The 57,671-nt window shown below is 58.0% G+C and carries 44 protein-coding genes (1 of these 44 running past the window's edge); 3 read left to right on the plus strand and 41 right to left on the minus strand.

Going from position 1 to position 57,671, the window contains the following annotated elements:
- Positions 1–326: 326 nt before the first annotated feature.
- Positions 327–539, minus strand: coding sequence for a hypothetical protein (locus ACFPB1_RS19940; protein ID WP_090642659.1), 213 nt, complete (start codon positions 537–539; stop codon positions 327–329).
- Positions 540–844: 305 nt separating this feature from the next.
- Here ACFPB1_RS19940 and ACFPB1_RS19945 point away from each other — a divergent pair, with 305 nt between their 5' ends.
- Positions 845–2,455, plus strand: a complete 1,611-nt coding sequence (locus ACFPB1_RS19945) for a nitrite/sulfite reductase (protein WP_379227847.1) — start codon at positions 845–847, stop codon at positions 2,453–2,455.
- 129 nt (positions 2,456–2,584) lie between these two features.
- Here the strand turns inward: ACFPB1_RS19945 and uvrA are convergent, their stop codons facing one another.
- The 14 genes from uvrA to ACFPB1_RS20015 all read right to left on the minus strand — a co-directional run bounded on the left by uvrA (position 2,585) and on the right by ACFPB1_RS20015 (position 26,456).
- Positions 2,585–5,470, minus strand: a complete 2,886-nt coding sequence (gene uvrA / locus ACFPB1_RS19950; RefSeq protein ID WP_379227848.1) for an excinuclease ABC subunit UvrA — start codon at positions 5,468–5,470, stop codon at positions 2,585–2,587.
- A 21-nt stretch (positions 5,471–5,491) separates the two neighbouring features.
- On the minus strand, positions 5,492–7,495 hold the full coding sequence (uvrB, locus tag ACFPB1_RS19955; protein WP_379227849.1) for an excinuclease ABC subunit UvrB: 2,004 nt from the start codon (positions 7,493–7,495) through the stop codon (positions 5,492–5,494).
- A gap of 328 nt (positions 7,496–7,823) precedes the next feature.
- The gene (locus ACFPB1_RS19960; RefSeq protein WP_379227850.1) at positions 7,824–9,119 is read right to left on the minus strand and encodes a PDZ domain-containing protein; all 1,296 of its coding nucleotides are present in this window, start codon (positions 9,117–9,119) and stop codon (positions 7,824–7,826) included.
- A gap of 162 nt (positions 9,120–9,281) precedes the next feature.
- A complete protein-coding gene (locus ACFPB1_RS19965) occupies positions 9,282–10,727 on the minus strand; it encodes a S41 family peptidase (protein ID WP_379227851.1) in 1,446 nt (481 codons plus the stop codon).
- A 166-nt stretch (positions 10,728–10,893) separates the two neighbouring features.
- Positions 10,894–12,075, minus strand: coding sequence for a murein hydrolase activator EnvC family protein (locus ACFPB1_RS19970; RefSeq protein ID WP_379227852.1), 1,182 nt, complete (start codon positions 12,073–12,075; stop codon positions 10,894–10,896).
- A gap of 10 nt (positions 12,076–12,085) precedes the next feature.
- Positions 12,086–13,003 carry a permease-like cell division protein FtsX gene (gene ftsX / locus ACFPB1_RS19975; protein ID WP_379227853.1) on the minus strand — a complete coding sequence of 306 codons (918 nt, stop codon included), beginning with the start codon at positions 13,001–13,003 and terminating at the stop codon, positions 12,086–12,088.
- Positions 12,993–13,679, minus strand: a complete 687-nt coding sequence (gene ftsE / locus ACFPB1_RS19980) for a cell division ATP-binding protein FtsE (RefSeq protein ID WP_379227854.1) — start codon at positions 13,677–13,679, stop codon at positions 12,993–12,995. Before ftsE ends, ftsX begins: the two co-directional genes overlap by 11 nt.
- 234 nt (positions 13,680–13,913) lie before the next feature.
- Positions 13,914–15,476 (minus strand): interleukin-like EMT inducer domain-containing protein, encoded by a 1,563-nt coding sequence (locus ACFPB1_RS19985; protein ID WP_379227855.1) that lies wholly within the window; start codon positions 15,474–15,476, stop codon positions 13,914–13,916.
- Positions 15,466–16,395 carry a hypothetical protein gene (locus ACFPB1_RS19990; protein WP_379227856.1) on the minus strand — a complete coding sequence of 310 codons (930 nt, stop codon included), beginning with the start codon at positions 16,393–16,395 and terminating at the stop codon, positions 15,466–15,468. The genes ACFPB1_RS19985 and ACFPB1_RS19990 overlap by 11 nt, the downstream gene beginning before the upstream one ends.
- Positions 16,392–19,052, minus strand: coding sequence for a sulfatase-like hydrolase/transferase (locus tag ACFPB1_RS19995; protein WP_379227857.1), 2,661 nt, complete (start codon positions 19,050–19,052; stop codon positions 16,392–16,394). The genes ACFPB1_RS19990 and ACFPB1_RS19995 overlap by 4 nt, the downstream gene beginning before the upstream one ends.
- A 19-nt stretch (positions 19,053–19,071) precedes the next feature.
- Positions 19,072–21,822, minus strand: a complete 2,751-nt coding sequence (locus ACFPB1_RS20000) for a glycosyltransferase (RefSeq protein ID WP_379227858.1) — start codon at positions 21,820–21,822, stop codon at positions 19,072–19,074.
- Positions 21,812–22,681, minus strand: coding sequence for a hypothetical protein (locus tag ACFPB1_RS20005; protein WP_379227859.1), 870 nt, complete (start codon positions 22,679–22,681; stop codon positions 21,812–21,814). The genes ACFPB1_RS20000 and ACFPB1_RS20005 overlap by 11 nt, the downstream gene beginning before the upstream one ends.
- A 19-nt stretch (positions 22,682–22,700) precedes the next feature.
- Entirely contained in the window at positions 22,701–25,664 is a 2,964-nt protein-coding gene (locus tag ACFPB1_RS20010; RefSeq protein WP_379227889.1) for a glycosyltransferase family 2 protein, read from the minus strand.
- A 96-nt stretch (positions 25,665–25,760) separates the two neighbouring features.
- Positions 25,761–26,456: an S-layer homology domain-containing protein gene (locus ACFPB1_RS20015; protein ID WP_379227860.1), complete on the minus strand. Its 696-nt coding sequence runs from the start codon at positions 26,454–26,456 to the stop codon at positions 25,761–25,763.
- Positions 26,457–26,692: 236 nt separating this feature from the next.
- Here ACFPB1_RS20015 and ACFPB1_RS20020 point away from each other — a divergent pair, with 236 nt between their 5' ends.
- Positions 26,693–28,174, plus strand: coding sequence for a VanW family protein (locus tag ACFPB1_RS20020; protein ID WP_379227861.1), 1,482 nt, complete (start codon positions 26,693–26,695; stop codon positions 28,172–28,174).
- Positions 28,175–28,391: 217 nt separating this feature from the next.
- On the opposite strand, the gene argH is transcribed toward ACFPB1_RS20020, so the two are convergent.
- The 12 genes from argH to ACFPB1_RS20080 all read right to left on the minus strand — a co-directional run bounded on the left by argH (position 28,392) and on the right by ACFPB1_RS20080 (position 42,884).
- On the minus strand, positions 28,392–29,807 hold the full coding sequence (argH, locus tag ACFPB1_RS20025; RefSeq protein WP_379227862.1) for an argininosuccinate lyase: 1,416 nt from the start codon (positions 29,805–29,807) through the stop codon (positions 28,392–28,394).
- 188 nt (positions 29,808–29,995) lie between these two features.
- Complete coding sequence (locus tag ACFPB1_RS20030; RefSeq protein ID WP_379227863.1) at positions 29,996–31,234, minus strand: argininosuccinate synthase; 1,239 nt, start codon at positions 31,232–31,234, stop codon at positions 29,996–29,998.
- A gap of 102 nt (positions 31,235–31,336) precedes the next feature.
- Positions 31,337–32,293, minus strand: coding sequence for an ornithine carbamoyltransferase (argF, locus tag ACFPB1_RS20035; protein ID WP_379227864.1), 957 nt, complete (start codon positions 32,291–32,293; stop codon positions 31,337–31,339).
- A 14-nt stretch (positions 32,294–32,307) separates the two neighbouring features.
- Positions 32,308–33,522 carry an acetylornithine transaminase gene (locus tag ACFPB1_RS20040; protein WP_379227865.1) on the minus strand — a complete coding sequence of 405 codons (1,215 nt, stop codon included), beginning with the start codon at positions 33,520–33,522 and terminating at the stop codon, positions 32,308–32,310.
- A gap of 32 nt (positions 33,523–33,554) precedes the next feature.
- Positions 33,555–34,346, minus strand: a complete 792-nt coding sequence (argB, locus tag ACFPB1_RS20045; RefSeq protein ID WP_379227866.1) for an acetylglutamate kinase — start codon at positions 34,344–34,346, stop codon at positions 33,555–33,557.
- A 23-nt stretch (positions 34,347–34,369) separates the two neighbouring features.
- Positions 34,370–35,611 (minus strand): bifunctional ornithine acetyltransferase/N-acetylglutamate synthase, encoded by a 1,242-nt coding sequence (gene argJ / locus ACFPB1_RS20050; protein ID WP_379227867.1) that lies wholly within the window; start codon positions 35,609–35,611, stop codon positions 34,370–34,372.
- A 40-nt stretch (positions 35,612–35,651) separates the two neighbouring features.
- Positions 35,652–36,701, minus strand: coding sequence for an N-acetyl-gamma-glutamyl-phosphate reductase (gene argC, locus ACFPB1_RS20055; RefSeq protein WP_379227868.1), 1,050 nt, complete (start codon positions 36,699–36,701; stop codon positions 35,652–35,654).
- 132 nt (positions 36,702–36,833) lie between these two features.
- Complete coding sequence (locus ACFPB1_RS20060; protein WP_379227890.1) at positions 36,834–37,673, minus strand: YitT family protein; 840 nt, start codon at positions 37,671–37,673, stop codon at positions 36,834–36,836.
- 353 nt (positions 37,674–38,026) lie between these two features.
- Positions 38,027–39,143 (minus strand): peptide chain release factor 2 gene (prfB, locus tag ACFPB1_RS20065; RefSeq protein ID WP_379227869.1). Its coding sequence is split into 2 segments (ribosomal slippage): positions 38,027–39,070 and positions 39,072–39,143, totalling 1,116 coding nucleotides; the frame shifts between segments, so codons are not numbered across the junction.
- A 63-nt stretch (positions 39,144–39,206) separates the two neighbouring features.
- A complete protein-coding gene (gene secA, locus ACFPB1_RS20070; protein WP_379227870.1) occupies positions 39,207–41,714 on the minus strand; it encodes a preprotein translocase subunit SecA in 2,508 nt (835 codons plus the stop codon).
- Positions 41,715–41,863: 149 nt separating this feature from the next.
- Positions 41,864–42,409 carry a ribosome hibernation-promoting factor, HPF/YfiA family gene (gene hpf / locus ACFPB1_RS20075; protein ID WP_379227871.1) on the minus strand — a complete coding sequence of 182 codons (546 nt, stop codon included), beginning with the start codon at positions 42,407–42,409 and terminating at the stop codon, positions 41,864–41,866.
- Positions 42,410–42,686: 277 nt separating this feature from the next.
- Complete coding sequence (locus ACFPB1_RS20080) at positions 42,687–42,884, minus strand: cold-shock protein (RefSeq protein ID WP_090642628.1); 198 nt, start codon at positions 42,882–42,884, stop codon at positions 42,687–42,689.
- Between the two features lie 205 nt (positions 42,885–43,089).
- Here ACFPB1_RS20080 and ACFPB1_RS20085 point away from each other — a divergent pair, with 205 nt between their 5' ends.
- The gene (locus tag ACFPB1_RS20085) at positions 43,090–45,006 is read left to right on the plus strand and encodes a glycosyltransferase (RefSeq protein WP_379227872.1); all 1,917 of its coding nucleotides are present in this window, start codon (positions 43,090–43,092) and stop codon (positions 45,004–45,006) included.
- Between the two features lie 80 nt (positions 45,007–45,086).
- Here ACFPB1_RS20085 and ACFPB1_RS20090 read toward each other — a convergent pair whose 3' ends face one another.
- The 14 genes from ACFPB1_RS20090 to flgM all read right to left on the minus strand — a co-directional run.
- Positions 45,087–47,975: an IPT/TIG domain-containing protein gene (locus ACFPB1_RS20090; RefSeq protein ID WP_379227873.1), complete on the minus strand. Its 2,889-nt coding sequence runs from the start codon at positions 47,973–47,975 to the stop codon at positions 45,087–45,089.
- An 86-nt stretch (positions 47,976–48,061) separates the two neighbouring features.
- Positions 48,062–48,427: a hypothetical protein gene (locus tag ACFPB1_RS20095; RefSeq protein ID WP_379227874.1), complete on the minus strand. Its 366-nt coding sequence runs from the start codon at positions 48,425–48,427 to the stop codon at positions 48,062–48,064.
- Positions 48,424–48,813, minus strand: coding sequence for a flagellar export chaperone FliS (fliS, locus tag ACFPB1_RS20100; protein WP_379227875.1), 390 nt, complete (start codon positions 48,811–48,813; stop codon positions 48,424–48,426). Before fliS ends, ACFPB1_RS20095 begins: the two co-directional genes overlap by 4 nt.
- Positions 48,814–48,822: 9 nt before the next feature.
- Positions 48,823–49,176, minus strand: a complete 354-nt coding sequence (locus ACFPB1_RS20105) for a flagellar protein FlaG (protein ID WP_379227876.1) — start codon at positions 49,174–49,176, stop codon at positions 48,823–48,825.
- 13 nt (positions 49,177–49,189) lie between these two features.
- Positions 49,190–50,989, minus strand: coding sequence for a flagellar filament capping protein FliD (gene fliD / locus ACFPB1_RS20110; RefSeq protein ID WP_379227891.1), 1,800 nt, complete (start codon positions 50,987–50,989; stop codon positions 49,190–49,192).
- A 67-nt stretch (positions 50,990–51,056) separates the two neighbouring features.
- Entirely contained in the window at positions 51,057–52,118 is a 1,062-nt protein-coding gene (locus ACFPB1_RS20115) for a glycosyltransferase (protein ID WP_379227877.1), read from the minus strand.
- A gap of 66 nt (positions 52,119–52,184) precedes the next feature.
- Positions 52,185–52,991, minus strand: coding sequence for a flagellin (locus ACFPB1_RS20120; protein WP_379227878.1), 807 nt, complete (start codon positions 52,989–52,991; stop codon positions 52,185–52,187).
- 125 nt (positions 52,992–53,116) lie between these two features.
- Entirely contained in the window at positions 53,117–53,356 is a 240-nt protein-coding gene (gene csrA / locus ACFPB1_RS20125; protein WP_379227879.1) for a carbon storage regulator CsrA, read from the minus strand.
- Positions 53,357–53,358: 2 nt separating this feature from the next.
- Complete coding sequence (fliW, locus tag ACFPB1_RS20130; protein WP_379227880.1) at positions 53,359–53,775, minus strand: flagellar assembly protein FliW; 417 nt, start codon at positions 53,773–53,775, stop codon at positions 53,359–53,361.
- Between the two features lie 95 nt (positions 53,776–53,870).
- The gene (locus tag ACFPB1_RS20135) at positions 53,871–54,440 is read right to left on the minus strand and encodes a DUF6470 family protein (RefSeq protein WP_379227881.1); all 570 of its coding nucleotides are present in this window, start codon (positions 54,438–54,440) and stop codon (positions 53,871–53,873) included.
- Positions 54,441–54,477: 37 nt separating this feature from the next.
- Complete coding sequence (gene flgL / locus ACFPB1_RS20140; RefSeq protein WP_379227882.1) at positions 54,478–55,374, minus strand: flagellar hook-associated protein FlgL; 897 nt, start codon at positions 55,372–55,374, stop codon at positions 54,478–54,480.
- A gap of 45 nt (positions 55,375–55,419) precedes the next feature.
- Positions 55,420–56,946 (minus strand): flagellar hook-associated protein FlgK, encoded by a 1,527-nt coding sequence (gene flgK / locus ACFPB1_RS20145; RefSeq protein ID WP_379227883.1) that lies wholly within the window; start codon positions 56,944–56,946, stop codon positions 55,420–55,422.
- A 16-nt stretch (positions 56,947–56,962) separates the two neighbouring features.
- Positions 56,963–57,466 carry a flagellar protein FlgN gene (locus ACFPB1_RS20150; RefSeq protein ID WP_379227884.1) on the minus strand — a complete coding sequence of 168 codons (504 nt, stop codon included), beginning with the start codon at positions 57,464–57,466 and terminating at the stop codon, positions 56,963–56,965.
- A gap of 44 nt (positions 57,467–57,510) precedes the next feature.
- Positions 57,511–57,671, minus strand: the 3' portion of a protein-coding gene (gene flgM, locus ACFPB1_RS20155; protein ID WP_379227885.1) for a flagellar biosynthesis anti-sigma factor FlgM. 103 nt of this gene lie beyond the right edge of the window; 161 of the gene's 264 nt are visible here — the last part of the coding sequence; its start codon lies off the right edge, out of view — the gene reads right to left on this strand; its stop codon occupies positions 57,511–57,513.

Below are 57,671 nucleotides of genomic sequence, written 5' to 3' on the forward strand. Positions count from 1 at the left end.
TTCGAGGCTTACCAAAAGTAAGCTTGGAGGTCGGGTGGCTTTCGATCGCTCACAATCTGCTGAAGATGGCAGCGGTCGATTCAAAAAGACCCAAGATGCTGCAGAGTTAGCTCTGCCCATCTTGGGTCTTTGCGCTTTTTACGGGTTGAAGCTGTTCCCAAACTTACTTTTGGGACAGCCTCTTTTTTTTGCCTATGCGTTTTGCCGTTCTAGGTGTACGAACCGCCGGGAACGCAAAAGGCCGGCGCATTCTTGGGCTTCAAGAATCGCCGGCCGTGCGTGCTCGTCCGAGCAGTCCGTTCATATGCGCTTCGCGCGGGCGGATCTTACGACGCCCAAACTTTGAAGATCATCACGTAGTTCGCGAACAGGAATACGAGCAGCGACACCGTCGTCCAGCCGATCGCGAATTTATTTTTCTTCGGACTCGTGATCAACCGAATCCATCCGATGAAGATGACGATCGTGAACAGCAGCATCATGATATCCATGGGATCGAATTTCGCGAGTGCCGTTGTTGCAGTCTCAGCAAGATACATGGGGGGAGATCCTCCTTCGTTTTCGCACGTAGCCTATAGTACTTATGTTAGCCTCATCACGGGTCCGTTGCAAGCAGCATTTGGGAATCGTAACAAGTTTGTCACCATTTTCCGGAAGGGGGCGGGGTTATTATAATCGATCGGCCTTTTAAATATAACAAACTCTTATAGGTATGGCGCCGCTTTTCATTGTCGCTCACCCGGAAGTATGATACGATTCAAGTAGTGATATCATACAAAAATCGTCGGAATTTGGCCCTGACCGCGACGGCCGGGCTACTTCGCCCAAGGAGGAACAACGAACCATGGCCTATGAAGCCTTATGGATGAACAACCCGGATAAATTGAATAAATTCGAATTCGTCAAACGGGAAAAGGACGGTCTCGACGTCATTCGCACCATTATCGACAAGTACGCAAAGGAAGGCTACGCTTCCATTCCCGAGGACGACATGAACCGGTTCAAATGGGCGGGCGTCTATGAGCAGAAGCCGAAGGACGGCCACTTCATGATGCGGATCCGGATCAACACCGGCATCATGACTTCCGCGCAAGCACGCGCAATCGCTTCCATCGGCCGCGACTACGGCCGCGATCTCATCGACGTCACGACGCGCCAGGCCATTCAGTACCACTGGCTGAAAGTCGAGAACCTGCCGGACATCTTCCAGCGTCTGGAAGCGGTCGGTCTGTATTCGTACGAAGCATGCGGCGACTGCCCGCGCACGATCGTCGGCAATCCGCTTGCCGGCATCGATCCGAACGAGCTGATGGACACGCGCGAGATCGTGGAACAGGTCAACGATTTCTATCTGCTGAACCGCGACTTCTCCAACCTGCCGCGTAAATATAAAATGTCCATTTCCTCCAACATCTATAACAACGCCAATGCCGAAATCAACGACCTCGCCTTCGCCCCGGCGACGAAAGTCATCGAAGGCGAAGAAGTCGTCGGCTTCCACGTCTACGTCGGCGGTGGCCTGTCCGCGAAGCCGCACTTGGCTAAAGAGCTCAACCTGTTCGTGCGTCCGGAGGACGTGCTGAAGGTCTCCATCGGCGTCACGACGATCTTCCGCGACTACGGCTACCGCGAGAAGCGCCATCATGCCCGTCTGAAGTTCCTCGTGGCGGACTGGGGTCCGGAGAAGTTCCTCGAGAAGCTGAAGGAAATCATCGGCGACATGCCAGCGAAGGGCGAGAACAAAATCGTCGGTTGGAATGCCGTCTACTACGACGGCGTCTACCCGCAAAAGGAACAAGGCCTGAACTTCATCGGCCTGAACGTGCCGGTCGGCCGTACGAACTCCACGGAGCTGGAGCAGCTGGCGGACGCCGCCGACCGATTCGGCGACGGCACCATCCGGACGACGATGTCACAAAACATCATTCTGGCCGGCATTCCGGACGACAAAATCGAAGCCGCGCTTCAACTGCCGGTGCTGCAGCGCTTGTCCCCGAACGCGAAGCCGTTCATGAGCCGGACCGTCTCCTGCACGGGCAACGAGTTCTGCAACCTGGCGGTCGTCGAAACGAAGGAACGCGCGCGCCGTGTCGCGGAATTCTTGGATGAACATGTCCAGCTCGACGAGAAGATCCGCATTCACTTCATCGGCTGCCCGAACGCATGCGGCCAGAAGCATATCGCGGATATCGGCCTGCAGGGCGCGCTCGTGAAGACGCCGGACGGCATGGTCGACGCGTTCGACATCGCGGTCGGCGGCATCCTCGGCCCTGGCGCCCAGTTCAACACATCGCTGAAGGGCCGGGTCAAAGGCGACGACCTCGGCGGCGTGCTCGTGCAGCTGATTAACTTCTACAAAGAAGGACGCGAGTCCGGCGAGACGTTCCACAACTACGTCAACCGCGTCGGCGTACCGGCCTTCCAAGCGAAGCTGACCGAAATTTTGGCCAGCTAACCGCAAAGCAACCGTAACAACGAAAAGAACCGGGAATTCCGCTTCGTGCGGAATTCCCGGTTTTTTATTTTGCCTGACGGCCGAACGATCCCCAGTGCCGCTCGACAAAAGCAAAAAGCCCCATCTTGCTTATTGTTCAGCCCCGGCCGCGACGCGCTCGACCTCGCGGTGCTGCGAGAGCGTGCGCTCGCGGTCCCGGTCCAGAATCGGCTTCAGGTATCGGCCCGTATACGAGCCTTCGACCTTGATCACGTCCTCCGGCGTACCGGTCCCGACGATCATGCCGCCGTTCTTGCCGCCTTCCGGTCCCAAGTCGACCAAGTAATCAGCGGTCTTGATGACGTCGAGGTTATGCTCGATGACGAGCACGGATTCGCCCGAATCGACCAAGCGATGAAGCACGGTGAGCAGCCGGTCGATGTCGTCGACATGCAGCCCCGTCGTCGGCTCGTCGAGAATATAGAGCATCTTGCCGGTGCTGCGGCGATACAGCTCGGCCGCCAATTTCACGCGCTGCGCCTCGCCGCCCGAGAGCGTCGTGGCCGGTTGGCCGAGGTTCATGTAGCCGAGGCCGACGTCCAGCAGCGTTTGCAGCTTGCGATGGATCCGGGGCACATTCCGGAAGAACTCGCACGCGTCTTCGATCGTCATTTCGAGCAGATCGGCGATGCTCTTGCCTTTATATTTTACGTCGAGCGTCTCGCGGTTGTATCGCTTACCCTTGCAGACTTCGCAAGGCACGTAGACATCCGGCAGGAAGTGCATCTCGATCTTGATGATGCCATCGCCGCGGCACGACTCGCAGCGGCCGCCCTTTACGTTGAAGCTGAAGCGGCCTTTCTTGTACCCGCGCACCTTCGCTTCGTTCGTCGACGCGTACAGGTCGCGAATGTCGTCGAATACGCCCGTGTACGTCGCGGGATTGGAGCGCGGCGTCCGGCCGATCGGCGATTGGTCGATGTCAATGACCTTCTCGATATGCTCGAGCCCGCGGATCTCCTTATGCTCGCCGGGACGCACCTTCGCCTTGTTGAGATCGCGAGCCAGCGTTTTGTACAGGATTTCGTTGACCAGCGTCGATTTGCCGGAGCCGGATACGCCCGTCACCGCCGTGAACACGCCGAGCGGGAACTTGACGTTCACGCCGCGCAGGTTGTTCTCCTTGGCGCCGCGGACTTCCAGCCACTTGCCGTTCGGCTCCCGCCGCTTCAGCGGCACCGGAATGAACTTGCGGCCGCTCAGGTAGGCGCCGGTCAACGATTGTTCGTCCGCCATGACTTCCTTCGGCGTGCCCATCGAGACGACCTGTCCGCCATGGATCCCGGCGCCCGGTCCGATGTCGATGATGTAGTCGCTCGCGAGCATCGTATCTTCGTCGTGCTCGACGACGATCAGCGTGTTGCCGAGATCGCGCATATGCTCGAGCGTCTGAATGAGCTTGTCGTTGTCGCGCTGATGGAGCCCGATGCTCGGCTCGTCGAGAATGTACAGCACGCCCATGAGGCTCGAGCCGATCTGCGTCGCCAGCCGGATGCGCTGCGCCTCCCCGCCGGAGAGCGTGCCCGCCGCGCGGCTGAGCGACAAGTATTCCAGGCCGACGTTCACGAGGAAGCCGAGCCGGCTGTTGATCTCCTTCAGGATGAGATGCGCGATGAGCATCTCTTTCTCATTGAGGCCGAGTCCGCTGAAGAAGCGTTCCGCTTCGCCGATGGAGAGCGACGTGACGTAGGCGATGTTCTCGCCGCCGATCGTCACCGCCAGGCTTTCCTTCCGCAGACGCTGCCCTTTGCAGCCGGAGCATGGCTTGGCGCTCATGTACTGCTCGATATATTCACGAATGCCGTCGGAGCCCGTCTCCCGGTAGCGGCGCTCCAGGTTGTTCACGATGCCCTCGAACGGCACGAGCGCTTCCTTGGCGTGACCGAAGTCGTTGGTGTACCGGAAGCGGACGCGCTCGCCGCCCGTGCCGTACAACAGCTTCTTCATCTGCTCCGGCGACAGGTCGTCGACCGGCACGTCCCGCGCGATGCCGAAGTGCTTGCACACCGCGTCCAGAAACTGCGGGTAATAGTTGGACGTGCTGCCCGCCCATGCTTCGAAGGCGCCTTCCGCGATCGACTTGGAGCCGTCCGGCACGAGCAGGTCCGGGTCGACGATCATTTTCGCCCCCAAACCGTCGCAGTCCGGGCATGCGCCGTACGGGCTGTTGAACGAAAACATCCGCGGCGCCAGCTCGTCGATGCTGAAGCCGCACACCGGACATGCCAGATTCGAGCTGAACAGCAGCTCTTCCTTCTCCATGACGTCGACGAGGACCTGCCCGCCGGACAGCTTGAGCGCGGTCTCGAGCGAGTCTGCCAACCGGCTGTGGATATCTTCCTTCACCACGATCCGGTCGACGACGACCTCGATGTTGTGCTTCTTGTTCTTCTCCAGCTCGATGCTCTCGCTCAGCTCGCGGAGCTCGCCGTTGACGCGCACGCGCACGAAGCCCTGCTTCTGCACGTCCGCCAGCAGCTTGGAATGCTCGCCCTTGCGGCCGGAAACGATCGGCGCCAGAATCTGCAGCCGCGTCCGCTCCGGATATTCCATGATGCGGTCGACCATCTGCTCCACGGTCTGTGACGTGATCTCGATGCCGTGATCCGGACAGTGCGGCTTGCCGACGCGCGCGAAGAGCAGGCGCAGGTAATCGTAAATTTCCGTTACGGTGCCGACGGTGGAACGCGGGTTCCGGCTTGTCGTCTTCTGGTCGATGGAGATGGCCGGCGACAGCCCGTCGATGGAATCGACGTCCGGCTTCTCCATCTGGCCGAGGAATTGGCGCGCGTAAGCGGACAGCGACTCCACGTACCGGCGCTGGCCTTCCGCGTAGATGGTGTCGAATGCCAGGGAAGACTTGCCGGAGCCGCTCAGCCCCGTCAGCACGACGAACTTGTCGCGGGGAATCGTCACGTCGATGTTCTTGAGATTATGGGCTCGCGCCCCTTTAATTACGATCGCATCACTAGCCACGTTCTTACCTCTCCTCCCGGCCTACAGGCCCAACTCCGCTTTAAGCTCCAGCAGCGCGTCGCGAAGCTCCGCGGCGCGTTCGAACTGCAGGCTCTTCGCGGCTTCCTTCATCTCGGCTTCCAGTCGCTGCAGCAGCGACTGGCGCTCCTTCTTCGACATCTTGTCGACGCCGGCACCCGTCAAATAATCGCTCTTCTGCTCGGCGGCCTTCGTCGCTTCGATGACGTCGTGCACCTTCTTGCGGATCGTCTGCGGCGTCACGCCGTGCTTCTCGTTGTACGCCACCTGGATGGCGCGCCGGCGCTCCGTCTCCGCGATGGCGGTATTCATGGAGTCCGTATGGTTGTCCGCGTACATGATGACCCGGCCTTCCGAGTTCCGCGCCGCCCGGCCGATCGTCTGGATAAGCGACCGCTCCGAACGGAGGAATCCTTCCTTGTCGGCATCGAGAATCGCGACGAGCGATACCTCCGGCAAGTCCAAGCCTTCCCGCAGCAGGTTGATCCCGACGAGCACGTGGAACGTCCCCATCCGCAAATCGCGCAGAATCGCGAGCCGCTCCAAGGTCTTGATGTCGGAGTGCAGGTACCGCACCTTGATGCCGACGTCCTTGAGGTAATCCGTCAAGTCTTCGGCCATCTTCTTCGTCAGCGTCGTGACCAGGACGCGCTCGTCCTTGGCAATCCGGTCGCGGATCTCGACGAGCAGGTCGTCGATCTGGCCCTTCGTCTTGCGGACTTCGATGATCGGGTCCAGCAGGCCCGTCGGACGGATGATCTGCTGGATCATCTCCGGGCAATGCTCGATCTCGTAAGGGCCCGGCGTCGCGGAGACGTAGATCGCCTGCTTCACCTTGCCTTCGAATTCCTCGAAGCGAAGAGGCCGGTTGTCCATGGCGGACGGCAGCCGGAAGCCGTGCTCGACGAGCACTTCCTTCCGCGCGCGGTCGCCGTTGTACATGGCTCGGATCTGCGGAATCGTCACGTGGGACTCGTCGATGACGACGAGCATGTCGTCCGGAAAATAATCCATTAGCGTATACGGCGTCGCACCACGTTCGCGGAACGTGAGCGGTCCCGAGTAGTTCTCGATGCCGCTGCAGAAGCCCATCTCCGCCATCATCTCGAGGTCGTAGCGCGTCCGCTGCTCCAGCCGCTGCGCTTCCAGCAGCTTGCCTTGCCCGCGCAGCTCTTCCAGCCGCTCCTCCAGCTCGCGCTCGATGTTCTTGATCGCGACCTTCATCGTCTCTTCCTGCGTTACGAAGTGGGAGGCCGGGAAAATCGCGACGTGGTCGCGTTCGCCGACGATCTCGCCAGTCAGCACATCGATCTCGGTGATGCGCTCGATCTCGTCGCCGAACAGCTCGACGCGTAGGGCCCGCTCGTTGTTCGCGACCGGGAAAATCTCGACAATATCGCCGCGGACGCGGAACGTGCCGCGAATAAAGTTGATGTCGTTGCGCTGGTATTGGATGTCGACCAGCTTGTGGAGAATCGCGTCGCGCGACTTCTCCATGCCCACGCGCAGGCTTAATACCAGATTCCCGTACTCGGTCGGCGAACCGAGGCCATAGATGCAGGAGACGCTGGCGACGATGATGACATCCCGCCGCTCGAGCAGCGAGCTCGTGGCGGAGTGCCGCAGCTTGTCGATCTCGTCGTTGATGCTGGAATCCTTCTCGATGAACGTATCCGAGGACGGGATGTAGGCTTCCGGTTGATAATAGTCGTAGTAGCTGACGAAGTAGGAGACCGCGTTATCGGGAAAAAATTCCTTGAACTCGCTGCACAACTGCGCCGCCAGCGTCTTGTTATGCGCGATGACGAGCGTCGGCCGGTTCAGCTCCGCAATCGTATTGGCGATCGTGTACGTCTTGCCCGTGCCGGTCGCGCCGAGCAGCGTCTGATGCGCCGCGCCCTTCCGCACCCCGTCGACGAGCTGCCGAATCGCCCCCGGCTGGTCGCCCTGCGGCGTATAGTCGGATTTCAGCGCGAAGAGCTTGCTTTGCTCCCGTTGTTCAACCATGAATTCGCTACACCCCGATCCTATGAGTTCTATGAATGATCCTATTAACTGTATGCCCATATTGGGACGAAATAATAGACAATCTATCGGTAAATTACGCGCAACCCGAATGCTCAAGACGCGCCTTGCTTCGGCTCCCGCCGGCTTCGGACAGGCGGCAATCGGCATAAGAATATGTGTTCCCATTCTTATTCATTATACCGTGTCGCCCCCCAGGTTGCAATGAGGGATCATCTTTCCATGCATGCCAAAAGCCGCCTCGCCCCCAACCAAAAAAGGCCCCGGACGCATGCCGGAGCGGCATGGCCGGTGGCCCCAAGGCGCCCGTCTACATCGACGCCGTCGTCGAACGGTTTCGGCTTCGCGCCGTCCGCTTCCGCAGCAGGTCGAACAGCGACGCCGGCGACGCCGCGGCGTAGAAGGCCGCTTGGTCGTCCGGTGCGAGGACCACGCCGAGCTGGTGATGCTCGCCCGCGTAGCGCGCGCGCTGCACGAACTTCACGTGGCCTTCCAGGTTGACCGCTTCGAGCTTGCAGAAGGCCGAGTTCAAATATAGCGCCGCGTGCAGCTCTTCCTTCGTATGCACCCGGACGCCGTTCGCCTTCTGGATAATCTCCCCGGCCTGCAGGCCCATCGCTTCCGCGGGCGTGCCCGGGATGACAGCCAGAATCCGCAGTCCGCGGTCGTCGTGGACGAAGAGCGGCGCGTTCGCGTCTTCCTTATAGTAACTGACGGCGACCAGCGCCTCGTGCAGCAGCAGCGCGCAGAGCACTGCGACCAGCAGGAGCGGCGGCCAATAATAGGCCGCGACCGCCGCGGCGCCGACGACCGCGCCGTAGATGAGCAGCGCCTTCGAGGAGCTGCGCGTCTTCGCGCCCGGCAGCATCGTGCGCGTCATTTCCGTGAAGCCGATCATCATCGGGAACCCGATCATCGTCACGCCGTGGCTCCACGCTCCGCCGCCGCCGAGCAGCAGCGACCACGGCAGGTGGACGGCATCCGCACTGCCCGCGGCCGCCGGCACGAGCAGCAGCATCGGCACCGGCCAATAGCCCTGCAGCATGTACCCGCCGATCAGCTTGCCGCGCTTGCCTTCCAGGAACAGCGGGCTCGCGAACCGCGCGCCCTGCCAGCGGATCAGCAGCCCTTCCGCGAGATGCATCAGCGCCACGAGCACGAGCAGGCCGGGAATGTCCAGCCCGGCGATCGAACGGACCGCCTCGCCGATCCAGCCGCTCCGCCCATCGAGCGCCGTGAAGCCCAGCGCCCACTGCGCCAGGCCAAGCATGCCCGCGCTGTAGGCGAAGCAGAGGTAGCGCACGCGCACGAGCAGGAGCACGATCGCGGTGCCCCACAGCCAGAGCACCGCCTCGCCGTCGACCGCGACGCCGAGAAACAGCCCCGCGAGGGACAGCGCCACGCCGACGGCAAGTCCGGCAAGCATCGTCCGCGCCAGCTGGTTCGGCCACGCGTGCAGACGTACGTGGAACAGCTTGCGCTCCAGCCGCGTCTGCCGGAAATATTGGAGCATGATCAGAATCACGCCGATATAGTAAAACGGGGACAACAGCAGCCCGAGAGCCGCCGATCCCATCATGCGAAGCACATCCAAGACTGCGTCCAAGCTCTTCACTCCCTTGTGCATCCAGATGAACGGCCGGCGCCGGCGAATCGATCGCCCTATGTAAATCCGCATAAACCGCCTTAAAAAAAGAAGGCCGGTTCCGCATGACGCGGACGCTCAGCCTTCTTGTTATTCGACGCGGGGGTTTGATTTCCTGCTGGATTATTTTGCAACTCCCAGCTTGGCGCCCAGCACCTCCACTGCTTTGCGCATCTGGGTGTCGCTGTTCTCGTCGCGAATCTTCGCGATGATCCGCTCCTCCAGCTTTTCCGCCGTCGCTTTGTCCGCTTTGCCCGTGACCGGCAGGCCTTCCTTCTTCTGGAACGCCTTGATGCCGCTCGCCGTCGCCGCGCTGTAAAAGCCGTCCTTGCGGTCGACCTTGTACCCGAGCCCCGCCAGCATAATCTGCAGGCTCTTCGTCTCCTCGTCGATCGTGTCCGGCAGGAGCGTCTTCGTCTTGGACATCCGCGCCGCGGTGTAGTAATCCGGCGGCTGCACGGCCACATCCGGCTTCAGCCCTTTTTCGTGCACCCAATTGCCGAGCGGCGTGAGCCACTTGGCGATCGTCATCTTGACGAGGCTGCCGTCGCCCAGCTGCTTGTCGTAGCTGACCTGTACCGTGCCTTTGCCGAACGACGTCTCGCCGACGAGGACGGCATGCGCTTCTTCCTTGAGCGCGCCGGCCAGCACCTCGGAAGCGCTGGCGCTCCCTTTATTGATGAGCACCGCGACGGGGTATTTCTTTCCGGGCCCGTTCGACACGGTTTTCTCCCGATGGCCGCTCTTGTCCTCCACCTGCACGATCGGTTCGCCCTTCGGCACGAACGGCTGCGCGACCGACACCACGACCGGCAGCACGCCGCCCGGATTGCCGCGCACGTCGATGACGAGCGCCTTCATATGCTGCTTCTCCAGCTTGTCCAGCTCCTCGGCGAACCGTTCCCCCGTGTTCAGCGAGAACTGGCGGATCTCGATGACGCCGATCCCGTCGTCGCGCAGATGGGCGTAGACGGTCTCGTAATCGATGTCATCGCGCACGATCGTCAGCTGCAGCGGCTTGGCCATGCCCGCGCGCTGGATGACGAGCTTGACCTTCGAGCCCTTCGGCCCGCGAATCTTCGCCACGGCGTCGTTCAGCGACAGGCCGGCCAGCTTCTCGCCGTTGACGGACAAGAGCACGTCGTTCGGCTGTATGCCCGCGCGCTCCGCCGGCGAGCCTTTGATCGCCGACTCCACGGTCACCTTGCCGTCCTTGATCTGCACGCCGGCGCCGATGCCCGTGAACGAGCCTTCGATTGTCTCGGAGAACTGCTTGGCCACATCCTTCTGCATGTAGACCGAGTACGGATCGCCGAGCGCCTCCATCATGCCGTTGGCCGCGCCGTCGAGCACCTTCGCCCGGTCCACCTCGCGAAAATATTTCGTCTCGATCAAGCCGAGCACCGTATTCAGCTTCTGCAGCTCGTTCTCGCTAAGCCCATATTGTCCGGACGATTCCGACGACGCCGCCCTGGCCGCCCCTTCGCCGCCGATGACGACGAATCGGTCCGCCACGGTCAGCGTGACCAGCACGGAAGCCGCCATCGTCAGCAATATGAACGCCGCCACTGTTCGTCCTCTAAACTGCACATCAACACCCCTTCACGCGCCGGCGGTTCGGCCGGCGTCCGTATTCCCAACTTTCCTAGTATATGACAAGCCGCACCCAATTATTTGCTGCATGGGTGCGGCGCGTCGGTTCGGCCATGGAGCGCACGGCTCCGGGCTTGCTATTTTATTTCAAATACGGCGCCGGATTGACGGCCTTCTCGTTCAGCCGGACTTCGAAATGGAGGTGGTTGCCCGTCGACATGCCCGTGCTGCCGACCTCTGCGATCTTCTGGCCGCGCTTGATCTTTTGGCCCTTCTCGACCAGGATGCCGCCGTCGCGGATGTGGCCGTAGATGGTCCACAGGCCGCCGCCGTGGTCGATAATGACGCAGTTGCCGTAATCGCTCCACCATTGGGCGACGATGACGACGCCGGACTCGGCCGCGTAGATCGGCGTGCCCTTCGGCACGGCCATGTCCATGCCGGTATGCAGCTTCTTCGCGCCGGTAATCGGGTGGATCCGGTAGCCGAACGGCGAACTGAGGTGCCAATTGGCTCTAAGCGGCATGCCCAGCTTGCCGCCGGGATTGTAGTAGACCTTGATGGAATTTTTCTTCGCTTCGAGATCGGAGACCTTCTTCGCCAGCTGGATCAGCAGTTCCTCCTGGTCCGAGCTGATCTCGTCGAGCTCGTCCGCCTGGCTGCTGTATTTCTGCACCATGACTTCCTTCTGCTGTTCCTTGTCCTTCAGCAGCGCGCGGTAATCCGCCAGCTTGCCGTACATCGTCTTCACTTCCGCCAGCGAGCTTTCGACTTCCTGCTTCTTCCGCTCGACGAGCGCCTTGTCTTCCTTGCGATTCGCCAGAATCTCCTTGTCCTGCCCCAGAATGGAGGACAGCGAATCCATGCGGTCGAGGAAATCGCTGAAGCTCGTCGCGCTGAGCAGCACGTCCAGGTAGGACACGATGCCGTTCGTATACATGAGGCGGACGCGGGATTTCAGCAGCTGGTCCTGCTTCTGGAGCCGGTCCTCCGCGGCCTGAAGCTCCTCGCCCGTCTTGCGCACTTCCGCTTCCTTGTCGTCGATCTGGGACTGCACCGCATTCATCTGGGTGCCGACTTCGTTGATCTGGGTGACGATTTCGGTGACGGACTGCGCCGTCTTCTCTTTCATCTGCAGGATATACGCCTTGTCCTTGTCCGCCTGGTTGCGGTTATGCGTAGCCGCGCTCATCTCCTTGCGAACCTGCGCCAGCTCCCGGTTGATCTTGTCCAGCTGCGAAGACGCCTCGCCGGGCGTCGGTTGAAAGATGGTTCCCGCGAGCACGAGCGCCGCGAATAACAGCAAGCCTCTCTTCACGTTCACAGTCACACCCCTACACTTTCAAATATTTGCGTACGGACAGCGTGCTTCCCCAGATGCCGATGAGCAGGCCAAGCCCGAAAATAACCGCCGAAACGGTAAAACCCGCTTCCTGCAGCGTCACGAGCTTGATCATCATGAGGCCGAGCTCGAACTGGGATGCGTCCACGAGCTGCGAGTAGCCGAGCAGCAGGCCGGCGACCGTGACCGCCGCGCCGATGAAGCCGATGAACGCCCCTTCGATGAAGAACGGCCACCGGATGAAGTTGTTGGTCGCGCCGACGAGCTTCATGATGCCGATCTCGCGGCGCCGCGCCAGAATCGTCGTCTTGATCGTATTGGAGATGAGGAACATCGCCGTCAACGCCAAGCCCGCCACGATGACCAGGCCGATGTTGCGGACGGCGTTCGTGATCTTGAACAGCTTCTCGACCGTCCCCTTGCCGTACTTTACGCTCGTGAACGGCTTGGAGGCGTCCCCGCTGCCGAGGGCCTCGATCTTCTTCGCCGCGTACGCGATGTTCTGCGGGTCGAAGACGTCCACCGTGAAGGAATCCGGCAGCGGGTTGTTCGTCTCGTCGTAGCCTTCGAGCAGATCCGAGCCGTCGGCGCCGATGCTCTTGCGCAAGTCCTCGAGCCCCTGCTCCTTGGAGACGAACGTCACTTTCTTCACTTCGGGCATGTTGCCGATGGCGTTCTTGAGCTCGCCGATCTTCGCCTCCGGCGTGCCCAACTGCAGGTACACCCGAATCTGAACCTGGCTCTCGATCTGACCCGCCAGCACGTTGACGTTCATCGCGAGCAGCAGAAACACGCCGAGGATGAACAGCGAGATGACGATGGAGCTCACGGAGGCGAAGGTCATCCAGCCGTTGCGGACGACGTTCTTCAGCCCTTCGCGGAGATGCCGGAGGACGGTGCTAATTTTCATACCCGTACTCCCCTCTCGCTTCGTCGCGCACGATCGAACCGTTCTCGATGGCGATGACGCGCTTGCGGAGCGTGTTCACGATCTCTTTGTTGTGCGTGGCCATGATGATGGTGGTCCCGCGAAAATTGATCTCCTCGAGCAGATTCATGATGCCCCACGAGGTCTCGGGATCGAGGTTGCCCGTCGGTTCGTCCGCCACGATGACGGACGGGTTATTGATGATGGCGCGCGCGATGGCGACGCGCTGCTGCTCGCCCCCCGACAGCTGCTGCGGCAGGCTGTTGTGCTTCCCGCGCAGCCCGACGAGCTCAAGCATCTCCATCGTCCGCTTCTTGATGATGCGTCTCGGCGCTTCGATGACCTCCATGGCGAACGCGATGTTTTCGTAGGCCGTCAGCTTCGGCAGCAGGCGGTAATCTTGGAATATCACGCCAATGTTCCGGCGGACGAACGGGATTTTGCGCGGCTTCAGCTTGCCGATGTTAAATCCGTTGACGGAGATTTGCCCTTTGGTCGGAATCTCCTCGCGGTAGATCAATTTCATGAACGTGGATTTCCCCGCCCCGGAAGGCCCTACTAGATAAACGAATTCATTGCGCTCTATGAGAACGGAAACGCCGCGCAGGGCATGCGTGCCGTCCGCGTACGTTTTCCAAATATCCTGAAGCTCGATCACGATATCACATCCTGTAGGTAGTCAGCTTCTAGATATTCGACAGAAGCAGGCGAAATCCTCTACGAAAGTCCCACATTCTGCATTTTTTCATATTTCTCATCATGGCCGCCGCGGGGTTCCGGAGAGGGGGACGAGAGTTTTTCGACAAATGAAAATAGACCGTCCGCTATTGCGGACAGCCTACAGCCTATATCGAGGTTGTGCCGGATACCTCTCGCAGCTTCACCAACCGCTTTACTTCAAAGATTTCAATAAGCTCCGAATTTCGTCCGCGCTTTCAGCCCGATAAATCCGCTCCTCGAGCTCTGCCCAGTCTTCCTGATTCGGACTCTCCAGCCAGCGGCAGCCTGCCGTATCGACTCCAAACCGGATTTGCACAAATCGGCTCAATGCCGCTCTTCTCGCCTGTTGTGCCGCTTCGCGTCCCGCGATTTCCGCGTGAATATCGCCAGCCGCTAAGGAATCCGTACTAATCCCGTGAACACTTCCGGCCAAGTCCCGCAAAAGCTTCATATCATTGACGCCATGAACGAGCACTCTCGCGCCCGCTTCCCTTATTCGCGCTCCAGTCTCTTCCGTATACTGGTCCGAGCGAACGGCCACAAAGGCAATCTTATTTTCTCTGACAAACGCCGTTTCGGCTTCTATCGTATTTGGGGTCGCGTCAAGGATATAAACGTAGCGCGGAAACGGAAAAATCGATTCGACAATCCGGTGCATTTCTATCGATTGCAGCTGCGGAATGACTCGCAGAAGCAGGCTGAAGCCGAAAGGAGCCGCCGCGCTGATCAGCTTGTCGAACATCATCTTCAACCGCCTGCGGTCAGCGGAATTGATATTCGCAATGACATAAGCATCCGGATATCTAGCGAGAAACCCGAATAAGGCGAAGCCGGGCTGCCAGTCATGCCGAAGCACCACTTCCTCATCGGCCGTCAACTCGATATCGGCCGTAAATGTTCGAAAGCCCCCAATCGAATAGCTTTGTTCGAAGACCTCCAACGCATTGGAGTTTTTAATCCCGTTCAGCTGTCCGCCTGCATGGTAAATTGCCCGAAAAGCACTCGTGGCTAGTCTTTGAGGAGCGGCACGATATAGACTGCCCTCCTCCGCGAGCGTGGCGAATACATCGAACGACGTCGAGATACACGCGCCATCCGGGGGACATACCACAACGTTCCACCCTCGACGATTCCTGCTGAACTCTACGCCGTCGATCTCGATCTTGCTGCGGTTGCTCGACAGTGCGCCGCCGCTCACGAGCTCGATCTGCCGAGCACCGTCGTCGATGCGCCAACGCAGTTCTTCCGCCGAACAAGCTTCATGCAGCACTTCGTAGCCTGCCCCTTCTAATTTGCGCGCCGCCCAGAGGTAGCTTTGACGCAATTTCGAGCGATCGAGCTGCGCGATCCCCATATCGGCCAACCGGCTGCTCGCCTCGCCCGACAACCGCTGGCTGCCATCGTCCTTGACCGCGACCAGCACCAGCGCCCCTGCAGGAATCCCGGCCAGAAACGCGTCGATTGTCCGGCCCTGGATCAACGCTATGCCGTATCCGCGTTGTTCGAAGTAGGGAATATGACCGCTATGATGAAAATAGATCGGCCTATCATTACTTTCCAAATCGATTTGTCCAAACGATTGAATCCAATAGCCGCGCCGGCGATAGATTTGCGCGCGGTAAGCGGTATAGGCCAGCGACTCTGAACCGCCGGCTCCCGGCCTGTTTAACGGCACCGGGGGAATATAAAGGCTCTCGAGCTCCGCAAGGCCATTATCGACAGAATTAGGCGCCATGCTTCTCCCCCTTGGACGGAAGAGCGCGGTAGACGGACGTATCGTCAAACATCGTTACGAACGTATCCACCCTATGCACCCGCTCGACCTTGGAGTCGATTAGATCGAAAATGACGATATTCATGCCCCTGCGGTTCGGCGAATGCTCCTGGCCATCGATCTTAATGCTCGAATGGTTGCCTGAGAATAGCCCCTGGCTGCTGACTTCAAGGCTGACCGGCATGACATAGCCCCCTGCTTCTTCCCCGAGTTCGAACCGTTTGAAGAGCGGTCGATCCGAACATTCCTCATATAGCGATACATAGGACTGTTCGACTTTCTTCCAGATGACGTTGATGTAGCTGCAGCGCAAGTATTCCCTCGTCAAAGCGCGAATGCCGACCTCGCTTAATCGTTCTTGCCACTTGTGATTGACCGCCTGGGTCCCATCGTCCTTAACGGCAAGAATAATCAACGAAAACGGTTTTGCCGCTTGAATGATGTCCAACAGGCTCGTGCCTTGTACAAGTTGAAGCGAGTAACCGGCGTCCCAAAGCTCGGGCATAAGCGCGCTATCGTCAAAATGAAGATGAGGCCGACCGCGGTCAAAGCCGACGTCGAACGCATCCATGATTTGAACCGAATGGTCGGCGCAAAGACGCTTGAACGCCTCGTACGCGGACAATTCTTCTTTCCATTGCGGGTTCTCGATAATCAGCTTCACTCGTTCTCCCCCGCTCATCACCGATTCCCATCTGGCAAAGACGTTTGACGCTTCCGGCTTGCGGATGACGGGTTCCACCCGGACGTCCGGCTCATGAACCGCCAGAGCGCCGCGGCTCGCCTGGCTCCACCCGGTTAGCTTTGCCATCCTCGCCAAAAGCCAGATCCACGCCGCCGCCAAAACAATCGAACCGAATTGAAGCCAACCGACGATCACGAAATCTCCTCCCGAAGCAGGCTAGCCTTTACGGCTCGATACATTCCGCTAGACACGAGCGTTGTCGAGAAGGTATCCGCGTGGAAAGCGTCGATGACATGCCCCGTGTCCATGTCGATTACCGCGAAGTTAAGCCCCCTTGCGTTCGAGCAATAGGATTTCCCGTTGATCTTGATCTCCGCCTTATTGCCTACGAACGCGCCTTTACTTACGATTTGAAGCTGCACGGGGAGTTCTAAACCGCTGACCCAGCTTCTCTCGCTCCATTCCAACTCAATGGGATTCGGGGAAACTTCTTCGAAGAGGGACAGAAAGCCTCTGTTCTTATACACCACGTTCACATAACTGTGACGGATCTTGGTGTGGTCCATATTGTGAAATCCGAAGCCGGTCATCGCTTCGGCGAATTCGGGAACGAAGCGGCTTGCGCCCTCGTCTTTGACCGCGACCGCCAGAAGCGTGTGATCCGGAAGCCGGTCCAAATAGCTTGGGAGCGGCACTGCGTTAATCTGTTCGACATCATATCCTTTGGCGGACAATAATTGAATATAATTGGGATCATCGAAATAAATCGGCGCTTCGCCGGCATTCCAATCGATGGCTGCGTAGAAATTAATGTTTTTGTTTCTAGACCGGCTATAGAAGCGTCCTAATTTAAGCAGGCTCTCCAGGTCGTTGCCTTGTCCCTTCAGGAATTCGGCTTCCATTCCGTATGAAATCGGAATCACGATGCCGCCGTCTTCGACGATATGCAGCAGCTTCTCGATCGTCGGCGAAAAAAACGGTGCCGCGGCCTCTCTCCCTTTCGGAGCAGTATGCAAAAGATCGTTCGAGATCAAATAATCCGACCGAAGCAGTTGTTTTGCGGAATCGTCGAAATGACGCTTATTATCACCGGATAACGGAAGCAGCATCTTGCGATTGTGTCGATCGAACAAGGTGCTTTCCGCATATTCGCCGGAAGCGGAGGCGCAGCAAAGCGTATCCTTCGTCGCAAATGAGCCGAGCGGATATTGCGACAACGGGATCGCGCGATCGGCAGGCGCCTGAAGCAAACTCATCCCCATGCCGTACGGAATTCGCGGCAATCCCAACAAATGCAGCAGCGTCTGCCCCACATCCATCGTGCTTCCGACACGATCGTCGGAGTGTCGAATCCTTCTATCGGAATCCCCGCTGGCGACAACGAAAGGAACCTTCGCCACGCTCATGCGATTCGGATCCCTCAAAATCGTCGATTGCGATATTCCAAGCACCTCGTAGAGCTCCGGAAGGTGATCGACCGGTACCCCCTCGTGATCGCCGTAACATGCAATGACGGTATTATCAAGCAGCCCTTCTTGATCCAGGCGCTCATAAAAATGCTGCAGCGCGCGATCCGCATAGTTGACGCTTTGATAGTACATGGCGAGCATATCGGGGATTTCTTTGCTTAACTGCAGTCCCCAACGCTCCTTCTCCAATTGAAAAGGGAAATGGGAGGTCAGGCTGATCATGAACGCAAAAAAAGGCGTTTTCATTGCTTTTATTTTTTCGACCGATTGCTCGAAAAACGAGAAATCCGACATCCAAAACGATGCTCGGTCGTGGGAATCGTAATCCTCCTCGGCATGGAATGCCTCGAATCCATGCGTTCGCATCATTGCCCTGCGGTTATAAAAGTCTCCCTTATACCCGTGATACGCCATGGCATGGTAGCCGTTGTCTCGTAGAATAGCGGGAAGACCATAATAGGTTTTATCGTAATGGCTGTAGTTGACCACTTCGTTTTTGGAAGGGAACAACGATTGAAGAACCGCTAGTTCGGCGTCGGATGTATGCCCCATTGCGAATTGGCTGAAGACGTCGGTGAATGCCAGGTTGTCGCCGGCTAGCCGATTCAAAAAAGGCGTTACCTCCTGTCCCTCGACACGATGGTGCAGAAGAAATTGCTGAAACGATTCGAGCTGAATCAAAATGACGTTCATGCCTTTGAATTTGCCGAACCATTCGTCATCGTCGATCCGGTCTTCAGCCGTTGCTTCCGCCGGCACTTCTTGTTCCGGGAGGAGAGGCGTATTTCCGAACAGCATCTCCTGCTCCGAGCGCCTTTTCCGTTCCAGCAGCCACGAAAAATAGTACGAAAAAAACATGCCGAACCGATGAACCGCGATCGTCCCTGTCCGCAGCTTGCTCAGCTGCCGATAGGTCATCATGAACAGCGACAGCAGAACGATGTCGGTCAACAGCCACATCCAGACGATGCCGGCCTCAGGCGGAGCAACGATAAACACTGTCGCGGACACCTCGGCCAACAGAAGAACGAAATAAATATCGCTGCGCTTTACGAGGCGAGGGAGTGCCTGCAGAAGCATGGCGCGAGTAACCGCATTCGTTTGAGGCGAGAAGAGGAACTGTCTGATTTGGGCTCGTTCCACGATCGTGCCGAAAAATCGGACATGGATTAGATTCGTATAATAGGCAGCCGTGAGCATAACCGCCAACACGAGGGCAATCCATGGATTCCAATCGGCGACCGATTGAAAACCGATCCCCGTCAACGCGGATACGGCCGCCTGTTCCGATGAAATCCATATCATCCCCCTCGCGCGATTCAACAACATGTTACACGCGAGATGCCAGATGGCAAAAGATAGCGCGATTATTACGAAGGACATCGATGACTACCTTCTTCCCTCAGCCGAACTCCATGACGTCCGGCTGAAAATAAAGCTGCGTTTCCTCGCTGATCCACTGCAGACGGCCAAAGCTGGCCGCGCCGCCATTCGCCTGCGTTCCCCTGACAAAAACCTCTCTGCCTTGACGAAGCGCATGGAGAGCCTCATTTCTCCATGCTTCCGGCTTGGCCTTCGGCCCTAAGCGAATCTCGAGCGGCTGCGGCCGGCTGCGACTCGTCGCCCGCTCCGTACCGGCATCGCCGCTCTTGCCGAGCATCTGCCGAATGACCCGCTTCCAGCGTTCCTTCCAGACCGCTTTATTAAACGCTTTGGATACCTCGTAAGCGTTTCTTCCCAGCGTCAGCCGCAGCTCCCGATTGTCCAGACATTCCACCACCGCCGCACGCAGCGAGCTGCTGTCGGGATCGATCAGCCTGCCGTTAAACCCGTCGATAATAATGTCGGTCAACCCGCCGACTCTGGTTGCGATCACCGTGTTTCCGGTAGCGCAGGCTTCGAGGCAAGACAAGCTTGTCCCCTCGCTGTACAGCGTCGGAATCAGGACGATGTCGGCTTCCTTATAGACCAGATGCATGTCGTCGGGATCCCGGTGATAACAAAACACGCGCCCCGGCCAACGCTCGGCCGCCTCGCGAATGCGAGCGACGTCTTCTTCGAACCCCTTGCCGACGAAATGAAATTCCGTGTTCGGATAACGTTCGAGAATCTCGTCCACAATCGCCAGCGTAATATAAAGTCCTCTAGCTTCATAGAGCCGCCTTGGATAAACGATCCGAATCTTCCCGTCGTCCTGCTTCGCAACCGGAAAAAATATCGACGGATCGACATAATTCGGAATCGTCTGCATCCGCCGGCCGATTTCGAAAGATACCGTTTGGAACCAGTTCGCGGTGTTGGTATCCACGGAAACCATGGACTGTACCTGCTCGGCGCCGCGTATGAACCGTTCGTTATGCCGCCAGAAGGACTCGCCGTCGCTAAACTGGCAGGCGGGATTGTCCCATGCCACGCCGTGGCTGATTCCGATGCTGGGATGTGCGGCTTGCGGAAATGCTTGAAAAAAAGCCGAGTACAGATTCAGAACCGAATTGTTCTGGGCGATTTGTATATAGCGCCGATTAAACGCCTCGATATTCGCAAACGTAAATGCCTTCATATCCAGGTCTTCATGGCCCAAGCTGTAAACGTCGATCTGTTTATATTTGCGATACCATGCATAATTGCCGTATTGATATACATCCATTCGATATCCGAGCTCTTCGCAGACTTCATGCAAATCGACGAGATACCGTTCGGCACCGCCGGTATAGTAATTTCCCCCTTCATAATCGAAGAAGGTAGCCGTAAATACGCCGATATGAGGAGTGTTCAACCTGTTCGCATAGATCGGCCAGCATGAAGGCTGCGTCTCCATAAGCGCCGTTACCGATGACGCCCTTGAATTCCACTGGTTATCCTCCGCAATCTGAGCGAGGTGGCGCCGCGCATCCGGTGTGAGGTTCCACATCTCGGCCGTGAGCTCATACGGTTCTTCTGCATTTACGAAGGTAATTCCCGGTCCGGCAAACGGAAGCACTTCCGCAATCGGAGTCGAGATAATCGGCTTCCCGACAGCGCAATACTCAAAAAACTTAACGGGAGAGACAGCGTTCGTCAGCGTGTTTACAACAAAAGGTATCAGTAACGCGTCGAAATAGGCCGCGTATTGTTTCAACTCTGCATAAGGCTTCGCACCCAAGAGATGAACATGCGCATTGAATCGATCCGGATCGAGGCCGCAATGTCCAATCAACACCACTTCAGCCTGCATACGTTCCGCCAGTTCATTGACCAAGTCCGTGTCGAACCATTCTTCAATCGCCCCGTAATAGCCCAGTATTCGCTTCTTGGCACGCAGAATGGGCGCAAGATCGGCAGGCGCTTCGGGTTTTTCCCCCGCTGAAAATTGAAAATCGGAGATCCGCGACGCGTTCGGCAAATAAACGGCGTCCTGTCGTTCGCCGACATACTCGCTCAATTTTCTGGCCGAATAGGTCACGATATCAGCCTCATGCAACACCTGATAATGTTTAGCCAGCATCATCCGGTCGAAGTAACTGAAAAAATCGACGCGGTCCAGCACATCGTACCAAACGGTCCTGTGAGGGAGATGCTCGATCCATGAATTCTGCATGAGATACGTGTTAAGAACGAGCACGTGGAATGTTTGGAGCGCCTGAAGCAGGTCCTCCTGACGGGCCACCAAGTAGAGTCCGTCCTCCACTTCCCGAATAGCAGGTTCTTGACCGGGATCGCAAAAAAAGCAAAGATACCCCATTCTGGAAAATTCAATCAATAGGTGCTGCGGCCGCTGAAGCGGTTCCCAGTGCACCGCATTCGGATAGACGATAATACCCGTTCGGCTTTCCCGATTGAGCACGGCCAGTATCGATCTGGCGCCCTCGGACAATGGCGCCTCCGCCACCTCGCGATAATAGTTTGACCGCGCCTCGTATTCGGTTGAGAACAGTAGATCCTTGCTCGCGAGTTCCGCCTCTTGCGCCTTTATTTGCTGCTTCAGGGTTTCAAGCCTTGTATCCTGAGCCTGGATCTCTGCTTCCAATGTCACCAGGTCCCGCTCGACATCCTCCAGCTTTCGGTCTTGGTCCTGAAGCAATTGTCCGACATGACCAATCGCGGTTTTCAACGCCTCCGCTTCTCGCTCAAGAATAGCGGTTGCGTGAGCAGCAAGTGTCTTTTTAACAGCCATCGCTATCCCTCCCAAGCTTAAGCTTAGAAAGCACGGAGACGACCGATGGCTCATCCTTTGCGGACTCGAGCGCAATCGCATCTTTTCGGGCCATGACGTACCTTCTCCAGCTCTTTTGCGAATAAGTGACTACATGTGCCTCTGCCAGGAGCTCGAAATGCTTGAACCGCGCTGCCGGGCTGACGCCCCATAATTCGTTTTCGCTTGCGCAGACATCGTACCATATCGCTTTTTGTGGCAATAGATCGAACCAGGCTGCCTGCTGGACCCCGGTGCAGACGACGACCGGCGCGATTTTGTTGGCAAGCAGCCATCGCAGCAGCGCGGACTCGTCGTTGTATACGCGATACCCGTTTTCCTCGAGGCCGGGCGAATTGGATGCTTCCGGGTCAAAATAAAGGCACAGGCAGCCCGATTCCGCCAACCTACTCAGCAGCTCGGATGTACGATGTCCGCCAACGCGGATGCCGTCCGGTGCGATGATGATGCCTTTAAAGGGAGCTATATCTTCGGGCAATTCCATGCCGCCTTCATTTCCGCCGGTCAATTGCATCCGCTCTAAATAGTACTGCTGTCTACGTTCATAATCCTGCTCATACGCTACTTGGCCGCTATGCCTCTCAAGCACCCGAGCCATTCGTTCGAAATACTGTTCCAGCGAATCGGCTTCCCGGACCTTGTCCTCAAGGGTGTTTCGCAGAACGACTGCCTCGTCCTGCATTCGGCGTTTTTCCCTGTTTCGTTTTCCGAGCTCCCGCAATTGTCTTCCATGAATACCGCGCAGAGCTTCCAATTGGCTCTCACGATGATCCTGTTCAAGAAGAACGGCGGCAGCCGCTTGGTAATCCTCACGATACATGTCCCACAAACCCCTGCCTTCAAATAAAACTTAAATACAGCCATTTCCGTTTCAGCTTATCGTGCAACGCCGGCCATCCGCCAAGGCTCCCATTATCGATCCGAGCGGACAAGCTCTTATCGTGAATCCGATAGTAATACAGCGGCTCCTGCAAATGGACCATTTTCCCCGAAAGCGCCAACCGGATCGTAAAATCGCGGTCCTCGATGCCGAACATCGTCTCGTCGAACGTCCCCGATCGCGCCATCGCCCCTGTCCGCCAGATCAGGGAAGGACCGCCGTTCTGCAGGCCGTTCAGCGTGTAACCGCGCAATCGTTTGGTCTCGATGACAATGCCGTTTGCGTCGATATGATAATAATCGGAAAATACAGCGCTAGCTTGTGAATCCTCCGATATCGCCCGAACCATGCGTTCCAGCCAGCGGGGATGCGCCTTGTTGTCGGCCGAAGTCCAACCCATCAACGAGCCGCCGGCTACTCGAATGCCTTCGTTGAGCGCGCGAGGCAGTCCTTGATTCGCTGCAAGCCGCTTGTATATGACCCTGTTATCATAATGGAATTGATTGACGATCGACGCCACGTCGGCATCGGAGCCATCGTCGATGATAATGAGTTCCAAGTGAATGTAGGTTTGGCACAGGATGCTGTGAATGCTCTCGAACAAATACTCGGTGTCGTTATACACAGGCATGATAATGCTTACTTTCGGCCGTTCGTCTGCGATCTCCCGCAGCTTGTCCTGAGGCGACTCAAAAAGGACCGCCCATTCCCGCATATTTAAATAGCTGAATACCGGATACAAAAGCGATTGCGCGTGTGCGGAACGCACGTTGAAGGTATCGAGTATCGCGCGCGCGATGTTCTCTGTCCCCTCGGTTTGATGCGTTTCATAGATGGCCTCCGCCAGCCGGAATGCACAGTTCTCGTTCAGATAAGAAGAGCATTCCAAGCTGTGCCGCCAAGATAAGAGCGCTTGTTCAGTCTTGCCGAGCTGCCAGTGAAGTTCGCCGATCAAGAACAACCAATCGGACTCGTTCGTCAATACGTGCGTCGTCTCGAGCAAGGGATGCGCAAGCACCGTTTGCTCCAGCAAGGCTACTACTTCCGACTTCATGCCGTCAATGGTGCTGTTAGAAGCCAGTTTCCCGTATAAATAGATGAAATCCAGCTGTTCCTGTTCATCAAGGCCAGCCTCCAGCGCCTCGTAAATCATCTCCGAAGCCTGCTCCAATAAATTCAAATTATAACATGCCAAAATCTTGTAAAATTGAATGGTCGCCCAGGCTTCGTCCTTCACAGGCGGTTGCACGGCTTCGAGCACTTCGTCATAACGCTGGCACGCGAAGGCAAGCAGCAGCCGAGGCAGAGGCAGCAATTGCGAAGCTTGCGCCCAGTAGTCGTCTTTCCGGTCATGGGCAACGATCAAAGGCTTGGTAACAGAGATGCCTCCGCGCCTCATGAAGGCATTCGACGCCGATGTCGCTTCTTCGCTTGCGGCGCTCGCCTCAATCAATTTGGCGCCAAGATGCGACTCTGCCAAGCTCGTCATGCGAATGCGAGTCTCGTTCCATCGAGCGCCTAGCCGATCCGAAAACGCGCGAACGGCGATTGCGCCTTCTCGCGCGACCGCCGCAATCATATCATCGGCATCTACCGCTTTCTCCAGCCGCTCGTTGGCATGCCAGAACCAGACGATATCGCATCCGTTCTGCTCCGCAAACACCTCTGCCGCCTGCTCCATCGTTTTTCCTTCGAGCGCCAGATTATGGCTCCATGCACGGTTTGCCGATAGTAAAGAAGTTCGCCGGCTAGCGTCTTGATACGAGTCGGACCACATCCCGATCTTGTGCGGCAGTTGACTGAACCGTTCGTCGAGATGCGCCAGCAGTTCCTCTCCGTCCGTATCCAGTTCAGGGGAAATCACAACGATGGCCACCTTCATGCATTTGACCTCATTTCTCAATGCCTCTACAAGCAGCGGGCTTTCCAGAGCGGCGGCCCATTTGCGCAGCTTGAATCCTTTCGTTAGCGAAACACAATGATTCGGCATCGGCTTTGTTTGCCGTGCGACTCGGAGTTCCCACTCGGTGTACAGGCGAAAAGCCTGCTTCCATTGCCGCCTGTCGTAGCTTATCTCGGCTGCGATACCATATGGATCCGCATAATCGGGCAGTTCGCGGACGCATTCGTCTATCGCGGTGTCGATTTCGATCTGATCCTGCAGCTTTATAGAGGACATTATTTTATAATAATGCGCCTGCGCCCTGCTGTACGTTTCCATATCGCCAAGCAGGCGAAGCGCAGAATTGGCGTGTTTAAGGCTTTCGATGTAAGCCCCGATATGGTAATGTTCCGCCGATAAATAACGCTGAACCTTGCCATCGAGGGGGTTCTCTTGTACTTCTATCGACAATAGCTCCCTGTTTCTATCGCTCTTCGTGGCATGATGCTCCGACGAATAGCCGGTATGACGAAATCCGCCGTACGGACTCATCTCCGCTTGCTGTCTTGTACTCCCGTCCGCCGGAACCAATCGTTCGTGAATGCGGCCTTCATAACGAAACAGCGACGGCTTAAAGAACCGCTCCCCATGCGTGACGGCCAATAATTGGCCGGTCTTCGTTTCATAATGCGATATCGGAAACGCGATAATGGCCTTACTTGATTTGAGGGAGTCCGCCCAACTCCTGAAATCGAGCTGGTCGTCCCAATAGAACGTCTCATCCGCATCGATCGCAAGCACCCAATCCGCATGGCGTACATAGTGCAGGAGCTGATTTCGCGCCTTGGCAAAATCATTCGGCCAAGAAAGCTCATAGACGCTTGCCCCATGTTCGAGAGCCATGCCAATGCTTGCATCCGTAGACCCCGTATCCAAAACGATCGTCTCGTCAACGTAAGGCTGCACGCTTCTCAAAGCGCTCGCCAGCGTAGCTTCGTTGTTCCTTACCATCAAACAGCATGAAATACGCATAACTCTCATCAACCGCCATTCAGATCGCGATAGGACTCGAAAGCGAAGCAGGCCGTTATCCTGCTTCCGCAAGCTAACGGCTGCTCAACCTTCTACGAAACCTTATTAAACCGATGGATCGCTGTTCGAGATTTTCTTGCCTTCATTGAACAATGTGTTGACATTGGTTTTGTAGGTTGCGAAGCTGCTGCTCTTAATGAAGGTGTCGGTAACCAACGCAACTTCTTGACGATCAACCTTTTTTTGAGGCTCGAACTTGCCGTTTGTAACCGAGATCAGTTTTTGTTCGATAGCGGCTTGAACGTAGGCCTTTGCCCAGTCGCTGACTTGGTTTGCGTCGCTGATGGTGAGATTGTTGCCTTTGCCTTCAATGTTGGTTTGCGTAACGCGTACAAGAATCGCAGCCAATTCTTCGCGTGTCGTCACGTCGTTCGGACGGAATTTCCCGTCTGCCCCGGACATGATGCCGAGTTTATCCAAGGCGGCGATGTATTTCAAGCCCCACGAATCGGAGCTTACGTCGCTGAACGATGCGGTTTTCGAATCGGCGTTCAAGTTCAGCGCCCTTGCCAGAATAGCCGCTACTTGAATCCGAGTCAGGCTTCCCTCGAGATTCAAGGCTCCTGTTTCATCTCCGGTCAGAATGCCTTTAGCAATGAGCTCCTTTGCCGCGGCTTCAGCCGCGCTTTGCGCCGGCTTGTCGGTCGCCGCAAAAACCGCCGCCGGGGCAGCAAGCGCATTGACCACCATAGCAGACGAGACCACGTACTTTGTAATTTTGTTTTTTTTCTGCAGATCCAAACCTGATTCCTCCGTCTCTGAGTGCAATGTCATGCTCCTTATTACCTGGAACAATTTATAAGCGCACGAAAACTCGACCGCCTATTTACCTATATCGGCATCCGACACTACAATTTGAGTAAAATTAATAAAAAATTAAAAACTCCGGTTTCTTAATCCTTACGATCAGACTGGAAAAAACCGCCTTGGACGTGCATATACATGAAAGAAGCCCCCGCCCAAGGAGTTGACGCCAATTGAAAATCAAACGCCTCCATCTCGCCTGGACGCTGCTCGTCGCCTGCCTGCTGCTGTTCTCCGCCGGGTGGGGCGGCGTCTGGGTATACGCTTCGCAGCAATCCGTGCCACGGATGCTCGCCGTGACGATCGGCGGCGCCGCTCCCGCGAAAGGCTCGACCGCGATCGCGAGCGACGCGGCCGTCGGTCTCGGCGGCCTGAGCCTTGCGGACGCCAAGGGAACGCTTCTCGAGCGGAAAACCGCGCTCGGGCAGCTGAAGCTGACCGTGAACGGCGGAGCCGCGGGAACGAAGAAGACGACGTGGACGTTGGCCGAGCTCGGCTTGTCCGTCGATACGACAGCCGCCGAAGCGGCGCTCGCGACGCTGGAGACGGGCGGCCTCTGGGCGCGCGCGAAAGCCCGGTGGCAGTTTCCCGAACAGCTGACCGTCAGCGTCAGCTGGAAGCAGGCGGCGTTCGAGAAGCGGATTCGGAGCCAATGGGGCTATTTGGACGCCGGCAACCCCGCGAACGCGAAACGGACGATCACGGCGGATGACCGGATCGTCTATACGGCGCATAAAGACGCCTACCGGTTAGACGCGGATGCCATGTTCAAGACGGCGGTGCGGACGGTCGAACAGGCGCTCGCACAAGGATGGGACGGAAAGCTAAAGCCGCTCGTCCTGTCGGTCCAGCTGAAGGCCGTCCATCCTGCCGTGACGCTGGAGCGGCTGAAGGCCCAGGGCGTCGAACGCAAGATCGCCTCGTTCTCGACGGACTTCAAGACGAGCGGCGCGGGCCGCGTCTATAACGTGGACGTGACGGCCCGCACGCTGAACGGCTGGGTACTCGCGCCGGGCGAGGTCTTCGACTACAGCAAGGTCGTGGCGGCCACGAACGAGAAATACGGCTATCGCGCCGCGCCCGTCATCCTGAACGGCGAGTTCGTCGACGGCGTGGGCGGCGGCATCTGCCAGGTGTCGAGCACGCTGTACAACGCGGTGCTGCGGGCGGGACTCGAGCTGGTCGAGCGGCGCAACCATTCGCTGCCCGTCGCGTACCTGCCGATGGGCCAGGACGCCACATTTGCGGAAGGCGCGATCAATTTCCGCTTCAAGAACACGACCGGCAAGACGCTCGTCATCCGCACGGAGGTGGAAGGCCGCCGTCTCACTGTCAAGCTGTTCGGTTCGATGCCGCCAAACGTCCGCTACACAATCTCGTCCAAGACGGTCGGCACGATCGCGCCGGACGTCAAGGAAGTGCCGCGGCCCTCGCTGCATCCGGGCTCCCGCCGGCTGCTCGCCTCCGGCAAGTCCGGCTACGTGGTCGAGACGTACCGTTCCAAGCTCGTGGACGGCAAGGTCGTCGCCAAGAGCCGGGTATCGCGGGACACGTACAAGGCGCAGCCGTCCGTGTACGCCGTCGCGCCGGAGCAGGTACATCCGCGCGGCCATTCCGGCGAGAAGCCGCTGCTCGAGGACGGCGTGGCGGAGTGAACGGCACGGCGCCGCGGCCTGCGGCGGGTCGCCCTCGGCGGCGCAGCGGCTCGGCGGCGGCGCGCCGCAGGCTTGCCTGCGCGCCAGCCGGCCGCGCGGCTAGCCCGCGCGGCGGCGGCTCCCGCCGCACGGCAAAAAAGCCCCGACCGGGGCCAGCCCAATAATGGGCCGGTCCCGGTCGGGGCTTTCTCGCTGCCGCTGCCCGCGGCCACTTCGCTTAGCGGCTGCGCTCGGCGTATTCCGCGACCCACGCCGCGGTTTCGGCGAGCTCGCCTTCGGCGCGGCCGATCGCTTCCGCGACCTGCTTCGCCGCCGTGCCGCCGTAGACGTCGCGAGCGTTCACGACGTTCTCCGGCTGGAGGACGTCGTAGATGCGGTCGTCGAACAGCGAGGAGAACTGCTTGAACTCGTCCAGCGTCAGGTCAAGCAAATATTTGCCCTGCTGGATGCAGTACAGCACCGTCTTGCCGATGACTTCGTGCGCTTGGCGGAACGGCAGCCCTTTGCCGACGAGGAAGTCGGCGATGTCCGTCGCGTTGGAGAAGTCCTGGTTGACGGCCTGGCGCATCCGGTCCTTGTTGACCTTCATCGTCGCGATCATCGGCGCGAACAGCTGCAGCGCGCCCTGCAGCGTGCGGACCGTGTCGAACATGCCTTCCTTGTCTTCCTGCATGTCCTTGTTGTACGCCAGCGGCAGCGACTTCAGCACCGTCAGCAGGCCGACGAGGTTGCCGTAGACGCGGCCCGTCTTGCCGCGGACGAGCTCCGGCACGTCCGGGTTCTTCTTCTGCGGCATGATGCTGCTGCCCGTGCAGAACGCGTCGTCCAGCTCGACGAAGCGGAACTCCGTGCTCGACCAGAGGATCAGCTCCTCGCTCAGGCGCGACAGATGCATCATGACGATCGACGCGTGCGACAGGAACTCCAGGATGAAGTCGCGGTCGCTGACGGCGTCGAGGCTGTTCTCGTACACGCGGTCGAACTTCAGCTGGCTCGCCACGAAATGGCGGTCGATCGGGAATGTCGTGCCCGCCAGCGCGCCGGCGCCGAGCGGCAGCGTGTTGACGCGCTTGTAGCTGTCCTGCAGCCGTTCAATGTCGCGGCCGAACATGCTGACGTACGCCATCAGGTGATGCGCGAACAGGATCGGCTGCGCGCGCTGCAGATGCGTGTAGCCCGGCACGATCGTGTCGAGATTCGCTTTCGCCTGCGACACGAGCGCCTCCCGCAGCTTATGCAGCAGGTCGACGAACTCGACGACGCGCTTGCGCAGGTACAGGTGCATGTCCGTCGCGACCTGATCGTTGCGGCTGCGGCCCGTGTGCAGCTTGCCGCCGACCGGCCCGACGTCGTCGATCAGCGTCTTCTCGATGTTCATGTGAATGTCTTCGTCCGCCACGGAAAATTCCAAATCGTTGCGTTTGATGCGCTGCAGGACGCGGTGCAGCCCGTCCTTGATCGCCTCCACGTCCGCGGCCGGCAGGATGCCCTGCTTGCCGAGCATCGTGACGTGCGCGAGGCTGCCTTGGATGTCTTCCTCCGCCAGTTCCTTGTCGAACATGATCGACGCCGTGTATTCTTCCACCAGCTGGTCGGTTTTCTTGGTAAACCGGCCGCCCCATAGTTTGCTCACTCAGGTGCACTCCTTTGTCGGTTCTTCCCGTATTGCCGAACGACCCGGTCCGGTGCGGCGCACCGGGCCGGGTCTGCGACAGGCGGCGGCCGGGACCGGCAGGCCGGTCCGGCCGCTGCCGAAGGATCGAGTTGCCGCCCGGGGCCGGTGCCGCCGGAGGGCCTCAACGATCGCTTACGGCTTCCTGGTTACCGCCGCTTGTGCTGCTCCACGCCCGCGGATACTTTCAGGCGCAGCGCATTCAGGCGGATGAAGCCCGTCGCGTCGCCCTGGTCGTACGCTTGGGACGGATCGGCCTCCATCGTTGCGATATCCGGATTGTACAGGCTGACCGGGCTCTTCACGCCGGCGCCGATGACGTTGCCTTTGTACAGCTTCAGGCGGACGACGCCAGTCACGTTCTTCTGGCTTTCCGCGACGAGCGCCTGCAGCGCGAGGCGCTCCGGCGCGAACCAGAAGCCGTTGTAGACAAGCGTCGCGTATTTGGAGATGAGGGAGTCGCGCAGGTGCATGACGTCGCGGTCCATCGTCAAGGATTCCATCTTGCGGTGCGCGGCGAACAGGATCGTACCGCCCGGCGTCTCGTACACGCCGCGGCTCTTCATGCCGACGAACCGGTTCTCAACCATGTCGACGCGTCCGATGCCGTGCTTGCCGCCCAGCTCGTTCAGCTTCTCCATGACCTGAAGCGGGCTCAGCTGCTCTCCGTTCACGGCGATGCAGTTGCCGGCTTCGAACGTCAGCTCGACGTATTCCGCTTGGTCCGGCGCATCCTCCGGGGAGACGGACAGCACGTACATGCCTTTGTTCTCCTCGCTGCTCGGGTCGAACCACGGATCCTCCAGCACGCCGCTCTCGAAGCTGATGTGCAGCAGGTTGCGGTCCATCGAGTACGGCTTCGCCGCGGATGCTTGAACCGGGATGCCGTGCTTCTCGGCATAAGCGATCATCTCGGCGCGGCCCGGGAACTGCTCGCGGAACGCCTCGATGCGCCATGGGGCGATGACTGCGATGTCCGGCGCGAGCGCCGCGGCCGTCAGCTCGAAGCGCACTTGGTCATTGCCTTTGCCCGTCGCGCCGTGCGCGATCGCCGTCGCGCCTTCAGCCCGCGCGATGTCGACCATGCGCTTCGCGATGAGCGGGCGCGCGATCGACGTGCCGAGCAGGTACTGGCCTTCATACAGCGCGCCCGATTGGAACATCGGGAAAATGAAGTCCTGCGCGAATTCGTCGCGCAAGTCGTCGATGTACACCTTGGACGCGCCCGTTGCCAGCGCTTTCGCCTCCAGGTCGTCCAGCTCTTCCTTCTGGCCGATGTCGGCGGTGAACGCAATGATGTCCGCATCGTACGTTTCTTTCAACCATTTTAAAATAACCGACGTATCGAGGCCGCCGGAATAGGCCAACACGATTTTTTCCTTCGCCATTGCTCGTTTACGCTCCCTTAATAAGGAAATTTATGATGTCAGGCCGCGGTTGACCACAGCCGTACCGTTCGCAGGGCCTGCCTTCGGCGGCGCACCCTCCGCTTACATGATCGCGGCCATGACGGCCTTCTGCGCGTGCAGGCGGTTCTCCGCCTGGTCGAAAATGATCGAATGCTTGCCGTCGATGACGCCTTCGCTGACCTCTTCGCCGCGGTGCGCCGGCAGGCAGTGCATGAAGATGAAATCGGGCTTCGCGCGCCGCACGAGCTCCTCGTTCACCTGGTAGTCCGCGAACGCGAGCTCGCGCTCCTTCTGCTCCGCCTCGAAGCCCATGCTCGCCCAGACGTCCGTGTACACGACGTCCGCGTCCGCGATCGCTTCGCGCGGATCGCGGCAGACGTGGATGCGCGAGCCCGTCTCCGCCGCATATTCCTTCGCCATGCGCACGATGTCCGCATCCGGCTCGTAGCCTTCCGGCGTCGCGACCGACATGTGGAGGCCGAGCTTCGCCGCGCCGATGAGCAGCGAATGCACCATGTTGTTGCCGTCGCCGATGTAGGCGATCTTGAGCCCGGCCAGCCGGCCTTTATGTTCCAGCACCGCCTGGTAATCGGCCAGCACTTGGCACGGATGCGCGAGATCCGTCAGGCCGTTGATGACCGGCACCGTCGCGGCCCGCGCCAGCTCGATGACCGTGCGGTGCGCGAACGTGCGGATCATCATGCCGTCGAGGTAGCGCGACAGCGTCTGCGCGGTGTCGGATATCGTCTCGCCGCGGCCGATCTGCAGGTCGTTGCGGCTCAGGAACAGCGCCTGGCCGCCGAGCTGGTACATGCCGACCTCGAACGACACGCGCGTGCGCGTGGACGATTTCTCGAAAATCATGCCGAGCGTCTTGCCCTTGAGCGGATGGTACGTCTCGCCGGCCTTCTGCTTGCGCTTCAGCTCGATCGCGAGGTCGATCAAGTAGCGGATCTCCTCCGGCGTGTAGTCCGTCAATTCTATAAAATCGCGGCCTTTCAGGCTGACCGCGAGCTCTTCCTTCAGCAGTTGGGACATGGATGCCTCTCCTTTCATGTCAGCTGCGCCGCAGCCGTCAGGTCCGCGAAGATCGAGGCCAGGATGCTCACCGCTTGATCGACTTCTTCGCGCGACACGAGCAGGTTCGGCAGCAGGCGCACGACGTCGGGACCGGCCGTGATGACCAGCAGGCCGCGCTTCTGGCCCTCCGCGACGATCGGCGCTACGGGTCCGGCGCAGGCGATGCCGACGAGCAGGCCTTGGCCGCGGACGTCCTTCACGAACGGATTGCCGCCCAGCTTCGCGCGCAGCTCGCTCACGAGGTATTCGCCCGTCTCCGCCGCGCGGCCCGCCGCGTTCTCGCGCAGCATCATCTCGATCGTCGCCTTGACGGCAGCGGTCGCGATCGGCGTGCCGCCGAACGTCGAGCCGTGGCTGCCCGCCGGAAATGCCTCGGCCAGCTCGCCCTTCGCCAGCATCGCGCCGACCGGGAACCCGCTTCCGAGCCCTTTTGCCAGCGTGAAAATATCCGGCTCGATGCCGTAGTGCTCGAACGAAAACAGCTTGCCCGTGCGCCCCATGCCCGTCTGGATCTCGTCGAAGATCAGCAGCACGCCGCGCTCCTTGCACAGCTTCGCCAGATGCGCCAAGTACGCCGGGTCGACCGGGATGACGCCGCCCTCCGCTTGAATCGTCTCGATCATGACCGCGGCCGTCTTGTCCGTGATCGCCGCTTCCAGCGCCTCGATGTCATGCAGCGGGATATAGCGGAAGCCCTCCGGCAGCGGCAGGAAGCCCTCCTTGACCTTCTCCTGGCCGGTCGCCGTCAGCGTCGCGAGCGTCCGTCCGTGGAACGATTGGGCGAACGTAAGGATCTCGTAGCGTCCGTTGCCCTTCACCTTCTGCTGGTAGCGGCGGGCCAGCTTGATCGCCGCTTCGTTCGCCTCCGCGCCGGTGCTGCAGAAGAACACCGCGTCCGCATGGCTGTTGTCCGTCAGCAGCTTCGCCGCCGCTTCCTGGTTCGGGATATGGAACAGGTTGGAGACGTGCCACAGCTCGCCGAGCTGCTTCACGAGCGCGTCCTTCACCGGCTTCGGCGCATGGCCGAGGTTCGTCACCGCGATGCCGCACATGAAGTCCAGATATTGGTTGCCCTGGTCGTCCCACAGCCAGCTCCCTTCGCCCTTCACGAGCGCGATCGGATATCTGGCGTACGTCGGGAACAGCGAGCTGCCCTCGTTTGCCGCCTGCTTGTTCGTGTCGCTCATCTTACGTTCACCCTCTCGTCGAAAATAAAAGCTTACCCGTGCTGCACGATCCGCGTGCCGATGCCGCCTTCGAGCACGGCCTTGGCGAGCACGCCCGGCATGTCGCCGTTCACGATGACGACTTCCTTCACGTCGCCCTGGATGCAGGCGATCGCCGCGCGCACCTTCGGGATCATGCCGCCGTAGATCTCGCCGCTCGCGATCATCGCTTCGATCTCGTCCACCGTGACGGACGGCAGCACCCGTTTCTCGCCGTCCACCGTCTTCAGGATGCCCGGCACGTCCGTCACGACGATCATCCGCTCGACGCCGAGATGGGACGCAACGGCGCCCGCCGCCGTATCCGCGTTGATGTTATAGCGCTGCGCCTCCTCATCGATGCCGATCGGCGCGATGACCGGGATATAGCCCATGGCCATGACGCCTTCGATGAGCGCCGCGTTCACCTGCGTCACGTCGCCGACGAAGCCGATCTCCGCCGCGTTGGCCACCGGCCGCGCCTGAATCAGCTGGCCGTCCACGCCGGAGAGGCCGAGCGCCTTCGCGCCGCTCTGCTGGATGCGCCGGACGATCTCCTTGTTGATCCGTCCCGCGAGCACCATCTCGACGACGTCTAATACTTCGTCGCTCGTCTTGCGCAGGCCGCCGACGAACTCGCTCTCGATGCCGAGCTTGCCGAGCGTCTCGGAGATCGCCGGCCCGCCGCCGTGCACGATAACCGCCTTCACGCCCCGATCCTGCAGGTCGCGCAGCTCCTCGAAGAAGGACGCCGGCAGCGCCGCCAGCGTGCTTCCTCCGCATTTCATCACAAACCGCGTATCCATGTATCGTCCGTCCCCTTCCGCGGTCAAGTCCGGTACGCCGCATTGATGCGGACGTAATCGTAAGTCAAGTCGCAGCCCCATGCCGTGGCCGACCCTTCGCCCATATGCAGGTCCACGTGGATGACGACCGTGTCGCCCTTCAAATACTCCAGCGCCGCGTCCTCGTCGAACGCGACCGGCCGGGATTGCGCCAGCGTCGCGATCGGGCCGAGCGCAATGTCGACCGTCTCCGGATCGACCGGCACGCCCGCGCGGCCGACCGCCGCGATGATGCGGCCCCAGTTGGCGTCGGCGCCGAATACGGCAGACTTCACGAGCGACGAGCCGATGACCGTCTTCGCGATCGCCCGCGCCGCTTCGTCGCTCGCCGCGCCGCGCACCTGCACCTCGACGAGCTTCGTCGCGCCTTCGCCGTCGCGCGCGATCGCCTTCGCCAGCACCTCGCAGACATAGCGAAGCCCTTCCGCGAACGCGGCCAGGCCGGGATGCCCTTCCGTCAGCTCGTCGTTGCCGGCGAAGCCGCTCGCCATCGCGACCAGCATGTCGTTGGTGCTCGTGTCGCCGTCGACCGTGATCATGTTGAACGTCAAGTCCGTCGCCTGGCGGAGCAGCTTGTGCAGCAGCTCGCTGCCGATCGCCGCGTCCGTCGTGACGAAGCCGAGCATCGTCGCCATGTTGGGATGGATCATGCCGCTGCCCTTGGACGCGCCGGCGATATGTACGGTTTGCCCGTCCACGGTTACTGCGACGCACGCTTCCTTCTTCACGAGGTCCGTCGTCAGGATCGCCTGGCAGAAATCATCCGCCGCCTCATACGAATCGCCGAGCCGCGCCGGCAGCTCCGCGATGCCGCCGCGCACGCGGTCCATCTTCAGCAGCTCGCCGATGACGCCCGTGGACGCCACGGCCACCTGCTCCGCCGGCACGCCGATCGCGGCCGCGAACGCGCCGCGCATCTCGTACGCGTCGGCGTCGCCCTGCTTGCCGGTGCAGGCGTTGGCGTTGCCGCTGTTGACGATGACGGCGCGCAGCTTGCCGCCGGCGCCGATGCTCTCGCGCGTGACGGCGATCGGCGCCGCCTGGAACGCGTTCGTCGTATACACGGCGGCCGCCGCCGCAGGTACGTCGCAGACGATCGCGCCGAGGTCGTGGCGCGTCGTTTTCTTCAGGCCGCAGTGCAGGCCGGCAGCCTTAAAGCCTTTGGGGGTCGTGACCGAGCCGTTCGGCACGACCGTGAATGATGCGGATGCGTTCCCCTGTCCCATGATTCGATCGCTTCTCCTTCTGCGCTGGGTTTGCTTGATTTTATGGATACACCGGCACGAAACGAAGGCCCAGCGTCTCGTCCCAGCCCATCATCAGGTTGAGGTTCTGAATGGCCTGCCCCGCGGCGCCCTTCACGAGGTTGTCGATGACCGACACGATCGTGACGCGTCCCGTCCGCTCGTCGACGGCGAAGCCGATGTCGCAATAGTTGGAGCCGGCGACTTCCTTCGTCGCCGGGTAGGCGCCGTCCCGACGGATCCGCACGAAATGGCGGCCCTCGTAATAATTCCGGTACAGCGACACGAAATCGTCGTACGTCCGGCTGCCGGTCACGGTCGCGTACATCGTGCTCATGATGCCCCGCGTCATCGGCACGAGATGCGTCGAGAACGTCGTGACGACCTTGCGGCCCGCCGCGTCCGACAGCACCTGCTCGATCTCCGGAATATGCTGATGCTTGTTGAGCTTATAGGCTTTAAAGTTCTCGTTGATCTCCGCGTAATGGTTGCCCAGGCTCACGCCGCGGCCCGCACCGGACACGCCGGACTTGGCGTCGACGATGATCGAAGCCGGATCGATGAAGCCCGCCTTGACCGCGGGCACCAGCCCGAGCAGCGTTGCCGTCGGATAGCAGCCCGGGTTGGAGACAAAATCCGCGCCGCGCACGGCGTCGCCGTAGATCTCGCACAGGCCGAATACCGCCCGGTCCAAATAGTCCTGGCCGGCCGGCTCCTTCTTATACCACGCCTCGTACTCCGCGCGGTCCTTCAGCCGATGGTCGCCCGACAGATCGATGACCTTCAGGCCCGCCGCGAGCAGCGAAGGGGTGATCTTGGCCGCGACGCCCGCCGGCGTCGCCACGAAGACGACATCCGCCTTCGACTTGATCAAAGCCGGATCGACATCGTCCAGCAGCTCCGTGCGAATGTCGTTCAAATGCGGATATCCTTCCGCGATCGGCGCCCCCGCGCTCGAAGAAGATACGACCGACGTGACTTCGACCTGCGGGTGGCCCGCCAGAAGCCGGATCAGCTCTACGCCGCCGTAGCCGGTCGATCCGATAATCGCCGCTTTTACCGTTGTGCTCATGTCCGTTCTCTCCCATCCCTATCCTCTCTAGTACCTCATTGTACACCCAACGAAAGGAGCGAGGAATATCTTTCACTTTGTATTATTATACATACATATTCATATAAATACAACGCTAAATTCAGCGGATTCTCATGCCAATCGGAACCCTTCCCCGAGCACCTCCGCCGTGTCGCTGATGATGACGAACGCGCTTGGATCCGCGGCTTTCACCAGGCTTTTCAGCTTCGAGACCTCGCCTCTTCCAACGACGATCATCAGCACCGTCCGCGACGTGCCGGTATAGCCGCCGTGCCCGTCCAGCTTCGTCAGCCCGCGGTTCAAATCATGCAGTACGACCTGGGCGATCGTATCCGGACAGTCGGAGATGATGAAGGCGACTTTGGAGATCGCAAGCCCGGTCTGCACGAAATCGATCGTCCGGCTCGTCGCGAACAGGCCGATCAGCGCGTACAGCGCGTTCTCCGGGGCGATCAGGATGCCCGCCGACGCGATGACGAGGCCGTCGAAGCAGGCGACGGCAAGCCCTAGGCGGATGCCCGTGAATCGATGAAGCAGCTGCGCGGCCAGGTCCAGCCCGCCCGTGGACGCTTTCCCGCGGAAGACGAGCCCGAGCCCCGCCCCGACGCCGATGCCGCCGTAGATGGATGCCAGCATGGCGTTGTCCGTGAGCGGCTTCCAGTCCGACGTGACGAGCACGAACAGCGGCAGCACGAACGAGCCGAGAGCCGTCTTCAGTGCAAAGCGCCTGCCCAGCAGCCAGAGACCGACGAAGAACAGCGGCACGTTGAGCGCCCACTGCGTGTACGCCGGCGGAATGCCGGTCATGTAATGCACCAGAATTGAAATGCCCGAGACGCCGCCGGACGCGATGCCGAGCGGCACGAGGAACATGTTAAAGCTGACCGCGATGAGGAACGAGCCGGCGAGCAGCAGCAGCACGCTGACCAGCGCCTCCGTCTTGGCGCCCATGCTCCCGGCGGTTCGGCGCTTCTTCGCGCTCGCGGCGGGTGTCCTCTGGCCTGGCGCTGGCCGCTTCGCTTCTTCCGCTTCCCGCTCCTTCGCCGGCTGCCGGGTTTCCTCCTCCGGCCGCCGCTCTTCCTCCCGCCGCCGTCCCTGCTCCTGCCGATAATCCGTATGAATGCTCATATGTATCTCTCCTTTTCGGTTGCCGCCGCTGCAGCACTGGCACCTGGCGCGGGCGGATTGCTGCTTTGCCGGGCCTCCCCTTTACCGCGGCTACGCGTTTCCGGGCACAGCAAAAAGAGTTCCAACCTTTATCAGTGTCGGAACTCTTTGTCTGGACTATGCATGCATCGGGACGCTTAGTTGTTGTCCTCGTGGCGAATGCGGCTGCGCAGGTAGCCGTCGATGAATGCGTCGAGATCGCCGTCCATCACCGCGCCTACGTTGCCGGTTTCCACCGAGGTCCGGTGGTCCTTCACCATGCTGTACGGATGGAACACGTAGGAGCGGATCTGACTGCCCCAGGCGATGTCGGATTGTTCGCCGCGGATTTCCGCGAGATGTTTTTGCTGTTCTTCGATCTTGCGCTCGTACAGCTTGGACCGGAGCATCTGCATCGCGCGCTCCCGGTTCTGGATCTGCGAACGCTGCGTCTGGCAGGCGACCACGATGCCGGTGGGAATGTGCGTGATCCGGATGGCCGACTCCGTCTTATTGATGTGCTGGCCGCCCGCGCCGCTCGAGCGGTACGTGTCGACCTTCAAGTCTTCGCTGCGGATCTCGATCTCGATGTCGTCGTCGATCTCCGGCATGATGTCGCAAGAGACGAAGGACGTATGGCGGCGTCCCGAGGCGTCGAACGGCGAGATCCGGACGAGCCGGTGCACGCCTTTCTCCGACTTTAAGTACCCGTAGGCGTTGTAGCCCTTGATGGATAGCGTGACGCTCTTGATGCCCGCCTCGTCGCCGGCCAGGTAGTCGAGCAGCTCGACCTTGAAGCCGCGCTTCTCGGCCCAGCGCGTATACATCCGGTATAGCATCTGGCCCCAGTCCTGCGACTCCGTGCCGCCCGCGCCGGGATGCAGTTCGAGAATGGCGTTCAGCCGGTCGTACGGTTCGTTCAGCAGCAGCTGCAGCTCGAACTCGTTCACCTTGGCCACGAGGTCCGCCACGCTCTTCCGCAGCTCCTCGGCCATCTCCTCGTCCGCTTCTTCTTCCGCGAGCTCCAGCATCGTCTGGAGGTCCTCCTGATCGCCGTTCATCCGCTCGTATTGATCCACGACGGATTTGACGGCGTTCAGCTCGGCGATCGTGCTCTGCGCGCGCTCGTTATCGTCCCAGAAATCGGGCGCGCTCATTTTCTCTTCGAAGTTCAAGATCATCTCTTGCTTCAGATCTAAGTCAAAGAGACCCCCTGAGTTCTTGGAGACGCTTCGCCACTTCTCGCAAATCTTGCTTAACCTGTGTATCGATCATGACCGTCGTTCACCTCAAATTTCGCTTCTTGGGCCTTACCTTATGGTTATGCTCCGGACGGGCTTATTGTCCGTGGCACTGCTTGTACTTCTTGCCGCTGCCGCATGGGCACGGATCGTTGCGCTTCACGCGCTCTTCCTTGCGCACCGGGCGCTTCTGCGCCGGTTCGCTGCTGCCGCCCGATTCCGTCTGGCCTTTGGCGACCTCTTGGCGCTCGAGGTTGTTCTCGACTTGCGCCTTCATAATGTACTTCGTGACTTCTTCCTGAATATGCTCGACCATTTCCTTGAACATCTCGAAGCCTTCGAACTGGTACTCGCGCAGCGGATCCGTCCCGCCGTAGGCGCGCAGGTGGATGCCTTGACGCAGCTGGTCCATGGCATCGATGTGGTCCATCCACTTGCTGTCGACCGCGCGGAGCACGACGACCTTCTCGAATTCGCGCATCGTCTCGGCACCGATCTCTTCTTCGCGGCGGTCGTACAGTTCAACGACTTTATCGTACAGGAACTCGATGATCTCGTCCGGCTCTTTGCCCCACAGATCGTCCTTCGTGATCGCTCCTTCGTTCAGGAAGTTGCCTTCCGCGAAATCCACGATCTCCTGCAGCTCCCAGTTCTCCGGGATGTCGTCGGCCGGGCAGTGCGCCTGCACGATCTTGGTGATCGTCGGCTTGATCATCTCGAGCACGATCTCGCGAATGTTCTCGGAGAACAAGACTTCGCGGCGCTGCTTGTAGATGATCTCCCGCTGCTGGTTCATGACGTCGTCGTACTGGAGGACGATTTTCCGCTGATCGAAGTTGTTGCCCTCGACCCGCTTCTGCGCCGACTCGATGGCGCGGGTGATGAGGCGGCTCTCGATCGGCTGGTCTTCCTCGAAGCCCAGGCGCTCCATCATGCCCATGATGTTATCGGAGCCGAAACGGCGCATGAGATCGTCTTCGAGCGACAGGTAGAACTGCGAGGAGCCCGGGTCGCCCTGACGTCCGGCACGGCCGCGGAGCTGGTTGTCGATCCGGCGGCTTTCATGGCGTTCGGTGCCGATGATGTGCAGACCGCCGAGCTCGGCCACGCCGTTCTCAAGCAAAATGTCCGTACCGCGGCCCGCCATGTTCGTCGCGATCGTGACCGCATTCGATTGGCCCGCGCGCGAGATGATTTCCGCTTCCTCGGCGTGGTATTTCGCGTTCAGGACTTTATGCTCGATGCCGCGCTTCTTCAGCATCTCGGACAGCTTCTCGGAATTCTCGATCGAGACCGTGCCGACGAGCACCGGCTGCTTGTTCGCGTGGCGCTGGACGATCTCCTCGACGACGGCCTTGAACTTGCCGTTCTCCGACTTGTACACGACGTCCGAGATGTCGTTGCGGATGTTCTTCCGGTTCGTCGGCACTTGAATAACCTCGAGACCGTAGATTTTCTTGAATTCTTCTTCCTCCGTCTTCGCCGTACCGGTCATGCCGGCCAGCTTGCGGTACATCCGGAAGTAGTTCTGGAACGTGATCGTCGCGAGCGTCATGCTCTCGTTCTGCACCTTGATCTGCTCTTTCGCCTCAATCGCCTGGTGCAGGCCGTCGCTGTACCGGCGGCCCGCCATGAGACGGCCCGTGAACTCGTCGACGATGACGACTTCGTCGTCCTGTACGACATAGTCTACGTCGCGTTTCATGATGACATGCGCCTTCAGCGCCTGCTGGATGTGGTGGTTGATCAGCACGTTGGCGTGATCGTAGAGGTTCTCGATGCCGAACGCCTTCTCGGCTTTCTCCACGCCCGCTTCCGTCATCGTCACCGTCCGCAGCTTGATGTCGACCGTAAAGTCTTCCTCTGCCTTCAGACGCTGCACGAAACGGTCGGCCGCGAAGTACATCTCGGTCGACTTGGCCGCTTGGCCGGAAATGATGAGCGGCGTACGCGCTTCGTCGATCAGGATGGAGTCCACTTCGTCGATGATCGCGAAGTAGAGCGGGCGCTGCACCATCTGTTCCTTATAGAGAACCATGTTGTCGCGCAGATAGTCGAAACCGAACTCGTTGTTCGTGCCATATGTGATGTCGCATGCATACGCGGCCTGCTTCTCGTCGTGCGAGAGGCCGTGCAGGTTGCAGCCGACGGTCATACCCAAAAAAGTATAGACTTGGCCCATTTGCTCGCTGTCGCGCATCGCCAGATAATCGTTGACCGTGACGACGTGGACGCCTTTGCCGAGCAGCGCGTTCAAGTAGACGGCCAGCGTGCCGACGAGCGTTTTGCCTTCGCCGGTCTTCATCTCCGCGATCTGGCCTTCGTGCAGCACCATGCCGCCGATCAGCTGGACGTCATAGTGACGCTTGTCCAGGACGCGCTTGGATGCCTCTCTGACTACGGCGAACGCCTCCGGGAGCAGCGCGTCGATATCCTCGCCTTGTTCCAGACGGTTGCGGAATTCGGCCGTCTTCCCTCGAAGCGCCTCGTCGGAGAGTTGAGCGATCTGCGGTTCCATTCCGTTGATTTCCTCTACCGTACGCATAAGACGCTTGATCTCTCGTTCGTTGGCGTCTCCGAATAATTTCTTTACAAGTCCGAGCATGGTCTTCCCCTTTCGATGTTACGCCTGTTTGCATAAATTGTAACAGTTTGCGGCCCTTCTCGCAATGTTCGCGGCCCTAGGGATAAGATGGGTAAACCGCGCGGGGACGCAAAGAGCCCCGGTCGCCCGGGGCTCTCCAAACGCTGGCGTCAATCCGCTTCCAGCACGCCGTACCGGCCGTCGCTGCGGCGATAAACGACGTTCACTTCGTTCGTATCGGAATTGGCGAACATATAGAAGGAATGTCCTACCATATTCATCTGTAGAATCGCTTCCTCGACATCCATCGGCTTCAGCTGAAACCGCTTCGTGCGGACCAGCTCGTAGTCGTCCTCCTCGTCGAGGACCCGGACCGCGGAGCCTTCGTCATTGAACATCGTCCGGATGCCGCTGTCTTTGCGGAATTTGCTGTTGATTTTCGTTTTATGCTTGCGAATTTGCCGTTCCAGTTTGTCCACCACGAGGTCAATGGAAGCATACATGTCCTCGCGCTTCTCTTCGGCGCGAAGCATGGCGTTCGGCAGCGGGATCGTCACCTCGACGGCGTGCACGCCCTTCGTGACGGACAATGTAACGATGCTTTCGGAGGTAGAAGGCGCTTCAAAATACTTTTCCAGGCGGCTCAGTTTCTTCTCGACATAATCGCGCAAGGCGTCTGTCACCAAGATGCGTTGACCTCGAATATTGTATTTCATGCAGGCATTCCTCCTTTACATGCTCTTATTATAACACTGTATTCGGGCGGTCTCAAAGTTATTTTCAGTATTTTTGGAATTATCTAAAAATATTAGAGATGCAAGGTTTTCATAGATTTTCAGCCTTTTTATCTAGCCTTGTCATCTCGCCTTGGTATCCAGCGTTTCCGCGCTTTCCGGGCACAACAAAAAGCCCCGGTTGCCCGGGGCTGCTGCTTATCACATTCGGTTAAGCGCGCATACCATGTATGATGTGAGCCGCTTAACAGCGGGATAATTACAGTTTTTGAACGTTAGCTGCTTGAGGACCGCGAGCGCCTTCGACGATATCGAATTCAACCGATTGGCCTTCTTCCAGCGTCTTGAAACCTTCAGCTTGGATAGCGGAGAAGTGTACGAATACATCGCCGCCTTGCTCTGTCTCGATGAAGCCGTAACCTTTTTCAGCGTTGAACCATTTAACTTTACCTTGCATTCAGAACATTCCCTTCATTCTCATATAGCTGCGAGATCACGAGGCGTGGCCCACAAGTCGAATATACCAGAGCCTTCACAAATTTGTCAATATCTTTTTGTAAGCGAATACATTCAATGGGAAACTGGGTTCTGTCTTGTCCTTCATTCTTTTTTTGGATTGACGATATTATAGTAAGAACGCGAATGAAGGAGCTTCATATCCGATGGAAAAACTCATCTCATTATGCATGATCGTTAAAAACGAATCCGCCGTCTTGCCTCGCTGTCTGAACAGCGTCAAATTGCTAGTAGACGAGATTATTATAGTCGATACAGGTTCCACTGACGATACGAAAGCCATCGCTGCCGCCTATACCGATCTGATTTTTGATTTCGAATGGGTCGATGATTTTGCCGCCGCGCGCAACGAGTCCCTCCGCCATGCGACCGGACGATGGATTCTGGTTTTGGATGCCGATGAGTACGTGCAATCGGAGGATCACGACAAGCTGCGTGACTACCTAGCCGGGATTCATCCTTCCGGCCCATTCGGCTTAACGCTGCCGATCGTCAATTTTACCAGAAGCGGCTACGACGAAACGCAAATCATGACATCTACCGGCGCCAGACTCTTTATCAACAACCATGCCATCCGTTACATCGAACCGATTCATGAACAGCTAGCAACCCCGGAAGGCAGGCCGGCATTCGAAAACTATCCTTTTACTCTGTTCCATACCGGCTATACCGAACCTATCGCCAAGACGAAACAGAAATCGCAGCGGAATTTATCGATTCTAGAAAAACAATCCCGCACTGCCAAACGGCAAGATCCCTATTTCTATTTTGTGCTTGGCAATGAGTATGCTTCCGCCACGCGCCACGAGGAAGCTCTGTCCTGCTACCATAGCTCGTATAAGGGCAGCAAACCGACCGACGCTTGGTTCTTCCATCTGCTTGACCGCTTGATTGCGCTGGAAATCGAGCAAGGCCGGCAGGACAAGGCGTACCCGTTCATAAAGCAGCTGCAAAAAATCGCGCCGGACCGAACGGACGCTTATTGTTTGGAAGGGATCTTATTCGAATCGCTCGGGCTCCTGAATGCCTCTGCCGACGTACTGGCCCGCTGCATCTCCATCGCCGAGGAAGCGGAGCAGCACAATCGAACCTACTGGAGCGTGCAGCCGACCTTCGGCAAAATCATCCCGCATCGGATGCTGGCCGAAATTAAACGCAAGCAGGGCGATTTGCCGGCGGCTGTCCATCACTGGATTAAACTGCTTCGGCTGCAGCCGAAAAACTATCCGGTACTTCAGCAGCTCGCCGAACATCTTCTCCAAACGGAACCGGCCGATCAAGTTCGCGAGATTCTGGAGAGCCTTTACCCGATCGAATTGCCGGTTCATGCGCTGCTGCTGTTCAAAATGTCGATGAATGTCGGGAATGCGGCATTGGTCGAGCATTATGGCGCTGAGCTTGCCAAGCTGGACGTGCGGCTTGACCTTCAAGACAGTTTAATGCATGACCTATTCTTACATAAGAATGCCAGAAGCTTGCCGGCAGATCGATGCGCCCAAGCGTCGCTTTCCCCGACGCTTGCCGTTGCGGCAGCCGTCGTCTACGAAAATCTCGACTATGCGGACATGGCTTCCTCAGATCCCGGCGCCTGCCGCATACTCGCCCGGCAGCTGACGCTCGTTCTGCAGAGCAAGGATTGGGATCCCGGTCTGGTCGAAACCTGCGAGGACCTGTTTTCTCAAGTGCTGCGGCTGTTTTGGAAATGCGGTTATCCGGAGCTCTACATGACATTGCTACAGCAGGCCGCAAGCGGAGCCGTCCTTAATCGTATGGCCGATTGGTTTTACAGTACTGGCCAAATCGACCAAGCGATTGATCTATACAGCATCTTGCTGGACAACCAGGCCTTGTCCGGAGAAGGCTTGAAAACCGTAGGGCAGTGGTATTTGGCCGCGGGAAACATAGAGGATGGCTGCTCGTTCGTGAAAGCATCCTTCGACCGCGAGCCGTCTCCGTCGGCGATCGGATTGCTTAAAGAGCATGCAAGCGCGCAAACGTATCGGGAATTCTCCCCCGGATTCTTCCATGTCTATCCCCATCTCTCAAGATGCACATTCTTATAATGCTTCTGCATGAACAAAAAAAGCGCCTGTCGGCCGGGTCCTCCCCGGCCGACGGGCGCTTCTATCAATTTACGCTGGAATCAGCTGTACGTAAACGTCATGCTGTTGCTTTCTTGGCCATCCGCATTCACGACTTTGACCGCGACCGCGCCGGAACCGGCCGGGACGGTGACTTTTAAGCGAGCCGTGCTTACATACGTGATGGCGGCCTTTACGCCATCGAAATAAACGGCCGACTTATTATTAAAATTCTTGCCATCGATGTAAAAGACCAATCCGACCGGTCCGCTTGTCGAAGTCATGCTTGTGATCGACGGCGCCGGCGCTAACGGTCCATTGTCGTATGTGAACGTCGCGGATGCGCTTTGCCCGTTCGATAGCGTGACGACAAGCGGAACATCTCCCAGCGAAGGATTTGCGGGGACGGTTACTTTCAGTCTGTTCACGCTCACGAACTGCGTCTGGGCGCTGATGCCGTTAATTGTAACGGCCGCGCTCGAATCGAAGTTGGTGCCGTCCACATAGATAATATCGCCGCCGGCTTTGTTGCCGTGATTCGGTGACAGCGACGTGATCGCCGGCAAGACGGCCGTATATTCGAACCCTTGAACCAGCGTACCTGTTCCGCCGTCTACGTTGGTTACCGTGACGTCGACTTTGCCTGCGGCGGCAGCCGGCGGTGTCGTGACTTTCAATCGCGTGGCGCTGACGTAGGTACTGCTCACTGACGTCGTGCCGAACGTGACGGCAGCCCCCGACTTGAAGTTCGTACCGTCAATATACAGAATATCGCCGCCGGCCGTTTTGCCGGAATTCGGCGAAATCGCCGTAATGGTGATCGGCAGCACGACCGGAACCGTATATTCATAGCCTTGCGCCAGCACCGCCTCATTCGCATCGTTCGTCACTTTCACGTCGACTTTGCCTGGCGCATCGCCGGCCGGGATCGTGACCCGCAGCCTCGTTGCGTTAACGTACGTCGAGGCCGCTTCCTTTCCGCCGATCGTCACCAGGGATACGTTTCTTACGAAGTTGCTGCCGTCCACATAAACGATATCCCCGCCCGGTACCAATCCGCTGTTCGGCGTGATGGCAGTAATCGTCGGCACCGGATACTGAATGGCCGTATACGTATAACCTCCCGCCAACGTATACATCGCGCCCCCCGCATCGGCAACGGAAACGTCAACCGGTCCGGCCGCATCTCCGGCCGGAATCGTTACCTTCAAGCGCGTAGCCGAGACGAAAGTCGTCCCCGCTAGCTTGCCGCCAATGTAAGCCTTCATGCCGGATTTGAAATTGGACCCGTCTATATAGGAAATATCGCCGCCTGTCACAAGACCGGTATTCGGCGTAATGGTCGCAACGACGGGGTCCGTCTTCGGCGGTTCGTTATAGGTGTACCCACCTGCGACCGTCGTCGTCGTTCCGTCCGGATTGGTGAACGTCACGTCAACCGGTCCGGCGACGGCCGCTTTCGGCGCGGTTACCTTCAAATACCTCTCGTTCGAATAAAGCGATATCGGTGCCTGCAGTTTTCCGAAAAGCACCGTTGCGCCCGGCATGAAATAATTCCCTTGAACGATAACGGTATTGCCGCCATCCAATGGGCCGTTGTCCGGCGTCAGACTCGTAATGATGGGGTCCGTCTTATATTGATACGAAGCGGTGGCCGTTTGCGCATCTGGATTTTTGACGGTTACCGCAGCGATACCCTGTTTGCCGGCCGGGGCGGTTGCCGTCAAATGCGTCTCGCTGACGAATGTGACGCTCGCCGCGTTTTTCGCGCCGAATTGCACCGTGGCCCCGTTTACGAAATGATTGCCTTGAATTGTGACCGTTTCTCCGCCGTTTGGATGTCCATAAGGCTCGATAAGCGCGGTGATTTCGGGAGCCGGCAGCTTCACGACCAGGTTTGCGCCGGGAATGGACTTGCTTCTAGGCGCGCCCGCATAATCCTTGTACGTAATCACGGAATCGGAAGTGGAGACCGGGAATGTGCCGGCTTTCGTTTTGTTGACTGGCCGAATTTTATACGTGAACGAAAGCGAGCTGTTCTTCAGTTCGTTGAAGTCCCAGGTCAGCGTATTGCCGGTTATCGTGGGCTTCGGAATATTGTTGTCCGCCGATCCCGGAACGATCTCGAAATTCGGATCCACGACATCCGTCACCTTGACGTCAAATGCGCTTGCGAGCCCGATTTCCTTGACGATCGCGGCATAGATTTCGCTTAACCCAGTAGAACCAAGCACGAAGTGATGATGCGCGGCGGTCGTCGCCATTTCCTTCAAAAGTCCGTTCGGTCCGCTGGTATCGGGATTTTCGTTCGACTTCAGAAGCGCGATCGTATAGAAGACGATGCCGGCGTCCTTGGCCTCTTGCGCTTTTTGTTTGGCAAACCCGTAAGGATCGTTCTCCGGCACCGTAGCATCCCCGTCCGTCATAATGACAATGACGGGCTGCGCTTCCGGACGGTGATCCTGAAGCAGCACTTCGGCCGCCTGAATGGCATCGCCCGTTGCCGTCGAGCCATTCGCCCGAATGCCGTCAATATAGGCTTTGGCCGCGGTTATATCGGTCGTAAGCGGGTAGGAACCGATTTGGTCGGTCGAGGAATAGTCCACGACCCCTACCCGATGCTTCGTCATATCCATCAGGTCAATAAACCCTTTTGCCGCGTTTTTGGCGTTTTTCATCTTGTCTTCGCCATTGTTTTTGGAAGGATCCATGCTCCCCGATTTGTCGATGATAAGAATGACGTCGTTGGGCATGACGACGTTCACCGGAGGCGAGCCTGTTACGGTCAGCGTCACGTTCGCTTCCTCTTCCGTCGTAATCGCGGTTGGATTGATCTTCTTTGTCACGGTGACGTAATCGTTAACCGCCGCCTCGGTTTTTGGAACCACGAAGCTGCTGACCGCAATGACAATGGACAGCAGCAAGGCTAACCCGTTCTTCACGCTCTTCATTGGAACCCCTCCATAATGATTGGTCGATAAGCCCGGGACTTGTTTCTCTTTATGTGCCGGAGCTTGCCATGCTTGCCGCAGCTCCGCTACCGCTGCCTGTCGATGAAATAAGCCGAAGCGGTCGGCGACTCTACCAAATACGCGTCCCGCGCGCGTTTGCCGAACGAGATTCGTTGCCGCTGAAGCCGAAGTTCATCCTGAACCCGCCGCAGCTCCGGCACGAGCGCTTGTTCCATGGCCAGACAATCGGAGAGCAGTTGTTTCTCCGCCAAGCTGTAGGCGTTCCCCCGAACCGCCATGCATTGCTCGATTTCACTTCGGATGATAGCTTGTCTATTCTGCAACTCGAGGAGCACCCCGTCATGGGCTGCTTGATCCAAGTCCAACTGGGCGATCGCCGCTCCCGTCCGTCTCAGCTCCTCCAGCAGTTGTTCGACGTCGGGCCGGCTCATAGCGTCAGCATCCTATCGGATTGCTTCAGGCTTTTTAACGCTTCCGCCCATGTATCCCTTAATTCGGTGACCAACCGGATGCAATCTTCCGCCGCTTGCCGGTTCAGCTTGACGTTCGCTTCCTGCAGCCGGTTCCGGATAAAGGCGTATAAGTCGAATAAGTTGGATGAAATCTCGTATTCCATCTTTAACGTCGACTGCAATTCTTCAATAATATCCTGGGCTCGCATGAAATTGGCGTGCTTGGCATGAATGTCCTGCCGTTCCATGCAAACGACGGCCTGCTTAATGAAGCGAATGCATCCGTTGTACAGCATCAGCGTCAATTCTCCAGGGGAGCTTGTCTGCACCTGCGTAGTTAAATAATGATTCTGGGCCTGCAACATATCGACACCTCACCCCTTCTCGTCGATAATGGCGCCGACGGTTAGTTCCTGAAGCTTCTCAATCAAATCGATAAACTTCTCGGACGGCACCTCGTGCAGCACTTCGTGCGTGTCCTTGTTCAATACTTGAACGATGATGTCTCCCGTCGATTCATGCACCTTGTATTTGAATTCATGCGGCGTCCCCTGCACCGCTTTATTCGCCTTATTGATTGAATCCACCAATGCCTTCTCGCTGACGGAAAGAGCCTCGGTTTTAGACTTTTCTTTAAGCGCAAAATACTCGCCGCTCACCCTAATCGGTGCCATGCTCGGTTTGGGCGCAGAAACCGGAATCTGCGGCAAATTGGACTGAATATCCATCCTTCTGCTCTCCTTAGCCTAATTGTTGAGAAAGCCACGACAATTGCGCATTGCCGTTCGCGACGGCCTGCTCCATCGCCGAGAAACGACGGTAGTAATCGTCTTCTTTCTTATTGAGCTTGTCGTTGAACGCGTTGATTTTCGCTTCCAAGTCGACGATCTGCTTGCCGAGCGCCGTCGTTAGATCGGCCTCCGAGCCGTTGACGCGGCCTGCTTCCTTCATCAGACTGCTCAGCAGGTTATCGACGCGATTATACATCGTGACGGCAATCCCTTCCTGGCTCTCGTAGCCCGGATTATTGGTGAATAGCTTGTTGACAGCATCCGGATTCTTGGAAATCGCGTCCGTCAGTTTGGCTTCGTCGATTTGCAGCTTGCCCGCGTCCGCCGGCTGGCCCTTCGTATAAGGCAAGGTCGTAAGGCCGACCTCGGAAAGCGTGTCGTAGGCGCTGTCCAGACCGGGGACGCTTTTGCTGAACAGCTCCCGCAAGGAAGACTTGACCTCCCGAAGGATCGGAGAGTTGCTGAGCAGGCCTGTTTTTACTTTGGCCTCCCAGTTTGCGATGTCCGTATCCTTCATGGCGCTCTTCTGATCGTCCGTCAGCGGATCGTAGCCCCGCTGGTGCTGCTCCGACAACCGCGTGTTGACAAGCTCGATCATATCGTTGTAAGCGGAAACGAATTTCTTGATTTTATCCACGACGCCGGAGGGATCCCCTGCGACCGAGACGTTGACGGGAGCCGTTGTCACGCGATTGAATACGAGCGTTGCTCCGTCGCTTGTCGTGACCGTGTTCTTATCGCTCGTCTGGCTGATCCCGTCGATGGTGTAGACGGCATCCTTGCCTTGCGACGAGGCGTCGCCGATACCGATGGCGGCCAAGAAATTCCCGCTCGTATCCGACGTCGATACTTGGGCGGACGCGCCGATTGACCTGGTCTTCAGGATGAATTGATCCTTCGCGGCGTCGTAATTCATCGTCGCGTTAGCCGACGAGGAATTCACCTTATTCATGATGCTCTGGAGGGTATCCGTTGCGTCGTACGAGATCGTAACGGGGGTGCCGCCGTTGCCGGTAATCGTGAAGCTGCCCGGGAACGCAATGTTCGTGCTCAATTTGCCCGAATCGGCGAGACTCTGAAGCGTAGCCGAAGTGTTAAAGCGATAGGATTGGCCATCCGTGAAGCCGAGCGCGCCTAAAGCGCCGTTGCTTGCATTGACGATGAGCTGCGGCGTGTAGCCGCCCTTCGCGGCAGGCGTAAGCGATAATGCGCCTCCGCTGTTGCCGACGGTGACCGTTCCGGCACCGAATGACTTATCGATTTGCTTCTGAAGCTCCGCCTGCAGTCCCGCGCTGTCGTATACGCCGTCGGGCAGCGTGATCGTCTTTGCGGAGTTGTCGACTGTCAAGATAAACTTGTTATTGCTCGAATCGATTGTCGCGCCGGATACCGCCGTACCGGTCAGTCCGAAATTCGTGACTCCCTTGCTGCCCGAAATGACCGCGCCTTCCGCCAATCCGGTTACTTCTACCGTATGATTGCTCGGCGCCGTCGAGGAGCCGGGGTTTACGGACACGTCCGCCGAGGAAGAGGTCGCCTTAAACCCTGTCATTTGGCTGCTGTACCGGATATTGTTCAGCGCGTCCCGCAGCGCAGCCATCTTCGTGTTCACTTCCCGGTATAGCTGGGTCTGATAGGTCAGCAGCTGCTTCTTCTGGCGAAGCTTGTCCTGGGGGATCCGTTCCGCCTTCATCAGGTCGCTGACCATTTTGTCGATATCCATCCCCGAAGCCATACCCGTAATCCGCATCACCAACGCAATCACTCCTTCAAGTGTCCTTGATTACTATTTATATCGATTGTTCGACAGCGATTGATTAGTTTTTTGGGGAAAGTTGCCGTAACCTCGACGAAGACGGTTCAAAGCCCCATTGAGATCCGATCCCGTAAAAATGCGCAGCTTCCTGAAGACGACCCGTCAATTCATAGAACACGCCCAGATTATGCGCCGATCTGAAGCTGCCCGTGCCCGGAACGGTTGTATACCTCTCCGTTTCCCCGATTTCAAGCGCTCGTTTGAAGTACCGCTCGATCCTGCCCAAGTCGCCCGTATCCATCGCAAGCATGCCGATCAAGAACGGCAGGTCGGGATACTGGGGATACAATTCGAGAAAAGGTTCCAGCATCTCGATTGCCTGCGAACTGAATGTTAAGCGCTGCAGCGTGTACCCTAGCGTCACGAGCATCGCCGGGTAATACAGCCGGTCGTATTGTTCTAGGGAAACGCAAGCCGCGAGCGGCTCGTAGGCCTCAGCGAACCGATCCGAGGAATAGTAGAGCTTGCCTAGCTGGTAGAGCATATAGCCGTCGTTCGGTTCTTCCTTCAGGACGCTTTGATAGAGTCGAAGGTAGCGCTCGAATTTATCGCTGCTCTTATACTGCGCTTCGAGATAGCCGTAGTGCTCGATAATAAGTTCACTATGCACCGCTTCTGCCAAATCTTGCGCGAAATAAAGCTGTTCATGCACTTTGCCACCGAAACGATAGCCGGCATGATTAGGGAAAAAACGGACGACGCGGTGACGGGTGGGCTCCTTGTCGGACCAATTCAAAATCCCGACCGTGGCCGCGCGATCCGGAAACCGTCTCACATGCTCTTGCAGCTTTATTTCCGCATGATCCGGCAAACGTTCGTCGGCATCCATGATCAGGATATAATCGCCAGTCGCCCGGGCGATAGACGCGTTTCGCGCATCCGCGAAGTCGTCCTGCCATTCGTGCGCATACACGCCCTCGGCATAACGTTTTGCGATTTCGACCGTACGGTCGGTCGACCCCGTGTCCGTGACGATGATTTCGAATGAGGACGGGATGCTTGATAGGGCGCGTTCTAGCTGTTTCTCTTCATTCTTCACGATCAAACATACGCTGATCTTCATTCATCATTCACCTCGTCATAGAAAAAAAGAGGCCCGCCAAAATCGGGGGCCTCTGCTTCTGGTTGATTAACGGAGCAGTTGCAGTACGCCTTGCGGAGCTTGGTTCGCTTGAGCCAGCATCGCCGTGGAAGCTTGCTGCAGGATGTTGAATTTCGTGTAATTCATCATTTCTTTAGCCATGTCCGTGTCGCGGATACGCGATTCCGCGGCTTGCAGGTTCTCGGAGTTGACACCGACGTTGTTGTAGACGTGCTCCAGTTGGTTTTGGTATGCGCCCAGCGTGGAACGAGCCGTATTAACCGTTTCGATTGCCTGATCAACCAAACCGCCTTCAGTTACGGCGCCGGCTGCGTCCGTCAATCCAGTCAGACCCAGGGTGCTGATATCGATCGTGGCGAAATCGACGACCACTTGGTCGGCTGCGTTGCCGCCTGTTTGAATCGTGATGTTACCGCCCGATCCGTCAAGCAGCGTGATGCCGTTGAATTTAAAGTTCGTTGCAATGTCCGTAATGGCCGTGTTCAGCTTTTGGTACTCGGTGTCCATAGCCGCGATGTCGGTTGCGTTGTACGTACCGTTGGAAGCTTGAACCGACAGTTCTTTCATGCGCGTCAGCATGTCGGACACTTCGTTCATCGCGCCTTCAGCCGCTTGAACCATGGAGATGCCGTCTTGCGCGTTGCGCATGCCTTGGTTCATCGATTTGATTTGGGAACGCATTTTCTCGGAGATCGAGAGGCCTGCAGCGTCGTCGGCAGCGCGGTTAATCCGGTAGCCGGAAGACAGCTTTTCGCTGGACTTGCCTTGTTGGATGTTGTTGAACACCAGATTGCGGTGCGAGTTCATCGCATTGAGGTTGTGGTTGATAATCATTGCTTTTCCTCCTTGAAATGTTGAGTTCCACTTCCTTGTGGAGCAGGGCGTTTCGCCCTACATGATCTATATCGGAGGTCGCACGTGCTTTCTTAATAGCCCATGAGGGAAATTTTCGTGCGATCTCATCTTTTATCGCGTTGTCCGGCTTGCCATTCCCGAAGCAGCTGTACGTCCTCTTGAGAAACCAGCGCGTGTTGATTGGTTTCTCTGACTTCTTCGAGCACCTCTTTGCGCAAGATATTCATTTCGCGCGGCGCCTTGATGCCGATTTTCACCTGGTCGCCCTCAATGGCGGTAATCATGATTTCGATATCCGATTGAATGACGATCGATTGCCCCTTCTTGCGGCTCAGAATTAGCACTGCTATTCCCCCCTATCCTGCAAAGGCGGGAATAAAGGCGTATTGACGGCATAAGCCGATCCGTTCAAGATCAACTGCTTGCCCTTGCCGGTCCTAATATTGCAAACGAGCGGCGCCAGCAAATTCAGCGTCGACCGATAAAACGGCTTGCGCAGCGTCACGATGGAGAGGACGAGCACGTCGTCCGGCCGATCGACGGACAGCTCGTTCTTCAAATCGTCGCCCAACTGAAACTCATATTCCTTGCATACTTCGAACGGAGAAACCACGATATACTCGATGCTTTCCTCCTCCAAGCTGCGCAGCCGATAGAACGGACTGTTCGGCTCCATCTCCGCCAATGCAAAACGGCTTAATTGCTCGAACCCGACGATGCTGCCGCCGAAATCGAACGCGCTATAGCCAACAGAATCCTCCACGATGCATAACCTCCCGTAGTCAACCTTGCGTTCTACCGCCATTCCGGCGTGGCCCGCATGAAAAATAAATGCTATAGCTTTCGCTATAGCAACGTTCATTTATACAAGTCATACGTCGACACCTCGATGTCGATGCTGTTCTTCTGCCTGAGATAAATATCCAGCTTGCCGCGCTCCGCGTGGATTTCGGGCTTACGAGGCTCATAACGGATATGGACAGGCGACGCTTCGATGCGCGTGGATGTCTCTCCGGGGGTATAGCTCAGTTTCACGTTGTCGTAATCGGGCTTTATCGTCTGATAGTCCACCAAATTCGAACGATAATACACTTGCCTCGCCAAGTCCGCGAAGGCGTTACGCGGATTCGCAAGGTCGGCCAACCGTTTGCCTTCTTCCACCTTCTGGGCGAGCTGCTGCAAGAACACCGATTTCATCTGGCTGTAGACGGCCGAGCTCCACTCCAAGTTCGGGCCTTTCCCAAGCGCATGCCAGGCCTGCGAAGAATCAACCTCCAACCTTCCCGAAACGGACTGAAAATCCATCTTCGCGGCAGGCTGCTCGATCTGCTGATCGCCGCGCGGCGACGTCATTTCTTGCTTCGCGGGACCCGACTCGATCCCGATCGCGGCGTAGGTCTGTCTGATGGACAACCGCAAATCATTCAATTCGCAAGCGCCTCCCTCCGGAACCGGCAGTCCACGGTTATCTCAGGTAATCGACGAGCGTTTGTTGAATGACCTTCGCCCCCGTCGACAACGACGCTTGGTAAACCGCTTCATCTTGATTGTACTTCATGATGGTTTCCGCCATATCGGCGTCTTCCGTCTTGCTCATGAGGCTGGTCAGGTTATAATTCAAGTCCTGCAAGCGCGAATCGATCAAATCCACGCGGTTAGAGCGGGCCCCTACCTCCGAACGAACGTTGGTCAACTTGTCGAAGCGCGAATTCAGAGCGTCGTAGGCCGTACTTAAAGCCCCTTTATTGTTGGTCGCGAGCGCGTTTTGGATATCCTTCAGCACCTTGAACAGATTATCGGAATCCGTTGAAGCGCCAAACACTTCGTTGCCGGTAATGTTCGTCGGAATCGTAACGCCTGAAGCGAATTTAACGTAAACGCTCTGGGTGTCCGTATCCTGATTCGCGGCATTGGCGGAGTCGTACGGCTGCTTGTCCGTGAACTGCCCGTTGAACGTATATTTGCCATTCAGTGTGTCATTGCCCGCCGCAATGGCCTGTTCGTAAATCTGCGCCACTTCGATGCCGATGGCATCAAGCGCGGATTGCGGATTGGTTCCGTTCAGCGCCTGCACGGCAAGCTCTTGCACGCGTTGAATCATGTCGTTCACCTGGCCCAGCACGGAGTCGGTATGGCTGAGCTGCGCTTGAGCCTGGGACACGTTTTTGTCGTACTGCTCGTTCATGGACAATTCGCTGCGATAGCGGAGCGAATACGTCGTGCCCGTCGGATCGTCCGAAGGCTTATTCAGCTTTCTTCCCGTAGAAAGCATGTTTTGTTCGAGCGATAGCCGCGAAAGATTATTGTTTACGTTGCGCATTAAGTTGTTATGCATCATGCCCGGGGTTACGCGAAGTGCCATCCTGTATCCTCCTGACTCCTGGTCTTATTCAATCATTCGTGATTGTTATCTGCCTACGACGCCCATGCCGTTAATGACTTTGTCGAGCGTCTCGTCGAGCGTGGTCATGAACCGCGCCGCCGCGGAATACGCGTGCTGGAATTTGATCAAATCGGACATCTCCTCATCGAGCGACACCCCGCTGACGGACTGCCGGCTGGAATCGACTTGCGTGGCGATGTCTTTCTGGTTGGACGCTTGACGATCCGCTTCCTGCGCTTGCACGCCGAGCTGCCCGATTAACGCAGCGTAATAATCGTCGATCGTGCCCGTCGTGATCCCGTTGCCGCTGGACGTCGGCATAAACATAAAGGAAGTGTCTTTCAAGCCGGCCATCAAATTCGCCAGCGCGTTGTTTCCTTTAACGGTCTCGGTGACGCCGCCCGTCGTCGCGATGCGCAAGGAAGTCGCGATCTGCATCGGATCGCTCGCGATCGCGCCGCTCAAACGGATGTTGCCGGCATCGATGTTGCCGGAACCGTCGGACGCCACGAAAAAGTCTCCCCCGAGCGTCGGAGGCGTGGTGAACAGATAGCCAAGCTTATGCAGTCCGTTCAGCCCTTTCACGGTTACGGTCTGGTCGGCGTTCAGGGTCACTCCGTTATAAGTAGATCCGGCCGGCAAGGTAACGGTAATATCGCCGTTCGCGAGCGTGTTCGCCATGGCGTTCAATTGATCTTTGTAGTCGGATACGTACCTGTCCCGCGAGACAATGAGTCCTGCCGCTTCCCCGCCGGTCAATCCCCCCGCGCTAAATTCCGCCTCGAGCGTGCCGCCCGTGATCTCGGAGGCTTGATCCGCGTTCACGAGCGTCGTGCCGCCCAAAGTAATCGTGTAGCCATCGGACGCATTCACGACTCTGACGTTCGCGATGAGGGATAACTGGTCTACGAGCAGGTCCCGCTGATCCCGAAGGTCGTTCGGATCGTCGCCGTAAGCCTCCAGACGTTTGATTTCGCCGTTCAATGCAGCGATCGACGCGGTAATCGAATTCATTTGATCCGCTTTCATGCCGATGCTGGTCGTCAAATCCTGGCTCAAGCTATCCAACTGCCCACTTATTTCGTTAAAGGCATCGACGAGGGCCATAGCATTTTCGCGCACGATCTTGCGCCCCGTAATGCTCTCCGGATCCTTGCCGAGGTCCGTCCAGGATTTCCAGAAGTTATCCAATACCGTACGGAGACCGGCGTCTGACGGCTCGTTGAATATTGTTTCAAGCTTGTTTAGCGTATCGGACTGCACGTTCCAATTGCCTAGTCCGAAGCTGGCGTTCCGGAACTGGTCGTCCAGAAAGTTCTCCCGGATGCGCGTGATCGACGTAAATTCGACCCCCGTGCCCAGCTGGCCCGGAATATTGCTGCGCATGGCGCCGGGCGCTTCGATCGGCCGGGACGCAACCATATTCACGCGCTGTCTTGAATAACCCGGCGTGCTCGCGTTGGCGATGTTATGGCCAGCCGTATTGAGGTTCGCCTGTTCCGTAAAAAGCGCCCGCTTCGCCGTTTCAATGCCGAGAAACGTGGACCTCATACTTGATTTCTCTCCTTTATCGTTGCGAGTTGTAAACTCCGAATCGAGACGCGTTCCAAGGAGCGTGCTGCGGATGGCTGTACGTCAAGCTCTCGTCGACCGGCGAGACGAAGATATCGATGGAGAACCGGATGAAATCGAGCGATTGTCGGATCAGCTCTTGGTTGTGCGCCGTGACCTGTTTTAATTCCTGCAGCAATTCGCTCAGCCGGACGTGCTGATTCTGAAGGGCAATGCGATGCTCCGCGTCGAAAACGACCGCGATCAGCTGTTTGAGCGTCACCTTGCGGAAAAACGCGCGGCCTGAAATGGCCGACATCATGCGGGAGGATTCTGTCGTGCGCTGGCTCTCCAACTCCCTGATTTCATTAACCAGCTTCATTTCGGAGCGGATAACGGCGTTCAGGGCGTTCAAATCGTTACGAATAATGGACTGCGTCTTTTCTTTGCTGACGACAAGCAGCCGTTCGTGCGCGACGATTAACCGATCCAGCAACTCTATAATAATAGCGGTTTCCATATTGGTCTGATCACCCGCATTCGTGGAGGTTAACGGCCATAGGCCTATTTAATAAACGGAAACAGCTTCTCCGCGATTTTCTTGGCGTCCACGAAGTACGTGCCCGTTTGAACCTGCTGCTTCAAATCAGCTACTTGCTGCGCGCGTTCCTGCTGGCTCCGGTTCACGTTCATTTGCATTTCAAGCGCTTCCTTGGAGATTTGCA

Origin of the sequence: Paenibacillus sp. GCM10023250 (assembly GCF_042653205.1) — a bacterium.
Classification (GTDB): Bacteria; Bacillota; Bacilli; order Paenibacillales; family Paenibacillaceae; genus Paenibacillus_Z.

Excerpts from the sequence above, each read along its gene's own strand:
- ACFPB1_RS19940 (WP_090642659.1), bottom strand. The coding sequence starts at position 539 with ATGTATCTTGCTGAGACTGCAACAACGGCACTCGCGAAATTCGATCCC.
- ACFPB1_RS19945 (WP_379227847.1), top strand. The coding sequence starts at position 845 with ATGGCCTATGAAGCCTTATGGATGAACAACCCGGATAAATTGAATAAA.
- uvrB (WP_379227849.1), bottom strand. The coding sequence starts at position 7,495 with ATGGTTGAACAACGGGAGCAAAGCAAGCTCTTCGCGCTGAAATCCGAC.
- ftsX (WP_379227853.1), bottom strand. The coding sequence starts at position 13,003 with ATGAAAATTAGCACCGTCCTCCGGCATCTCCGCGAAGGGCTGAAGAAC.
- ACFPB1_RS19985 (WP_379227855.1), bottom strand. The coding sequence starts at position 15,476 with ATGGCGCCTAATTCTGTCGATAATGGCCTTGCGGAGCTCGAGAGCCTT.
- ACFPB1_RS19995 (WP_379227857.1), bottom strand. The coding sequence starts at position 19,052 with ATGTCCTTCGTAATAATCGCGCTATCTTTTGCCATCTGGCATCTCGCG.
- ACFPB1_RS20000 (WP_379227858.1), bottom strand. The coding sequence starts at position 21,822 with ATGGCTGTTAAAAAGACACTTGCTGCTCACGCAACCGCTATTCTTGAG.
- ACFPB1_RS20005 (WP_379227859.1), bottom strand. The coding sequence starts at position 22,681 with ATGTATCGTGAGGATTACCAAGCGGCTGCCGCCGTTCTTCTTGAACAG.
- ACFPB1_RS20010 (WP_379227889.1), bottom strand. The coding sequence starts at position 25,664 with ATGAGAGTTATGCGTATTTCATGCTGTTTGATGGTAAGGAACAACGAA.
- ACFPB1_RS20030 (WP_379227863.1), bottom strand. The coding sequence starts at position 31,234 with ATGGCGAAGGAAAAAATCGTGTTGGCCTATTCCGGCGGCCTCGATACG.
- argF (WP_379227864.1), bottom strand. The coding sequence starts at position 32,293 with ATGTCCCAACTGCTGAAGGAAGAGCTCGCGGTCAGCCTGAAAGGCCGC.
- ACFPB1_RS20040 (WP_379227865.1), bottom strand. The coding sequence starts at position 33,522 with ATGAGCGACACGAACAAGCAGGCGGCAAACGAGGGCAGCTCGCTGTTC.
- argB (WP_379227866.1), bottom strand. The coding sequence starts at position 34,346 with ATGGATACGCGGTTTGTGATGAAATGCGGAGGAAGCACGCTGGCGGCG.
- argJ (WP_379227867.1), bottom strand. The coding sequence starts at position 35,611 with ATGGGACAGGGGAACGCATCCGCATCATTCACGGTCGTGCCGAACGGC.
- argC (WP_379227868.1), bottom strand. The coding sequence starts at position 36,701 with ATGAGCACAACGGTAAAAGCGGCGATTATCGGATCGACCGGCTACGGC.
- ACFPB1_RS20060 (WP_379227890.1), bottom strand. The coding sequence starts at position 37,673 with ATGGGCGCCAAGACGGAGGCGCTGGTCAGCGTGCTGCTGCTGCTCGCC.
- secA (WP_379227870.1), bottom strand. The coding sequence starts at position 41,714 with ATGCTCGGACTTGTAAAGAAATTATTCGGAGACGCCAACGAACGAGAG.
- hpf (WP_379227871.1), bottom strand. The coding sequence starts at position 42,409 with ATGAAATACAATATTCGAGGTCAACGCATCTTGGTGACAGACGCCTTG.
- ACFPB1_RS20080 (WP_090642628.1), bottom strand. The coding sequence starts at position 42,884 with ATGCAAGGTAAAGTTAAATGGTTCAACGCTGAAAAAGGTTACGGCTTC.
- ACFPB1_RS20085 (WP_379227872.1), top strand. The coding sequence starts at position 43,090 with ATGGAAAAACTCATCTCATTATGCATGATCGTTAAAAACGAATCCGCC.
- ACFPB1_RS20090 (WP_379227873.1), bottom strand. The coding sequence starts at position 47,975 with ATGAAGAGCGTGAAGAACGGGTTAGCCTTGCTGCTGTCCATTGTCATT.
- ACFPB1_RS20095 (WP_379227874.1), bottom strand. The coding sequence starts at position 48,427 with ATGAGCCGGCCCGACGTCGAACAACTGCTGGAGGAGCTGAGACGGACG.
- fliS (WP_379227875.1), bottom strand. The coding sequence starts at position 48,813 with ATGTTGCAGGCCCAGAATCATTATTTAACTACGCAGGTGCAGACAAGC.
- ACFPB1_RS20105 (WP_379227876.1), bottom strand. The coding sequence starts at position 49,176 with ATGGATATTCAGTCCAATTTGCCGCAGATTCCGGTTTCTGCGCCCAAA.
- fliD (WP_379227891.1), bottom strand. The coding sequence starts at position 50,989 with ATGCGGATTACGGGTATGGCTTCGGGGATGGATATCGACAAAATGGTC.
- ACFPB1_RS20115 (WP_379227877.1), bottom strand. The coding sequence starts at position 52,118 with ATGAAGATCAGCGTATGTTTGATCGTGAAGAATGAAGAGAAACAGCTA.
- ACFPB1_RS20120 (WP_379227878.1), bottom strand. The coding sequence starts at position 52,991 with ATGATTATCAACCACAACCTCAATGCGATGAACTCGCACCGCAATCTG.
- flgL (WP_379227882.1), bottom strand. The coding sequence starts at position 55,374 with ATGGCACTTCGCGTAACCCCGGGCATGATGCATAACAACTTAATGCGC.
- flgK (WP_379227883.1), bottom strand. The coding sequence starts at position 56,946 with ATGAGGTCCACGTTTCTCGGCATTGAAACGGCGAAGCGGGCGCTTTTT.
- ACFPB1_RS20150 (WP_379227884.1), bottom strand. The coding sequence starts at position 57,466 with ATGGAAACCGCTATTATTATAGAGTTGCTGGATCGGTTAATCGTCGCG.